The sequence below is a fragment of the Pseudomonas sp. TE3786 genome (genome assembly GCF_054057335.1).
This window is the reverse complement of record NZ_JBSRZF010000018.1, coordinates 1-57,671: the sequence shown is the minus strand read 5'-3', so window position 1 is coordinate 57,671 and position 57,671 is coordinate 1. Positions and strand designations below refer to the sequence as shown.

General features: G+C 61.2%; 38 protein-coding genes and 1 pseudogene (1 of these 39 running past the window's edge). 17 read left to right on the top strand and 22 right to left on the bottom strand.

Translation table 11 applies throughout. From position 1 onward, the window contains the following. The 13 genes from ACVW0Y_RS18610 to ACVW0Y_RS18550 all read right to left on the bottom strand — a co-directional run. On the bottom strand, positions 1–699 hold the 5' end (the start) of the coding sequence (locus ACVW0Y_RS18610; protein WP_457440300.1) for a DUF5682 family protein. Its footprint begins 1,668 nt before the window's first position; 699 of the gene's 2,367 nt are visible here — the first part of the coding sequence; the start codon lies at positions 697–699; the stop codon falls past the left edge of the window. Continuing rightward, positions 692–1,813 carry an ATP-binding protein gene (locus ACVW0Y_RS18605; RefSeq protein WP_457440298.1) on the bottom strand — a complete coding sequence of 374 codons (1,122 nt, stop codon included), beginning with the start codon at positions 1,811–1,813 and terminating at the stop codon, positions 692–694. The genes ACVW0Y_RS18610 and ACVW0Y_RS18605 overlap by 8 nt, the downstream gene beginning before the upstream one ends. Then, the gene (locus ACVW0Y_RS18600) at positions 1,810–5,469 is read right to left on the bottom strand and encodes a DUF4132 domain-containing protein (RefSeq protein ID WP_457440296.1); all 3,660 of its coding nucleotides are present in this window, start codon (positions 5,467–5,469) and stop codon (positions 1,810–1,812) included. The genes ACVW0Y_RS18605 and ACVW0Y_RS18600 overlap by 4 nt, the downstream gene beginning before the upstream one ends. 67 nt (positions 5,470–5,536) lie before the next feature. Beyond that, positions 5,537–9,199: a DUF4132 domain-containing protein gene (locus tag ACVW0Y_RS18595; protein ID WP_457440294.1), complete on the bottom strand. Its 3,663-nt coding sequence runs from the start codon at positions 9,197–9,199 to the stop codon at positions 5,537–5,539. 35 nt (positions 9,200–9,234) lie between these two features. Continuing rightward, positions 9,235–12,894: a DUF4132 domain-containing protein gene (locus tag ACVW0Y_RS18590; protein WP_457440292.1), complete on the bottom strand. Its 3,660-nt coding sequence runs from the start codon at positions 12,892–12,894 to the stop codon at positions 9,235–9,237. Positions 12,895–12,941: 47 nt separating this feature from the next. After that, positions 12,942–16,616 carry a DUF4132 domain-containing protein gene (locus ACVW0Y_RS18585; protein WP_457440290.1) on the bottom strand — a complete coding sequence of 1,225 codons (3,675 nt, stop codon included), beginning with the start codon at positions 16,614–16,616 and terminating at the stop codon, positions 12,942–12,944. A gap of 42 nt (positions 16,617–16,658) precedes the next feature. Next, entirely contained in the window at positions 16,659–20,324 is a 3,666-nt protein-coding gene (locus tag ACVW0Y_RS18580; RefSeq protein ID WP_457440288.1) for a DUF4132 domain-containing protein, read from the bottom strand. A gap of 102 nt (positions 20,325–20,426) precedes the next feature. Next, a complete protein-coding gene (locus ACVW0Y_RS18575; RefSeq protein ID WP_457440286.1) occupies positions 20,427–22,619 on the bottom strand; it encodes an ATP-binding protein in 2,193 nt (730 codons plus the stop codon). Then, positions 22,616–23,833 carry a hypothetical protein gene (locus tag ACVW0Y_RS18570; RefSeq protein ID WP_457440284.1) on the bottom strand — a complete coding sequence of 406 codons (1,218 nt, stop codon included), beginning with the start codon at positions 23,831–23,833 and terminating at the stop codon, positions 22,616–22,618. Before ACVW0Y_RS18570 ends, ACVW0Y_RS18575 begins: the two co-directional genes overlap by 4 nt. A 69-nt stretch (positions 23,834–23,902) precedes the next feature. Beyond that, positions 23,903–24,340: a hypothetical protein gene (locus tag ACVW0Y_RS18565; RefSeq protein WP_457440282.1), complete on the bottom strand. Its 438-nt coding sequence runs from the start codon at positions 24,338–24,340 to the stop codon at positions 23,903–23,905. Beyond that, entirely contained in the window at positions 24,334–25,158 is an 825-nt protein-coding gene (locus tag ACVW0Y_RS18560; RefSeq protein ID WP_457440280.1) for a hypothetical protein, read from the bottom strand. The genes ACVW0Y_RS18565 and ACVW0Y_RS18560 overlap by 7 nt, the downstream gene beginning before the upstream one ends. Positions 25,159–25,309: 151 nt before the next feature. Beyond that, positions 25,310–26,230: a hypothetical protein gene (locus tag ACVW0Y_RS18555; protein ID WP_457440278.1), complete on the bottom strand. Its 921-nt coding sequence runs from the start codon at positions 26,228–26,230 to the stop codon at positions 25,310–25,312. A gap of 39 nt (positions 26,231–26,269) precedes the next feature. After that, on the bottom strand, positions 26,270–26,947 hold the full coding sequence (locus ACVW0Y_RS18550) for a hypothetical protein (RefSeq protein ID WP_457440276.1): 678 nt from the start codon (positions 26,945–26,947) through the stop codon (positions 26,270–26,272). A 319-nt stretch (positions 26,948–27,266) separates the two neighbouring features. On the opposite strand from ACVW0Y_RS18550, the gene metH reads away from it, so the two are divergent. Together metH and ACVW0Y_RS18540 are read left to right on the top strand one after the other, a co-directional pair. Continuing rightward, complete coding sequence (gene metH, locus ACVW0Y_RS18545; RefSeq protein WP_457440274.1) at positions 27,267–30,977, top strand: methionine synthase; 3,711 nt, start codon at positions 27,267–27,269, stop codon at positions 30,975–30,977. A 126-nt stretch (positions 30,978–31,103) separates the two neighbouring features. Beyond that, positions 31,104–32,372: a leucine-rich repeat-containing protein kinase family protein gene (locus ACVW0Y_RS18540; RefSeq protein WP_457440272.1), complete on the top strand. Its 1,269-nt coding sequence runs from the start codon at positions 31,104–31,106 to the stop codon at positions 32,370–32,372. A gap of 41 nt (positions 32,373–32,413) precedes the next feature. On the opposite strand, the gene ACVW0Y_RS18535 is transcribed toward ACVW0Y_RS18540, so the two are convergent. Then, entirely contained in the window at positions 32,414–32,716 is a 303-nt protein-coding gene (locus ACVW0Y_RS18535) for a DUF1883 domain-containing protein (RefSeq protein ID WP_457440270.1), read from the bottom strand. Between the two features lie 128 nt (positions 32,717–32,844). Between ACVW0Y_RS18535 and ACVW0Y_RS18530 the strand changes: the two genes are divergently transcribed. After that, positions 32,845–33,066: a DUF2970 domain-containing protein gene (locus ACVW0Y_RS18530; RefSeq protein ID WP_457440268.1), complete on the top strand. Its 222-nt coding sequence runs from the start codon at positions 32,845–32,847 to the stop codon at positions 33,064–33,066. 9 nt (positions 33,067–33,075) lie between these two features. On the opposite strand, the gene ACVW0Y_RS18525 is transcribed toward ACVW0Y_RS18530, so the two are convergent. Both ACVW0Y_RS18525 and ACVW0Y_RS18520 read right to left on the bottom strand, forming a co-directional pair. After that, positions 33,076–34,170 carry an ABC transporter substrate-binding protein gene (locus tag ACVW0Y_RS18525; protein WP_457440266.1) on the bottom strand — a complete coding sequence of 365 codons (1,095 nt, stop codon included), beginning with the start codon at positions 34,168–34,170 and terminating at the stop codon, positions 33,076–33,078. Positions 34,171–34,293: 123 nt separating this feature from the next. Continuing rightward, complete coding sequence (locus ACVW0Y_RS18520) at positions 34,294–34,428, bottom strand: hypothetical protein (protein WP_457440264.1); 135 nt, start codon at positions 34,426–34,428, stop codon at positions 34,294–34,296. A 339-nt stretch (positions 34,429–34,767) separates the two neighbouring features. Between ACVW0Y_RS18520 and ACVW0Y_RS18515 the strand changes: the two genes are divergently transcribed. The 4 genes from ACVW0Y_RS18515 to ACVW0Y_RS18500 all read left to right on the top strand — a co-directional run bounded on the left by ACVW0Y_RS18515 (position 34,768) and on the right by ACVW0Y_RS18500 (position 39,131). Next, a complete protein-coding gene (locus ACVW0Y_RS18515) occupies positions 34,768–36,426 on the top strand; it encodes a nitrite/sulfite reductase (protein WP_457440263.1) in 1,659 nt (552 codons plus the stop codon). Then, positions 36,410–36,907 carry a DUF934 domain-containing protein gene (locus ACVW0Y_RS18510; protein WP_457440261.1) on the top strand — a complete coding sequence of 166 codons (498 nt, stop codon included), beginning with the start codon at positions 36,410–36,412 and terminating at the stop codon, positions 36,905–36,907. Before ACVW0Y_RS18515 ends, ACVW0Y_RS18510 begins: the two co-directional genes overlap by 17 nt. A gap of 208 nt (positions 36,908–37,115) precedes the next feature. Further along, positions 37,116–37,979: a hypothetical protein gene (locus ACVW0Y_RS18505; RefSeq protein ID WP_457440259.1), complete on the top strand. Its 864-nt coding sequence runs from the start codon at positions 37,116–37,118 to the stop codon at positions 37,977–37,979. A gap of 306 nt (positions 37,980–38,285) precedes the next feature. Further along, complete coding sequence (locus tag ACVW0Y_RS18500) at positions 38,286–39,131, top strand: hypothetical protein (RefSeq protein ID WP_457440258.1); 846 nt, start codon at positions 38,286–38,288, stop codon at positions 39,129–39,131. Between the two features lie 28 nt (positions 39,132–39,159). Here ACVW0Y_RS18500 and ACVW0Y_RS18495 read toward each other — a convergent pair whose 3' ends face one another. Continuing rightward, on the bottom strand, positions 39,160–39,738 hold the full coding sequence (locus ACVW0Y_RS18495) for a TetR/AcrR family transcriptional regulator (protein WP_457440256.1): 579 nt from the start codon (positions 39,736–39,738) through the stop codon (positions 39,160–39,162). A 127-nt stretch (positions 39,739–39,865) separates the two neighbouring features. On the opposite strand from ACVW0Y_RS18495, the gene ACVW0Y_RS18490 reads away from it, so the two are divergent. Continuing rightward, positions 39,866–40,303 carry a hotdog fold domain-containing protein gene (locus ACVW0Y_RS18490; RefSeq protein ID WP_457440254.1) on the top strand — a complete coding sequence of 146 codons (438 nt, stop codon included), beginning with the start codon at positions 39,866–39,868 and terminating at the stop codon, positions 40,301–40,303. Positions 40,304–40,450: 147 nt separating this feature from the next. On the opposite strand, the gene ACVW0Y_RS18485 is transcribed toward ACVW0Y_RS18490, so the two are convergent. Beyond that, entirely contained in the window at positions 40,451–41,437 is a 987-nt protein-coding gene (locus ACVW0Y_RS18485) for a YhdH/YhfP family quinone oxidoreductase (protein ID WP_457440252.1), read from the bottom strand. Positions 41,438–41,478: 41 nt separating this feature from the next. Continuing rightward, positions 41,479–42,498 (bottom strand): protease SohB, encoded by a 1,020-nt coding sequence (sohB, locus tag ACVW0Y_RS18480; RefSeq protein ID WP_457440250.1) that lies wholly within the window; start codon positions 42,496–42,498, stop codon positions 41,479–41,481. A 245-nt stretch (positions 42,499–42,743) separates the two neighbouring features. Between sohB and ACVW0Y_RS18475 the strand changes: the two genes are divergently transcribed. The 5 genes from ACVW0Y_RS18475 (at position 42,744) to ACVW0Y_RS18455 (ending at position 47,255) form a co-directional block, all read left to right on the top strand. Then, complete coding sequence (locus ACVW0Y_RS18475) at positions 42,744–43,454, top strand: histidine phosphatase family protein (protein WP_457440248.1); 711 nt, start codon at positions 42,744–42,746, stop codon at positions 43,452–43,454. 63 nt (positions 43,455–43,517) lie between these two features. Beyond that, positions 43,518–43,832, top strand: a complete 315-nt coding sequence (locus ACVW0Y_RS18470) for an SCP2 sterol-binding domain-containing protein (RefSeq protein WP_108094371.1) — start codon at positions 43,518–43,520, stop codon at positions 43,830–43,832. A 208-nt stretch (positions 43,833–44,040) separates the two neighbouring features. Continuing rightward, positions 44,041–45,108, top strand: a complete 1,068-nt coding sequence (locus tag ACVW0Y_RS18465; RefSeq protein WP_457440246.1) for a phosphotransferase family protein — start codon at positions 44,041–44,043, stop codon at positions 45,106–45,108. A gap of 73 nt (positions 45,109–45,181) precedes the next feature. Next, positions 45,182–45,949 carry an SDR family oxidoreductase gene (locus ACVW0Y_RS18460; protein WP_108094369.1) on the top strand — a complete coding sequence of 256 codons (768 nt, stop codon included), beginning with the start codon at positions 45,182–45,184 and terminating at the stop codon, positions 45,947–45,949. A 283-nt stretch (positions 45,950–46,232) separates the two neighbouring features. After that, positions 46,233–47,255: a rhomboid family intramembrane serine protease gene (locus tag ACVW0Y_RS18455; RefSeq protein WP_457440244.1), complete on the top strand. Its 1,023-nt coding sequence runs from the start codon at positions 46,233–46,235 to the stop codon at positions 47,253–47,255. A gap of 364 nt (positions 47,256–47,619) precedes the next feature. Here ACVW0Y_RS18455 and ACVW0Y_RS18450 read toward each other — a convergent pair whose 3' ends face one another. The 3 genes from ACVW0Y_RS18450 to ACVW0Y_RS18440 all read right to left on the bottom strand — a co-directional run bounded on the left by ACVW0Y_RS18450 (position 47,620) and on the right by ACVW0Y_RS18440 (position 53,420). Then, positions 47,620–47,907 carry a hypothetical protein gene (locus tag ACVW0Y_RS18450; RefSeq protein ID WP_457440242.1) on the bottom strand — a complete coding sequence of 96 codons (288 nt, stop codon included), beginning with the start codon at positions 47,905–47,907 and terminating at the stop codon, positions 47,620–47,622. After that, a complete protein-coding gene (locus ACVW0Y_RS18445) occupies positions 47,882–50,602 on the bottom strand; it encodes a DUF637 domain-containing protein (RefSeq protein ID WP_457440379.1) in 2,721 nt (906 codons plus the stop codon). Before ACVW0Y_RS18445 ends, ACVW0Y_RS18450 begins: the two co-directional genes overlap by 26 nt. Positions 50,603–50,681: 79 nt before the next feature. Continuing rightward, entirely contained in the window at positions 50,682–53,420 is a 2,739-nt protein-coding gene (locus ACVW0Y_RS18440; protein ID WP_457440240.1) for a filamentous hemagglutinin N-terminal domain-containing protein, read from the bottom strand. 337 nt (positions 53,421–53,757) lie between these two features. Between ACVW0Y_RS18440 and ACVW0Y_RS18435 the strand changes: the two genes are divergently transcribed. The 4 genes and pseudogenes from ACVW0Y_RS18435 to ACVW0Y_RS18420 all read left to right on the top strand — a co-directional run bounded on the left by ACVW0Y_RS18435 (position 53,758) and on the right by ACVW0Y_RS18420 (position 57,371). Further along, a complete protein-coding gene (locus ACVW0Y_RS18435; RefSeq protein WP_457440238.1) occupies positions 53,758–54,936 on the top strand; it encodes a tetratricopeptide repeat protein in 1,179 nt (392 codons plus the stop codon). Positions 54,937–55,003: 67 nt separating this feature from the next. Next, positions 55,004–56,125, top strand: a complete 1,122-nt coding sequence (locus ACVW0Y_RS18430) for a polysaccharide deacetylase family protein (RefSeq protein WP_457440236.1) — start codon at positions 55,004–55,006, stop codon at positions 56,123–56,125. 141 nt (positions 56,126–56,266) lie between these two features. Beyond that, positions 56,267–56,347: pseudogene (locus ACVW0Y_RS18425) on the top strand (IS3 family transposase); the annotation flags it as partial. Positions 56,348–56,747: 400 nt separating this feature from the next. Continuing rightward, positions 56,748–57,371, top strand: a complete 624-nt coding sequence (locus ACVW0Y_RS18420) for a hypothetical protein (RefSeq protein WP_457440234.1) — start codon at positions 56,748–56,750, stop codon at positions 57,369–57,371. Positions 57,372–57,671 lie beyond the last annotated feature (300 nt).

The following is a 57,671-nucleotide window of genomic DNA, read 5'->3' as shown; positions in this document are numbered from 1 at the left end:
GCAGACCACCAGGCAACGCTGCCCCTGGCTGCGCGCCTGGTCGATACGCGCAGCCATATGCGCTTCCCGCGCCAGGGTCTGAGCATCCAGCACGCTGCCGGCACGCAGGTATTCGCCGAAGTTCAGCACCCTGGCGAAAAAGCCCTCGGCGCTGGCGTACTCCACACCGCTTTCAAAGTACCGCTCCCACCAGGCTTCGAAATTGGCGCAACCACTGGCGGCCAACAAAATCGCCATGGGATTGGCGCGGGCCAGCAACTGGTCGTCATTCAGTGGCGGCTCCAGCACCTCCTCGCCAACGCCCGCGGTTGGCGTCGGGCGGGCCATAAACGGCAGATCGATAAAGCGCGCGGGAATACCCAGACGCTTTGCCTCACGCAGCGCCACCCACTCCGGCGACATCGCCGCCAACGGCACAAAACAGCGCTGCTGTACGGCGCGACCAGGGCCTTGGCCATGGATAAAAAACGCCACCGGCGGACGGGTGTAATCGTCGAGCAGAAACGGCAGCAGGCTATTACCTTCTTCCGGCCCTTCCACCAGCACCACATCCGGTCGCACGCGGTCGATCAGGCACCGCAGCTGCCAGGCGCAGTGCGGGCTGTGATGGCGCACGGGGGCCCAGAACAGCTGGGGAAACTGCCCATAGGCGGCGGGCAGACGGTCCATGGCCGCTGCGTCAAAAACGGCCTCAGTCATCCTGGCTATCGGCGAAGTCCTGCCATTGCGGACTGTTGGCGCGTACCCGGCGCACTACCCGCAGGTAGTCGCGAAAGCGCCGGCTGTCCTGCTCGTCGTCCTTGATCACGGTGCCGACCATAAAGCGCGCCAGGTGCTGCGGGCGTACCTCGGGCTCGGCAAAGTAATGGCACTGCACCGCCGCGCTAAACGCCACGGCAATTGCCTCGGCGCTCGACAACACCGTCGACGGCGGCTCGAACGCCACGCCCTCGGCACTGCCGGCGCGCAATTCCTGAAACGCGCTCACCAGCAGCTCAGCCACATCCGGCGTCAGGCGGGTGCTGATCTGCTGGTCTGCAAGTTGCCGATTGACCTCACGCAACAGCAACTCCTTCTGGTCCTGCAAACGCGCCAACGGCCGCATGGTTTCGAAGTTGAACCGCCGCTTCAGGGCCGAAGACATATCGTTCACCCCACGGTCACGCAGGTTGGCGGTGGCAATCACGTTGAAGCCGGGTTTAGCCAGCAGGCAGTTGCCGGCGTCCTCCTGCATTTCGGGGATATGCAGCAGGCGCTCGGACAGAATCGGAATCAGGTTGTCCTGCACCTCGATGGCACAGCGGCTGATTTCCTCGAACCGCAGCAACGCGCCACGGCTCATGGCCCGGTGCAACGGCCCGGGCACCAGCGCCTCGGGCCCAGGGCCTGAGCGCAGCAGCAAGGCGTAGTTCCAGCCGTAGCGAATGCTCTCCTCCACCACAGCGGCACTGCCCTGCACGGCCAGGGTGCTGTCGGCGCAAATGGCGGCGGCGAGCAGCTCGGACAGCAACGACTTGGCCGTACCCGGCTCGCCTACCAGCATCAACCCACGCTGGCCCACCAGGGTAACGATGGAGCGCTCCACCACATCGTCATTGCCAAAGATCTTGCGCTGCACCGCTTCGCCGCCGATGTCGCGGCCCTCGCTGCCCAAGATGAAAGTGCGCACCATGGCCGGCGACAGGCGCCAGCCTTCCGGCCGTGCGCCACTGTCAGCGGCCAGCAGCCGCGCCAGTTCGGCGGCATACAACTGCTCGGCCGGCAAACGCTGGGCGACTACAGCCGGCGCTGCCTGGGTTTTGCTTTTACTCATACGCCTGCCTCAGCCAGGGTTTGTGCCTGCACCAGCACGGTATTCAACAAGGCCGGCGGCAAGTCGCCGAGGCACTGGCTTTGCAGGTTCTCACCGACCTTGCGATACACCACCACCTCCGCCACTTCAATCTGCTGCTCGGCATCGAAGTAGCCCAGCTGAATCGGGCTATGGCCCACGGTGACCTGCCAGCTGTCGCCATCCAGGCTCCAGTAGTGCGAGGTAAATTCCGAGCCACCATCGGTGTCTTTTTCCTGCAGATAGCCCCAACGCTCCAGCAAACCGCTCAGCGTGCCGCGTTTCAGCAGTTTGCCATTGGCGCGCAGAATCTTGCTGGCCTGCAATTCTTCGCTGCTGGCCCGCTGCACCGGGGTGCTCCACTGCTCGATTGGCGATACCACTTCGTAGTCGGCAAAGTGCGCGGCCCAGGCGGTGCGCTCGGCGGCATCCAACTCCAGCGGATGGGTAACCTGCACGTTGCAGTCTTCGGGCAAAGCGTAAGCCTCGTCCGCCAGGGTCTGCACACCGCCGCTGGTATCCGGACGTATACGTTGCAGCGCCTGGCCGTTGGCATCGGTCACCGACCACACCACACGCTGTGCCAGCAGGTTGAGTAGCGGGTGCTCGAGGAACAGGCGTTGCCAGGTGCTGCCGGGCCAGGTGTGCCCCAGCTGCATGGCCCGCAGCAAACGCTGGCCCTGTTGCTTGAGCACCGGTTTGAGGTTTTTGCTGAGTGCCTTGAACTGATTCTCGGCCAGCGCACGCTTTTCAGCGTCCTCACCGGGCTTGGCCTTGGGCAGGCTTTTGCTCGCCTTGCCGGCACCATCGAACACCACCAGGCTCAAGTCTGAATGCACCCGTACGCTGTAACTGTACGGCCCAACATCCAACAGCAAACCTTGTGGGCCCATGCCGAAATCGGGGGCCAGCACCTCAAGAAACTCCTCAAGGCTCAAGCCACGCAATTCGGCCTGTGCGGTCAACGCCGTGCTGGCGGAGGCCTTGATCGAGTTGCCCAGCTTGCCGTTCTCCCACTGCTGCCGCGCCAGGTAACAACCGTACTTGCCCGGCAGCTCACAGAGGTAGGCGATAGCCAGGGCCGACTTCTGCGTGCGGTACTTCTTCCACTCCTGCACGGCCTTGGCCAGGGCGTTGGCAGCGCGCTCGTCACCGTACTCGCGCATTGGCTGCAGCAGCCACAGGTAGTCGTTGCTGCCGCCCTCGGTGATCCAGCGGTCGATGCACAACAAGGCAAACCCGCTGCGCTGGGCCGGGCTCAGCAACGCCAGAATCTGCCGTGCTTTGCGAGGCAGGTTTTGCGCTTTGATCATCAAGGCCAACAGCAGCCGGCCCAGCGGCTCGCCCAAGGGCAGCAGCAGCGCCGCAAACTCGTCGCTCCACACGCCGTCGGGCAACGCCACGGCTTGCTTGAGCGCTTGCTCCTGCAAGCCAGCCAGTTCCAGGCCGAACCAAGGGTCCAGGTCCGCCAACGGATACCCGGCTTTTTCCAGGGCATCCAGGCTCATGCCACGGCTTTGTTCGTCATGCGCAGCATCGGCGAAATACTCGGCAATCAGCGGTGCCATCAACGGATCGCGAGACTGGGCGATGCCGGTCAGCACGCTCAGGCGCGCCTTCGCCGCGCCCGGCAGCAGGCCGCTGCGCCGGATGATATCGGCGCTGCAGCTGGCGATCAGTTTTACCGCCGGCTCACGAATAGCCTTGTTGCTGCTGGCGAGCACTTTGCCCAGCGCATCGGCACAGGCGACCACCCCGGCGCTGTTGAGCAGTGGCAACAGCAGCGTCTGTTTTTTGCTGTCCAGCGCCGCGTATACCTGCGGGTTGGCGGCAATGGCGTCGCCAGCTTTAAGGCGCTGAAAACGGCGGATGGTGCCGCGCCGGGCAGCGGGTTCGGCCTCCAGCTTGATGGCCGCCAGGTGGATTACCAGCGGCCACATGCTGGGTGGGCAACCGACCAGGGCATCGACTTCATCGTTGGAATAACCGCTGTTGCCCAAATGCTCCTCCACAAGCTCTGGCGCTTGCTCGTACCAGTTGGCTAGATACGGCATGACCTGCGCATGCAAGCTTGGATAGGTCAGCGCCCGACAGGCGTTGGAAATCAAAGCGGTACGGCTCTCCTCGTCATCGGTTGCTTCCCACAGCATCTGCCAGCGCTCGGGCCTGTCGCCGCCACGCAGCAGGTCTTCACAAAACACCGAGTGCTGGGCAAACAGATCCGGGTACTTGGCACACGCGGCCATCACCATGTCCCAGCCCTGCGAATGGATGGTCAATTGGCCGGGGCTGGGATAGATGTGATGCCAGCTCGGCTGATGCACGCTGGCGAGCGTCCAGAGTTGGTACGCCGCGCACTCTCGCACCTGCGTATTCTTGGCATCGAGAAAACCAACCAGCAGCTCGCGGTTTTCGCGCCGGCGGAAATGGGCGGGGAACTCGGCATCGGCGTCATCGAAAAAATGCGCCTTGATCAACGCGTCCAGCTCATCGTCGGGGATGTAGTTCACCAACTGTTTGAGGACGGATTTGTAGGTGGGGTTCTGCTCGAACTCGGTGGCAAACAACTGCCGATACCATTGCAGCGCCTGGGGGCTGCTGAGGCTGACTTCCATATGGCTCTGCCGCGCGTGCTTGACCTGCTCCAGCTCCAGGGCCGCCGCCGGGCAACGGTTGCCGAAGTCCGTGGAGATACGCAGTCCCACCATACTGCCGCCAGCCAATTGCCTGGCCAGTGTGCGGATGCGATCCGGCTCTTCAGCGAGCAGATAGGAAAGGCCCATGTCGTTGAACAGCGTATTGAACGGTGCTTTATAGTCCTGCGCCTCGGCAACCAACTGCGCGAATGCCTCACAGGCGAGCAACGCGCGAAGCAACGGCACAGCGATCTGCCGCTTAAGCTCGTTGAACAGCTCGTCGTCCAGCCCGCGTCCGAAGTAAAAGCTGTCGGTAATAGTGGTAAAGCGCAGCAGCAACTGGCTCCAGGCCTGATTGGAAACCTCGGCGCGCTGCAACTGCTCACGTACCGCCACCAACAACGTATGCACACTCAAGAACGAGGCGAATGTGTCGCTTTGCACGTAGTAATTTTCGACACTGCGCAACAGCGTACTCAACGCGTGCGGCTGCACGCCGGCGTCCACGTACCAGCGATGCACAGGCAGCCAGTCACCCTCGCCCTCGGCAATCGCGTCCGCCGCCGCCTGCAACGCCTGGAACTGCGCCGCCAACCAGCGCCGGTCTTCGCGGAACCAGATGGATTTTCCATCGGCATAGATAAACGTCGGCATCACCCAATAAACAAGATCAGCCACATCCACCAGCGGCGTCAGCAGCACCACCAGCCGTTCGCCGATTTCGAGCACCAGCTGCGGCTCGAGGCCGTTGCAGGCCCACGCGAACACCGATGAAGGGCTGCGCTGGCGCTCATCGTCGGCCCCCGTGCCTGCCACCAGATGCACCCGTTCGGCCAACGCCTGGCGCCACGCCGCTGGCAACGGCGCCTCGCGCCGCCAGTAAGCCAGCACCGCGGCAAAGTCCAGGCCCTGGCCAATCTGCGCCTCGGCGTAAAGCCGCTGCAGACTGTCGAAAAATGCCTGTTCGTTGTTGAAATTCAGCGCTGCGTACGCGTTGATCATCCCTGCATCCCCATCAAAGAATTCATCTATCCAACTGCGCCGGCTCTGGCCCATGTTGGCGTGAAGGTTACAACGCGTGCTCGCTCAAGGTCTGTGCCTGAGCCAGCAAGGTATTGAGAAAAGCCGGTGGTAGTTCGCCCAGGGCGATCATCTCCATGCCCTCGGCACTGCGGCGTTGCACCACGAAATCATCGATACTGACCGTGTCATCCGCCTCGAAGTACACGTCGATATCGCCGTGGTTAAGCGTCACCTCCCAGCGCCCGCCATCGAGTATCCACGTGTGCTGGTAGATCTGCGCACCGTCGCCGGCGGTGCCTTTGGTGTAACCCCATTTCTCGACAAGACTGCCGAACTTGCCGCGATTGAGGTGCTGACCTTTGGCGCGCGCGACGCTATAGCCGGCCAGCTCTTCTGGTTCAGGCACGACCACCGGCGTGGTCCATTGTTCGATCGGTGACTCCAGCTTGTAGTCCTTGAAGTGTGCGGCCCACGCGCTGCGCTCGGTTTCGTCGAGTTCCAGCGGGTGCGTGGCATGCACCTTGGCACCGGCGGGTAGGCTGTAGGCGTCGTCGTGCAGATCGAGCAATTCGCCAGCGCCGTCCGGGCGAAAGCGCTGCAAGGCTATGCCTTGCTCGTCCACGGCCGACCACACCACCGACTGGGCGATTACCGCCATCAGCGGCTGGTCGAGGAACAGCTTTTGCCAGGTGGCGTTCGGCCAGGCGGTGCCGAGCTGGAACAGACGGGTCAGGCGTTTGCACTGTTGCTTGAACACCGGCTTGAGGTTCTTGCTCAGTACCTTGAACTGGCTTTCGGCCAGGCTGCGTTTTTCCGCGTCCTCTCCAGCCTTGGCCTTGGGCAAACTCTTGCTCGCTTTGCCGTTTTCATCCAGCACCACCAGGCTAAGGTCCGGGCGCATGCGGGCGACGTAATGATAAGGCCCGACATCCAGCAGCAAGCCGTCGTGGCCAAGGCCAAAATCGGGCACCAGTTGCTCAAGAAACTCATCCAGGCTCATGCCCTGCCGCGCTGCCGCTTCACCGAGCGCCTGTTCGGCGCTGGCAGTGATCGACTCGGAAAACTTGCGGCTTTCCCACAGGTCCCGCGCTTGCGATACACCAAAGGCGCCGGGCAACAGACACAGCTGACGCATGGCGGCGCTGGCTTTCTGTTTGCGCACTTTTTTCCAGTCCTTGATCGCTGCCACCAACTCGTTGGCGATGCGCTCGTCGCCATATACCGGCAAGGTCAGCAGCAACCAATCCGCTTCACCCGCACCATTGGCCGCCACCCACTGCTGCACCGCCAGCAGGGCAAAATCCGCACGCCGGCTGGCCGGCAACAAGCTCAGCAATTGCCGGGCACGACGCGGCAATTGTTCATCGCCCTCACTCAGAATGCTGAGCAACTGCAAACCCAGCGCCTCCCCCAGCGGGGCCAGTACGGCGGCAAACGCTTCGTTCCAGTATTTGGCAGCGGCCGGCGCCACCTTGAGGGTGGCCGCCTGCTGTTGCAGGGTTGCCAGTTCGGCACCCAGCCATGGATCAAGCCCTGCGAGCGCATGGCCGCCGCGCTCCAGCGCATCCAGGCTGAGGCCACGGCTGTAGTCATCATGGGCGCTGTCGGCAAAGTGCTGGCGAATCAACTGCGCCACCGCCGGGTCGTTGGCCAGGGCCATACCGATCAGCGCCAGCTTGCGCGCCTTGGGGGCGGCCGCCAGCAACCCCGAGGCGTCGATGGCGGCGCCCGTGCAGCGAGCAATCAGGGCAACAGCAGGTTCACGAAGTAATTTCGAACTGCTGCTGTACAGCTTGCTCAGGCTTTCCCGGCACGCCACCACGGCGTCGCTGTCAAAAAGCTGCAACAGCTTGATCTGGGCCTTTTCTTCCAGCACGGCAAAGGCTTGAGGCCAAGCGGCCAGGGCGCGCGCCACGGCGTCGGCCGCCAACGGCGGTTTGGCGCTGCCGGAAAACCACGGATTGCTTTCCAGCAGGTAGGCAGCGGCCATTGCCGGCACCAGTTGCAAGAGCGTTGTAGGGTGCCGGCCCAGGGCGGCAATCTGCGCGCCGAGGTAGTGGCCCGATGCGTCGGCGATGTAGGCGTGCCACGGTGCCGCGTCCTCGGCAAACAAGCGCTCGGCCAATTCCACCACGGCGCTGGCGTAGTGAACGCTGCATACGCCCTGCAACGAGGCCTTGGCCACTTGTACCCGTTGTTCAGCGTTGGCTTTGTCCCACAGCAGTTGCCAGCGCGACAGATCATCGCGATTGAGCAACTCGGCAGTCAGGTAATCGATGAATTCAGCGGGGTACGCCGCACTGGCCTTGAGCAGCAATGTCCAGTTTTGCGGGTGCTGGCGGTAGGCATCGGGGCGTTCGCGTTGCTCCCAGGAGAGTTCATCGTCGAGCTGAAACACAGTCGCTACCCGAAACAGCCGGTAAGCCGCGAACGAACGCAACACGGCGTTGCGGCCACCGAGGTAGCTATAGAGGTAGTCGCCATTGTCGACTTCCTCAAGCAGATCGCGCGGCATCGGGTGGTTGCCCGAATCGCGAAGATAACGGGTGATCAGCTCGTGCCATTGCGCCTCGCTGCAATGGCCGATCAGCAGTTCGAACGCTTCCTCGCGGCTACGGCTATCGAGCTGATCCATTACCTCCAGGTACCAGTTCAGTGCCTCAGGTGTACGTAGCCGAGGTTGCAACTGCTTGCAGCGGGCCAGCAGGTGTTGCTCGTAAAGCAAGGCTGCTTGCGGGCGAGCTTGGCGAAACTCCGCAGAAAAGCGAACGCGCCGCAGGCCCTCGTCGGGAATCCAGCCGAGCAATTGCGCAAACGCGCTCGGCGTACCGGCAAACAGCGCGCCCAGGTTCACCTGCTCGAACAGCACGATCAGCGCATTGCCAGACAACCACGCCTCACTGTTCAACATTTCCTTGAAACGCGGGCTGCGCACCAGCGCTTGCAGCAAGGGCAACAGGCACTGGTGACGCACGCCCAACTCGACACGCGCGCCTTCGTTCGTCCAGGTATTCATATGGGTAACGCAGTCGTAGGTCGCCAGCAGCACGTCCACCCAGTGCTCATCATCCAGGCCGTCGCGCAGCAGCTGTTCACGCACCAGCAACAGCAGCGTGCGCAAGCCGTCGAGCCTGGCTGCCATGCTGTAGTCCAGCACCCCCTGGTCTGCCGCCAGGGCCGTGGCCATGGCCTGGCTATCGGCGCCGGCCGCACGCCACCAGGCCGTGACCGCCACCCACTCGCCAGTGCCCGCGGCCAATTGCTCAGCCCAGGCGCGGAGACCTTGGCCGAGCACGCTGTCGCTGTTGGGCTGCCAAAAACCGACGTCCGGCAAAATCAGCTTGGCCAGGTCGAACGGCCGTAGAAACGGCGCCAGCAGCAACACCAGGCGCTCGCCCCGCTCGATCCAACCGGCGTTTGGCGCATCGGCAAATGCCCAGTTATGCAGCTTCTCAGGCTCACCATGCATCGCGAACAGGCCCTTGGGCTTGCCGCGGGTGAACGAGGTCTGGGTGGCCAACTCCGCGCGCCAACGCTGCGGCAACATCTGCCCTTGCAGCCAGAACGCTTCGATAGCCGCAAAATCCAGCCCGGCAGCAATGCCCTGGCCGGCATAAGCAGCCTTCAGCGCAGCCAGAAAACCTGGTTCATCCCTGCTGGCTGCAACGCTGAGAAACGCCTGAAACCGTTGTTCGTCGAGTGTGCTCATCGGTGCTATCCGTGCAAAAAATTATTGAGCCGGGCTTACAGCGCATGGGCTTCGAGGGTTTGCGCCTGGTGCAGCAAGGTGTTCAGAAACGCTGGCGGCAGTTCACCCAGACGCTGCGGGGCAAAACCCTCGCCTTCACGGCGGTGTACCTGAATGTCTTGCAGACCGACCTTGGCGTCCGGGTCGAAGTACACGCCAATGGCGCCGTGGTTGAGGGTGACGCGCCAGCGGCCGCCGTCCAGTAGCCAGGTGTGCTCGTTGATGCGCCCGCCACTGCCGGCCTGCCCGCGGCTGTAGCCCCATTTTTCCAACAGGTTGCCGAGCTTGCCGCGGTTGAGCTTCTTGCGTGCCGGCAGGGCCAGGCGGTCGGCGGCCATAACGTCAGCCGGCGGCACCAGCACCGGGGTGGTCCACTGTTCGATAGGCGACTCCAGCTGGTAGTCCTTGAAGTGCGCCACCCAGGCGGCGCGCTCGCTTTCTTCCAGCTCCAGCGGGTGGGTGGCGTGCACGATGGCGTTGGCAGGCAGACTGTAGGGCTCGTCGTTAAGGTCGATCAATTCGCCCCCGGCTACCGGACGGAAGCGCTGCAGCGGCTGGCCCTGGCCATCGTTGGCGGACCACACCACGGTCTGCGCGATTACCGCCATCAGCGGGTGCTGGATAAACAGTTTTTGCCAGGTGGCGGCCGGCCAGGCGCTACCCAACTGGAACAGGCGGGCAAGACGTCGGCTCTGCTGCTTGAACACCGGTTTGAGGTTTTTGCTCAGGGCCTTGAAGTGGTTTTCCGCCAGGCTGCGTTTGTCGGCATCCTCGCCGGCTTTGGCTTTGGGCAGGGTTTTGCTGGTTTTGCCGTTCTCGTCAATCACCACCAGGCTGAGGTCGGCGTGCATGCGCACCACGTACTGATACGGACCGACATCCAGCAGCAGGCCCTTGTGGGTCAGGCCGAAGTCGGGCACCAGCTGTTCGAGCAATTCACTGAAGATCATGCCGCGCCGGGTGGCGGCCTCGGTGAGCGCCTGGCGGGCGGCGATCAGCACGGCATCGGAGAGCTTGCCGTTTTCCCACAGGTCGCGGGCCTGGAACACCCCGTAGTCGCCCGGCAGTTGGCAGAGCAACTGCAGGGCGGCGTTGGCTTTCACTTTGCGCAGTTTTTTCCAGTCGTTGACCGCTTTCACCAACGCATTGGCCACCCGCTCATCACCGAACTCGGGCACGGTGAGCAGCATCCAGTCCAACTCTCCCGCACCATTGGCGGCGATCCACTGCTGCACGCTGAGGAAGGCAAAATCGCTGCGCCGGCCGGCCGGCAGAAACTCCAGAATCTGCCGCACGCGCCGGGGAATCTGCTGGCCGCCATCGAACAGCAGAAACATCAGCTGGCGCCCCAGCGCTTCGCCCAGTGGCGCCAGCACTGTGGCGAACTCGTCGTTCCAGCGCTTGCTGACAGCAGCAGGAATCTTTACCCCCGCTGCTTCTTTCTGCAGGCCGGCGAGGTCGATTTCGGCATGGCTATCAAGGCTGGTCACCGCCAGTCCGGCGCGCTCCAGCACGTTGAGGCTGAGGCCGCGGCTGTAGTCGTCGTGGGCTTCGTCGTTGAAGTGGCGGTTGACCAGTGCGGCCATGGCCGGGTCGCTCGCCAGCGCCATGCCCAGCAGCACCCATTTGCGCGCTTTGGGCGCGGCATTCAGCAGCCCGGACGCTTCAATGGCGGCGGCGCTGCTGCGGGTGAGCAAGGCGAGCACCGGGTCATGCAGGGTTTTCGAGCTGCTGTTGAACAGCTTGGCCAAGGGTTCGCCACAGGCCACCAGGGTGCTGTCGTCGAACAATTGCAGCAGGCGCAGGCGCGCTTTGTCATCCAGCACGGCAAAGGCCTGCGGGCATTCCACCAGGGTCTTGGCGGCGATGGCGGCCGCGCTTTTCGGGTTGCGTGCCACGTGGCGCGCCCAGTCTTTGTCGGCCACCAGAGCGCGGGCGGCCAGGTGCGGCACCAGTTGCATCAACGCGGTTTTCTGCTTGGCCAGGGCGAGAATCTGTTCATCTGCAGACCAGCCGCTTTCCTTATCGATATAGGCGTGGAAAGCCTCGGGGTGCTGCGCGTACAGGCGCTCCATAAACGCGATCAACGGCGCACGGATGTACTTCACCTGCAGCGTCTGCATGCAGGTGGCGGCCACCTTGGCCTTGCCCTCGGCCGTCGTCACATCCCACAGCAGTTGCCAGCGCTCCAAGTCGTCGCGTTGAATCTCCTGGTCAAGGATCTCGATGAACAATGCTGGAAACGCCTCACTGGCCTGCATCAACAGCGGCCAGTTCTGCGGGTGTTTGGCGTAGGCGTCGGCGCGCTCGTCGTTTTGCTTTTCGCTCACCAGGCGAATGGTCGCCACGTCGAACAGATACGTAGCCGCCCGCGCGCTGAGGGTGGGGTTGCTACTGCTCAGGTAGCTGTAAAGGTACTCGCCATTGCTGAAGTTTTTCAGCAGCTCCCAGCTAAAGTCCTGCTCCTCGTCACGCGGGCTCAGGTACTGGGTGATCACCTGATGCAACTGCGCTTCATCGCCACTGCGTTTGAACTGGTCGAGCACGTCGCTGAACAGGCGGCCGGACAGGGATTCGAGAATGCTCAGGTACCAGGCGCGGGCCTCGGGCGAAGTGCTGCGCGGGGTGAATTCTCCAAGGCGCTGATAGTGCGTTTGCTCGAGTATCAGGGCCGCTTCGGGGTAGCGATCGGCAAAGGATTCGGTCGCCTTTGTCCAGCGCAACACCGTTTCGGACAGGGGCGCCAGAAACGCCCGGAAGCCATCGGCACTGTCAGCAAACAGGCCGCCAGCAGCATAGCCGTTGAGCAACCGGCCGAGGATGTCGTAGCCATATCTATCGGGTGCGGCGAGCATCTTGCCCCAGCGCGGGTCGCCGACCAGCGCTTTGAGCAACGGCAAGCTGAACTGGTGCAAGCCGCCCAACGGCACGTCGAGCTCTTTGGCGGCGTTGCTGTCTACCAGTACCTTCATGCAGCCAAGCAAGATGTCGACACTGAAGTCGTTGGTCAGCGTGCCCAGCAGCAATTGCTCACGAACCAGCACCAGTTGCAGACGCAGAGCGCCCAGGCCGTCAATGCGATAGGCCTCCAGGGCGCCTTTGCCGGGCACCAAAGCAGCGGCCAGCGAGTTCGGTTGTGCCCCGGCGCTGCGCAGCCAGGCGTTTGTTTCACCCCACTCGCCAGTGCCTTTACCCAGGTGCGCGGCCCACTCCCGCAGCCCGGCACCCAGGGTGGCGTTGGCTTTTTTGTAGCGACCGGCGTCGGTTCGGTGATCGCGCGGCAGAAACACCGACGCCAGCGGGTAGAACTCCAGAAGCGGCGCCAGCAACACCACCAACCATTCCCCGCGCGCTATCCAGCTCGCATCCGGGGCACCGACAAACAGCTTTTTGTGAATGGCGTCCATGGCCACATAGGTGCCATCGCCGCTGTAACTGCGCTGGCTGAACGGCATCTGCGTGGCCAGTTCCTTGCGCCAGTCCAGCGGCAGCACTACGCCTTGCGCCCAGGCCGCAGGAATGGCGGAAAAGTCCAACTGCTTGCCGATGCCGACGTCGTTGTAGCCGGCGTTGAGGCGGGCAAAAAAGTCGGCTTCATCGACGCTGTCACCCAGGTTGGCAAAAGCCTGAAATCGTTGTTGGTCGTGCTTGAGCATGGCGTTCCCTGCAAAAAGTAAAAGGTCACAAACGGGCCGTCAGGCCCTTACAGCGCATTGGCTTCCAGGGTCTGCGCCTGGCTTAACAAGGTGTTGAGAAACGCCCGCGGCAGATCCCCCAGCCGTTGCCGCTCAAAGCCCTTGGCGCCACGCCGGTGCACTTCGATGTTCTCCAGGCTGACCTTGGCTTCAGCATCGAAGTACACGTCGATATCACCGTGATTGAGGGTCACCAACCAACGCCCACCATCAGCACGCCAGATGTGTTCATTGACCCGCGCACCGTCGCCGGCCTGGCCTTTGATATAGCCCCACTTCTCTACCAGACTGCCGAACTTGCCGCGGTTGAGTTGTTTACCCGCCGGCAGCGGCAAGCGGTCAGCCGCGAGAATCCCGGCCTCGGGCACCACGATCTGAGTGGTCCACTGCTCGATCGGCGACTCCAACTGGTAGTCGGCAAAGTGCGTCACCCAGGCGGCGCGCTCGGCTTCTTCCAATTCCAGCGGGTGGGTGACGTGCACCACGGCATCGGCCGGTAGGCTCCAGGGCTCGTCATTGAGGTCGATCAGCTCACCGCCCTCGGCCGGGCGAAAGCGTTGCAAAGGCTGGCCGTGGGCATCGTCCGCCGACCACACCACCGCTTGCGCCAGCACCGCCATCAGCGGGTGCTGGATAAACAGCTTCTGCCAGGTGTCGCTCGGCCAGGCGCTGCCCAACAGGAACAGGCGCGACAGGCGTTTGACCTGCTGCTTGAACACCGGCTTGAGGTTCTTGGCCAGGGCCTTGAACTGGTTCTCGGCGACACTGCGTTTGTCGGCGTCTTCCCCTGTTTTGGCCTTGGGCAGGCTTTTGCTGATTTTGCCGTTTTCATCCTGCACCAGCAGGCTCAGGTCCGGGCGGATGCGCACCACGTACTGATAGGGGCCAACATCCAGCACCAGCCCCTGATGGGTAAGGCCGAAGTCGGGCACCAGCTGTTCGAGGAACTCGCCGAGGCTCATGCCACGCCGCTCGGCTGCCGCACTCAGCGCCTCTTTGGCGGCTATTTCGATGGAGTCGGAAAACTTGCCGCTTTCCCATAGATCACGGGCCTGGGAAACGCCGAAGTTGCCCGGCAACTGGCAAAGCAGATGCATGGCGGCACTGGCTTTCACCTTGCGCACCTTTTTCCAGTCCTTGATCGCTTTTACCAACTCATTGGCGATGCGTTCATCGCCGTAAAGCGGCAACGTCAGCAGCAGCCAGTTGAGCTCCACCGCCCCGTTGGCGGCCGCCCATTGCTGCACGCCAAGCAAGGCGAAGTCGCTGCGCCGGCCAGCGGGCAGCAGGTCGAGCAGATGACGGGCGCGGCGTGGCAACTGCTCGCTGGCTTCGAATAGCAACTGCAGCAGTTGCAGGCCCAGGGCATCCTCCAGCGGTGCAAAGAGCGTGGAGAATTCTTCGTTCCAGTATTTGCTGACCGCCGCCGGAATTTTCAGGCCCGCGGCCTGCGCCTGCAGGGTCGCCAGGTCGGCATCGGCCCAGGCATCCAGACCGGCCAGGGAGTAGCCGCCGCGCTCCAGCGCATCCAGGCTCAGGCCACGGCTGAAGTCGTCGTGGGCCGGGTCTTTGAAGTAGCGGTTGACCAGCTCCAGCCCTGCCGGCTCGCTGGTCTTGGCCAGGCCGATCAACACCAGCTTGCGCGCTTTGGTGGGCGCAGCAAGCAGGTTCGCGGCTTCGATGGCCGCAGCGCTGCTACGGGCGATAAGCGCCACCGCTGGCTCGCGCAGGGTTTTCGAGCTGCTGGTGAACAACTTGGCCACGGCGTCGGCACAGGCCAGCAACGCGCAGTCATCGAACACCGCCAGCAAGCGAATGCGCCACTTTTCGTCGAGTTCGGCAAACGCCTGCGGGTACGTCACCAACGCCCGTACCACGCCGGCACGAATGGCCAGATGGTCGGGGTCGGCGTCTGTGGCCCACTCGTCATCGACGGCCAGATAGCGGGCAGCCAACGCGGGCAGCAGTTGCAACAGCGGCGTTTCAACGCGGCTGAACGTTTCGAGCTCGCTATGCAGGTAGTAACTCTCGCCGTGGGTAATGGCCCGAAACCAGGGCTCGGCGCCCTGGGCGTACAAACGCTCGACCACAAGTAGCGCCTGCGCGCCATACCGCTTGTGGGTGCAGGCTTCCAGAAACGCACCGGCCACCTGCACGCGCGCCTCCCCCTCTACCTTGTTCCAGACCAATTCCCAGCGCTCGAGGTCGTCACGCTTGAGGGTATGAGCCTGCAACGTGCCGACAAACAGGTTCGGATAACGCTCGCAGGCCCTGAGCAACACCGCCCAGTTCTGCGCATGCTTGACGTAGGTGTTGGGTAGCTCGTCGTAGCTATCTTCGGTGTCCGCCTGGCTCGGCGCTTCATCAGGCTGCGTGGTCGCCAGTTTGAACAGACAGTCGGGCAGCTGGTTGCGGAACAACACGTTCTTGCAGTCCAGGTAGCTGTACAGATGTTCGGCATTGTTCAACCGCGCCAACAGCTCCCAGGGAAAGCGCTGCTCTTCACGCGGGCACAGGTACAGGCTGATCATCTGGTGCAACTGCTCGGCCGTGCTCCTGCTTCCCACCTGGTTGAATAGTTTTTCAAAAAAGTAGCTGTCGAGCTGGTCGATAACCGACAGGTACCAGGCCTGAGCCTCAGGGGTATCGAGGGTGGGATTGACGATCTGACGCCGGGCAAACAGGCGTTGCTGGTACTTCAATGCGCAATCGGGATACTGCAGGGCCAACGCCCCGGTCAGTTCCAGATTGGCGAAGCTCATCCCCGTGGTGTTGTTCACCAGGTGCAGGTAACGGTCGTTTGGCAGCACCACCAGCTCAACCGCCCGCAGGTCCTGAAACAGCCCCTCGACCAGCCACCGCTCGGTGCCGTCCTCGTCCGTCAGCATCTGCTCCAGACGCGGACTGGCGCACAGGCTGCGCAGCAGCGGCAACGTGTAGTTGTGCAGCCACAGCAAAGGGCTTTGCAAGTGACGTATTTCCCAGGTCGGCGCCAGGTTGCGCAGGTGGGTCAGCAGCAAATCGATCCAGCTGTCATCGCTGGTCTGGTCGAGCAGCAAGCGCTCGCGCACCAGAACCAGCAGCAGGCGCAAGCCAGAAAGGTCCACCACGTTGGCAACCGACACGGTGCGCTCGGCCAGAATCTCGGCGAGCATGCCGGGCGCAGCGCCGGCGGTTGCCAGCCAGCGATTCACCGGGCCCCACTGCCCCGTACCGTCGGCAATTTGCTGCGCCCACTCCCGCAGGCCCGCGCCCAGGGTGGCGTCGTAGCCGCTGTCTTGGTCGGCGCTGAGCGTACTGGTGTCCAGTTTCAACACGTGGTGCAACGTGCGGGGGCGCACCAGCGGCGCGCACAGCACGGCCAGGTGCTCGCCCTGCGCCAGCCAGTGCGCCGCCGGCTCGCCAGTGAACAGGGCGCTGCGCAAACGCTCGGACGGTTTGAAGCTGTCGAAGTAGTCGTACGCCTGCTGATCGATCGGCGTCTGCGCCGCCAATGCCTGGCGCCAGTCCAGCGGCAGGTCTGTACCGTTCTCCCAGGCGCTTTGCAGCTCGGCGACATCCAGGCCCTGGCCAATACCGAAGCCCTGGTACACCTGTTTCAGGCGGGCGAAAAAATCGACGCGGTTTTCGCAGTTGGAGAGTTCGATAAACCCCTTAAACCGTTGTATGTCGTGCTTGATCATTTGCTTGCGCTCCTTGCAAAAAATACGGGCCAAACTGGCTGACTACAGGGCCTGCGCGCTTAACGCGGCGGCCTGTACCAGCAAGGTGTTGAGAAAGGCCGGCGGCAGATCGCCCAGGCGTTGGCGGGCAAACCCCTCACCGTCGCGACGGTGCACCTGCATGTCGTGCAGGCTCACGGTGGCATCGGGATCGAAGTACACGAAGATATCGCCGTGGTTGAGCGTCACCAGCAGTTGCCCGCCGTCGAGCAGCCAGGTGTGTTCGCACACCTGCGCGCCATCACCGGCCTGGCCTTTGCTGTAGCCCCATTTGTCCACCAGGCTGGCGAACTTGCCGCGGTTGATGAGTTTGTCAGCAGGTAGCGGCAAGCGGTCGGCGCTCAGCAGCTCCGCATCGGGGACAAGCACCGGGGTGCTCCACTGTTCGATTGGCGATTGCAGCGCGTAATCGGCGAAGTGCGTCACCCAGGCGGCGCGTTCGGCCTCGTCCAGTTCCAGCGGGTGGGTGGCGTGCACCACGGCATCGGCCGGCAGTTGGTAGGGCTCGTCGTTGAGGTCGATCAGTTCGCCGCCCTCTGCCGGACGGAAACGCTTGAGCGGCTGGCCCTGGGCGTCGTCTGCCGACCACACCACCGACTGGGCGATCACGGCCATCAACGGATGCTCGACAAACAGGCGCTGCCAGGTAGCGGTCGGCCAACGGCTGCCCAGCTGGAACAGGCGGGTCAGGCGTTTGCTCTGCTGTTTGAACACCGGCTTGAGGTTCTTCGCCAGGGCCTTGTACTGGTTTTCCGCCAGGCTGCGTTTGTCGAGGTCTTCACCGGCTTTGGCCTTGGGCAGGCTTTTGCTTGTTTTGCCCTTTTCGTCCAGCACCACCAGGCTCAGGTCGGGGCGCATGCGCACCACGTACTGATATGGCCCAACATCCAGCATCAGGCCCTGGTGGGTCATGCCGAAGTCCGGCACCAATTGTTCGAGAAACTCGGCCAGGCTCATGCCCTGGCGCTGCCCGGCTTCGGTAAGCGCCAGCTCGGCAGCGCTTTCGATGGATTCGGAAAACTTGCCGCTCTCCCACAGCTCACGCACCTGGGCCACGCCGAAGTTGCCGGGCAACTGGCAGAGCAGGCGCATGGCCGCGCTGGCTTTCTGTTTGCGGGCTTTTTTCCAGTCCTTGATCGCTTTTACCAGGTCGTTGGCAATGCGTTCATCGCCGTACACCGGCAGTGTCAGCAGCAGCCAGTCGAGCTCGGTGGCGCCGTTGCTGGCGATCCATTGGCGCACGCCGAGCCAGGCGAAATCACTGCGCTGGCCTGCCGGCAAAAAGCTCAGCAATTGCCGCGCACGCCGCGGCAAGCGTTCGCCACCGCTGTAGAGCAGGTGCAGCAATTGCAGGCCCAGCGCCTCGCCCAAGGGGGCCAACAGCGCGGCGAATTCGTCGTTCCAGTATTTGCTCACAGCGGCCGGAATTTTCAGCCCCTGCGCCTGGGTTTGCAGACTGGCCAGGTCGAGCTCGGCCCAGGGGTCGAGGCCCTTCAGCGACTGGCCGCCGCGCTCCAGGGCATCCAGGCTGAGGCCACGGCTGTAGTCGTCGTGGGCTTTGTCGCCGAAATGGCGGGTGATCAGTTCGAGCATGGCCGCCTCGCTGGACAGTGCCATGCCGATCAGCACCAGCTTGCGCGCCTTGGGAGCTGCTGCGAGCAGATTCGCGGTGTCGAGGGTCGCAGCGCTGCTGCGTGCGATCAGCGTGACGGCCGGTTCACGCAGCAGCTTCGAGCTGCTGGCGAACAGCTGCGCGAGGGTGGCGGCGCAGGCCAGTACAGCGGCATCGTTGAACAGCGGCAGCAGTTTGATCTGCGCCTTTTCTTCCAGCTCGGCAAAGGCCTGTGGGTGGGCAGCCAGGGCACGCGTCACATAAACGCTGGGCAATGGCGCTTTGGTGCCGCCGCTCATCCAGCCGCTGCTGTCCATCAGGTAACGGGCGGCCATCGCCGGCAGCAGCTCCTGCAACGGTGTATCCAGTGGACCGATTACCGCGATTTCCTGGCACAGAATTCTGCCATCCTCACTGGCGACTGCCGCGTGCCAGGGCTCGCGCTGTTGTTGATAGAGGCGCGCGGCCATTTCCAGCACGGCTGGGCCGTAGTACTTGTTGAAGCCCACACCCAGAACTCGCTGTGCCATCTCCACGCGGTCTTGCGAGTCAAGTCGGTTCCAGATCAATTCCCAGCGGCTCAGATCGTCGTGATCGAGGTTGTAGGAGCGCAGGGTGTCGACAAACACCGCCGGGTAGTTGCCCGAGGCTTCGAGCAGCAGCGGCCAGTTGTACGGGTGACGGATGTAGCGGTAGGGGCGCTCGAAGTCGTCATCGTCTGAGGGCTCGTCCGTCTCATCGCGCGTCGTGGCCACACTGAACAGACGATCGGCGGCCTTGCGGTGTAGCCATGGGTTGTCGCCAGCCAGGTAGCTGTAGAGCCAGTCGGCATTGTCGATAAATTCCAGCAGGCAATACGGGTAGTGCTGGTCCGCGCGCGACAGCAACACGCCAGTGATCAGCGGGTGCAAACGCTGCTCACCTATCTTGTCCATCAGCTGTTCCAGCACGGCATTGAACGTATTCCCGGACAGTTGCCCAAGCACCTGTTCATACCAGGCCAGACCTTCCTCGGTGGTCAGCCGCGGCTTGAGTTGCCCCAGACGCGCCAGCACCTGCTGCTCCCGAATTAGCTCGACCTGCGGATAAAGGCGCACAAACTCCTCGCTCGGGGCGAGCCAGAGCAGGCATTCGTCGGACATGCCATCAATCAGCGCACGAAAGCTTTCCGGGGTCTGGCAGAACAAGGCCGCCAGGTCGAACTTGTGGAACAGTCGGCAAATAGGTGAGTCACTGGTGAGCCCGTCCTGACTGGCGAGCACCCGCAGCCGTGGGCTACCGGCAAGCACCTGAAGCAACGGCAGACAGCAGTGGTGATGCAGGTTCTCGGCCGCCGCTGGCTCACGGTGGTACCAACGCTCACCGACCCATGAGTTCACCAGCAGCAGATTGATCCAGTGATCATCGCCAGGCGCGCCCGCCAGCAGTTGTTCACGGACCTTGATCAACAGCAGGCGCAGACCGGCAAGGTCGGTTGCCCACTCATAGGTCAGCGCCTGGTCGTCTTCGGGGATGGCGCTCAATAGCCGCGCCGGATCAGCGCCGGCCTGGCGCATCCAGGTATATACCGCCGCCCACTCGCCGCTGCCGTCAGCCAATTGCTGCGCCCAATCGCGCAGGCCGGCGCCCACCGTGGCGGCAAAATCGTGATAACGCTCAGGCTGGGCAGGGTCGGTATGAAACCACAGGATGGACGCTAGATAACGGCCCTCCAACAGCGGTGCCAAAAGCATGACCAGGCGCTCGCCACGCTCCACCCAGGCAGCGCACGGCGCATCGGCAAACAGCCTGCGGTTATGCCACTCCATCACGTTGAAGGTAAATGAGCGTTGGTACGGAAAAAGGTCGACTGGCGTTTGTGCCAGCAGCGCCAAACGCCACTCGCGGGGCGGCATCTGGCCCTGCTCGCAGGCTGTTTGCAATGCCGCGAAATCCAGACCAACGCCAATCCCGACGGCCTGATAGGCGCTGGCGAGCAGCGGGAAAAACTCGGCTTCGTTTTGGCCCTCGATAAGCGTTGCAAAGGCGTCGTAACGGGCTTCATCGTGCTTGATCATGGCGCAGCGCTTCCTTGCAGAATTGAGTACCGAGTTGGCCTGCTGGCGACAGTAACCTCAGCGTTGCACATGCTGGAATCAGCGGTTTGTCCAGTGGTGAGTTCAGCCACTTGACCCTCCGTCTACCGCCCGGGTCGGCGGCTTGCCGGCCTGCAGTTCCTGGCGCAAAAACAGCTCCAACTCCGCCGGTTCGAACTGCAACGCGAACAATGGCATGGCAAAGCGGTACAGGCTCTGTTCGCGGCGCAGGACAAAGGCCAGCACCAGGCGTTGCAGGGCGCGATTGAGGGCGTCCATGTCGACGCGTTGCCGCTGGTTTGCAAACAACGCCACCAGTTCCTGCAGGCTGGTCTGGCCGTGGCAGGCGGTGTGGTAGACCACGATGCGGTCCAGGCGGCAGGCGTCTTCGTCGTGGCTCAAGCGGCCCCACCCGGCCAGGGCGTCTTGCACGGCTTGCGAGCTCAGGGCCTGTTGCAGGTGGTGGCGGCCAATGGCCCGTTCGCCCGGCTGCAAGGCCTCCAGGCATTCCTGGCAAATGATCGCCACCAGGTTGGCGCGCTGGCCGCTGGCTTCAACCACTTCGTCGACCAAGGCATTGCTGGCAAAGCCAAGGCGCAGGTGTTTGAGCGGCACGCTGGCCAGCTCGCGGCAGGCATCGGGCTCCAGGCCGCCGATGGTCAGTACTTCGCCGAAGTTGCGCAGTGGCGATTGGTAGTCGAGTACGGCGGTGGCGTAAAGGTCCCAGAAGCCGGCGAGCATAAACCAGCAACGGCCCTCTTCACTCAGGGCGCGCAAGGTGGAGAGCTGGCGGTAACCGTTATTCGATTCGTCACGGAAGAACAGGTCGGCCTCGTCGATCAGCAGAAATACGCGCTTGCCGACATGGCTGGCGACTATATGGGCCAGCACCTGCTCCAGCGCGGTTTCTGCCGGCAAACCGAATTGCAGGGCCAGACGCGGTGCCAGCCGGTGGTCGCGCAGGGAGATGTAGTGGCAGGCAATCTGTGGGTGTTCCACCAGACGTCGTTGCACGGCTTTGAGCAGGCTGCTTTTGCCCAGCTGTCGACCGCCCACCACCAGGTAATTGGCCGGTTCACGGTTGAGCACCCGGGCCAGCAGTTGCGCCCGGCCGAAGAACGAGCCTGCGCGCACCACGCCGCCACGGGTCTGGTAGGGCGAAATGCGCGTGACCTTGAGTTGCGCGGCCAGCAGGCGCAGGAGCACGTCCAGTGGTTTGGCGGCCAGCAGCCATTCACTCTGGCTGGCTTCATCCACCGCCACGTAAAGGTTGGCAGCGTCCTGGCAGAAATCGCTCAGCGCTTCGGCGTCTGCCACGGGCAACACCAGCATCACGTCGAGGCCGGTTTGCATGCCGCGCAGGTGCTGCACCAGCATGTCGTCGACCAGGCCATCTTCCGGCACATACACCAGGCAGCGGTCCAGGCTGACTGGCAGCTCGGCGCTGAAACGCCACTCGTACACACGGCCCGGCAGGGTCCAGCCGCTGCTGGCTTGGCATTTGGCGCCCACGCGCAGGGCCAGGGCAGCTACCCGTTGCGCGCCGTCGCCACCCGCCAGGTCCAGGGCGCGCTGCCAGTTACTGGCACTGACGCCGGCGGCCAGCAGGGTGTTTTTCTTGCGGCCCATCAGGCGCAGCAAGCGGTCCAGCTTGGGTAGTTGGGAAATCGGCAGGCGCAGCAGGTTGTCAGGGCGCGATTGCACCGGCCCCAGCAAAGGGTGGCGCAGCAACAGCAGCACAGCGACGATCAACACCACCAGCACGCAAACAATCACGATAAAGCGCAACTCGGAGACGGTGGAATCGCCCACCGGCTCCTCGCTGCCGAAACGCTGGCAGCTGGGCAGCAAGGCTTTGTCCGGCACCGGCGGCTCGCCGGGCGAACAGGCGAACTGCGCGGTCTCCGGGTTCCAGTCCAGCACGATGCGCTTGCCGGCCAGGTCGCTGGTGAGTTTTTCGTCGTCGATATAGGTGGCGATCAGGCGAAACGGCTGCGGCGAGGTGACGGTCAGTAGGTTGCCGGTCAGCACGCGTGGCTGTAGTTCACTGATGTCGGTCGGCCACTCGCCACGGTCGGAGTAGTACTGGTGGATGCCAACACGCCACATGCCGATTTCTTGCCAGCCATTGAAGGCAATGGCATTGGTCAGGGCGCTGGAGCGCGTCACCGGGTTCAGGTTGGGCAGGATCAAGGCGCTGCCAATGGCATAGGTGATGAGGCCGATCACCACGATGCGGATGTAGGTGCGGTTGAGCAGCACGGCTTTGAGGTTCATCCCTCAGCCCCCGCTTCCACCACCTGCAACCCGGCCTGACGCACCACGTCGCAACGCCAATACAGGCGGGCGTTATCGCCCTGCCCGCGCACCGATACCAGGTTGCTCCAGAACAGGCGGCGCAGCTCCGGGTCGGCCAGGTAGGGTCTGGCGCGGCCCAGATCGTCGGCGGCCAGACGCTGGGCCAGCCGCTCGCGGGCCGCCGGCTCTTCCACCAGTGGCTGAAAGGCCTGCCACAAACGGGCGCTGCTGCATAAATGGGTATGCAGGGCCTGGCGCGAGGCGTCGTCCACCGCGGGGTATTCCACCAGCCATTGCAGCCCCTCCTCGGCCAGGGCCGGGTGTCCGCCGCAGCTTTGCAGCAGGTGTTCGAGCATCGCCGGGGCGAACTGCCGCTCGGGCCAGCGGCGCGCGGCCAGGCTGGCCAGATCCGCCAGGCCCAGCTCTGGCCAGTGGCTGACCTGGGCGATATTGAGCAACGACAGATCGCCGCTGCGGTATTTCAGATCGGCCAGACCTTCGCCGCCACACAGCAGCAGGTGCAGGTTGCCGCTGTGCATTTCGCTGAGGCTGCGCAGGATGCCGGCCAGGGTTTCGCGCAGCTGCGGCGTACCTTGCTCGAAGCGACTGACCAGGCAGAACAGGCGATTGCCAGCGAGCAGGCGCTGCTCCAGGGCGGCCTCGAACTCATAGTCAGAGGTCACCCCATCGAAGCCACATTGACGGCCCACGGCGGCGAAATAGTCGGCGCTGGCGGTACTCACGCTATAGGGCGGCTGGATATGCAGCACGGCAGCCTCGCCATACAAGGCTTTGGCGCGGGCCAGCAGCTCCAGACGAAACGGTGGCTGGCCCCAGTGCGCCTGGGACAGCAGCATGCTGATGGGGTACGGCGTCAGACGCTCGAGCTGGGCGAAGAGAGCGTCGATAAACGCGGCAAACGGGCTGCCCAGCGCCGGCTCGCCCTGCAAGGGAAACTCCCGTTCAAAACCGGCGGCACTGAACAGTCGGTTGGTTTCCGCCTCGGTCAGACGCAGGTACCCGGCGCAGGCCAGCAGCTTGTCGCGGGATTTCGGGTTGGGCAGTGACAGACCGTTGCGCCAGTTATTTACCGCTTCGCGGCTCAGGCCGATTTCACTGGCCACCCCCGAGGCGCTGGCGCGGATACGGCGCATATACAGAGTCAGCAGGGTCGAAAACGAATCAGCGTCCATCGCAGGCAATCCTTAAAACCGGCCACCGGGGTGGCGCGGCTACAACTAATGGCAATACGCGCAACGGGCTTACAGCGTTTGCACCAGAGCCCATGACTTCAACGCCACCAGACTCAAGGCTACCGCCAGAGGCGAAAGAAACAGCACGTGCACAAACGACATGACCGCCCAGCCGGGTTCCTCGTCATCCTCCTCGCTGGCGTTGGCATCGACCTCCTCCCCTTCCTCTTCATCGGCGCTATCGTCCTGGCGCAAATAGGCCACTAGAAACACCAAGGTCGCTACTCCGGCTGCGGCGGCCAGACCGAGAAAGGCGTAGCGCAACGCCGGTTGGCGCAGCTCATAGAAGTACAAGGCGAATACCAGGCCGACCAAGGGAAAGGTCACCAGCGCCGTGTAACGGAACAGGCTCAGGCCTTCGCCGTGGTCCGACCGGCACAGGTAACGGGCCACCAAGGCACCCCAGATAATCAGCACACCGCCCCACCACTCGATTTCGGTCAGCATGCGGGTTGCTCCTGTTCAGGGGTTTCGTCGGAATCGGCGTTGTCGTGGCTGTCGTTGTCGTCGGCGGTAAAAGGTTTGTTGGCCTGGGTGGCGTAATACAGCGGCAATACCACCGCCAACACCAGGCCCAGGCCGATCCACAGCCAGACGCCCTTGAACAACAGGACCGTCACCAGGGTAAACACAAACGCCTGCAATAGGCCCTTGGCCAGACCGCCCAACACCATCACCACCTGCACCACTTCCAGCGGGTTGCTGCCGGTTTCGCGGGAGACCTTGGCCAACTCGATAAAGGCCTGCACGGTTTCATCGCGCTGCTTGGCTTCACTCTTCTGCTCGGCCAACAGTTGCTTGAGGCTGGTGGGCTTGGCCACCTCAATGCACTCACCCTCGTCGGGCTCAGGCAATTGCCCATCCACCGCCCGGCCTGCTTCAGGCTCGGCCAGATAAAAAGCATCGCGGTTGACCAGCTTGCCGGCACTGAAGTGATAACGCTGGGTTTCGCCCACCTGGTCGTAGAACACCTCGACCACCGCCGCGCGCAGCGCGCCCTGGAACAACTGGCCGAGCAACTGCAGCGGCAAGGGCGCACTGGTGGAGGTGTCGAAATCGAGGCGGAGGAATTCGGGCTGGGCACTGAACTGCTGGTTGAACCAGTTTTCGGTCCAGAGTTCGTTCAGTTCGACGCCCAATTGCGCCTGGAACGGCGCGCTGCGTTCAGGCGCCTCGCGGCGCAGTTCCAGCAGGGCTCGCAACGCCGTTTCATGGCTGGTCTGATCGGCAAAAAATAACAACAGCTGATGGGAATTCTGCGACATGTTTCATTCCTTGAATGGGAAAACCACAACCCTGTAACGGTTGACAGCGGTGCCTGTCAGCCATGCGCGGGGCTATTAAATCAGATGCTTAGAGCACTAGTGGCACAACTTGTCGGGCTGGCCAGCACTGCAAGAAGAAGCGTGAAGCAGATCACACTTCAGCCAAACCCAGGCAGCTGGCCACTGCTGCCTGGCGACGCCGATCAATCCCCGGTAATGCGCCGATATCACTCGCCAAGGCCAGCAATGCCTGGGCAAAGGCGCGGCTCTCGGCGGCGGGTAAATGGGCCTCGAATACCTGGCGAATCACCAATAATTCAGCTGCGGCACTGCCCTTGCCGGCCTGCATATCGGCGGCCAGGGTCGACAGGTCATGGCTCAGTTGGCCGACCAGGCGGCTAAGCAAAGGATTGAGGTAGTTACCGGCAGTCGCCAATAGCCTCGCCAGGCCCGGCAGGCTGGCCTTATCCAGAGCGCCCTGGTTACCGGCCATCAGGCGGAACACCAGCAAGGGCGCGCGGCGCAGCAGTTGCAGTTCTTCTAGGGTGAAGTGGCCAGCGGGGTCGCAGTGCTGATCCATCTGTGGCTGGTAATGGCTGTGCCAGATCGCACTGCCCTGGGTATGGGCGGCCAGCCCCCTGAAGAAAAACTGACCGAGAATTTCCACCTGCTCACCGTCGAAACCCTGGCATTCGCTGAGCACCGGGTTGTGGACGGCAAAGCCTTTTTCATGCAGGCCACTGCGGTACGGCAACACATATTGCAGCTTGCAGTGCGGCGCGGCAGCAAAGCGCACATCGAGAATCAGGCAGGCGCTTTTGCCGCTGGCCGACTCACTACCCAGGGGCATGCAGCCATCCTTGATCAGCACCGCGCCGAGTTGGTTGCCGTGCAGGCTGGCCAGCCTGTGTTCGCCCTGCAGCGGGCCAGTGGCCAGGCGCTCCATGGAGCACTTGTCGTCGGTACCCAGATAGCCAACCAGGGGGATCAGGGCTTGGCCATCGCAGACACTCCAGATCGAGTGCGCGGCGCAGTAGCCGGCCATTTCCATGACTTTGGCGCTTTCTTGCATATCCGAATTTCCTTTAAGAAGTGAGGCGTGGCGAGCGGTTCAGGCCGCGCGCTGGGCCTTTTTCGTTTCGGCCTGCACATGCCACTGGGTGGCGGCCGGCACTATGTCGACGGCGGCTTCCAGGTAACTGGTCGCTGCGCCATGCAGGCGCACGCCGCTGCTATCCAGCTGCAACACCACCGGGCGAGCCGTGAACAGCAGCATCAGGCTGTCGTGGCCCTGGCTGTGCTGGGTAGCCAGAAGACGCTGGTGGTTACTCGCCGCGTTTGTGTGCGGGGTCGCCAGGCTGGTGGCGTGCAGGCGGTGCTGCCAGAGCAGCGAGGACAGGGCCTGCTCATCGGCCAGTTGGTAGAAATCGCTGTGCTGGCCATTGGCGCTGGCGACGATGACCTGACCCGGCAGGGCCAAGGCGCGGATCAGGGCCAGGTCCTGCTGATGGCGAGCCCGCAGCAGCTGCACGATGCGCTGCTGGTGGCGCTGCATCGAGCCGTCCGCAACGCAGGCCATACGCCGGTAAAAGCTGGCAAGGCGGTCGATTTCTTCGTCGTCGATACGTGCCAGACGCCAGCTGTGCAGGCTGTCGCACCGGCCGTTCCAGGCCAGCGAATTCCAGGCCACCCGCGCCTGACTGCGCACCGCCAGCGGCAACTGCTGATCGGCCAATAAGGCCAGTTGGCGGTCGCTCAGGGTGTCGCTCAATTTATCGTGACGATCCATTCCACATCCTCCTTGGCCAATCGGCTGAACTGGTTGCCATTGTTGGCCAAGGCTCCGGGAAGCGCAGTTCCGGAGTTGTCAGGTGCTGGGTGTGCGGCGGTGGACAGAACGTCAAGTGCTGAAGATCTACAACATCGCGGCTAAAGCCCCTCCGACATGGATGTGCGGTCTCCTGTGGGCGGCGCTTTAGCCGCGAATCCGGAAACGAGGGACATCGCCAACATGAGCCAGATTCATGTAAACCCATGGGGCGCTCCAGGCCGTTGCAGCTTTGCTATTATCGCGCCCACTTTATTTCGCGCTTTCTCAGGTACGTCCCATGTCCGATCGCCACGCTCGCCTCCAGTTGCTTCAGCAAGCCCTCAAGGAGCGCATCCTGATTCTCGACGGCGGCATGGGCACCATGATCCAGAGCTATCGCCTGGAGGAAGAGGATTACCGCGGCAAGCGCTTCGCCGATTGGCCGAGCGATGTAAAAGGCAACAACGACCTGCTGCTGCTCAGCCGTCCGGATGTGATTCAGGCCATCGAAAAGGCCTACCTGGATGCTGGTGCCGACATTCTGGAAACCAACACCTTCAACGCCACCCAGGTGTCCCAGGCCGACTACGGCATGGAAGCGCTGGTGTATGAGCTGAACGTTGAAGGCGCGCGCCTGGCCCGTGCAGTGGCCGATGCCAAGACCCTGGAAACCCCGGACCGTCCGCGCTTCGTCGCCGGCGTGCTCGGCCCTACCAGCCGCACCTGTTCGCTGTCGCCAGACGTCAACAACCCCGGTTTCCGTAACGTCACCTTCGACGAGTTGGTGGAGAACTACACCGAAGCCACCCGCGGCCTGATCGAGGGCGGCGCGGATATGATTCTGATCGAAACCATCTTCGATACCTTGAACGCCAAGGCGGCGATCTTCGCCGTGCAGGGTGTGTACGAAGAACTGGGCTTCGAGCTGCCGATCATGATTTCCGGCACCATCACCGACGCCTCCGGGCGCACCCTGTCCGGGCAAACCACCGAAGCGTTCTGGAACTCCATCAGCCACGCCAAGCCCATCTCGGTCGGCCTGAACTGCGCCCTGGGTGCCAAAGAGCTGCGCCCATATCTGGAGGAGTTGGCCAGCAAGGCCGACACCCATGTGTCCGCGCACCCCAACGCCGGCCTGCCGAACGAGTTCGGCGAGTACGACGAAAGCCCAGAAGCCATGGCCGTGGTGGTGGAAGAATTCGCCGCCTCCGGCTTCCTCAATATCATTGGCGGTTGCTGCGGCACCACGCCGGGCCATATCAAGGCGATTGCCGAGGCTGTGGCCAAGTACAAACCGCGGGTGATTCCGGATATTCCCAAGGCCTGCCGCCTGTCCGGCCTGGAGCCGTTCACCATCGACCGCCAGTCGCTGTTTGTGAACGTCGGTGAGCGCACCAATATCACCGGTAGCGCCAAGTTCGCCCGGCTGATCCGTGAAGACAACTACACCGAAGCCCTGGAAGTGGCCCTGCAGCAGGTGGAAGCCGGTGCCCAGGTGATCGACATCAACATGGACGAGGGCATGCTCGATTCGCAGAAGGCGATGGTCACCTTCCTCAATCTGATCGCCTCCGAGCCGGATATTTCCCGCGTGCCGATCATGATCGACTCCTCCAAGTGGGACGTGATCGAGGCCGGCCTGAAATGCATTCAGGGCAAGGGCATCGTCAACTCGATTTCCATGAAGGAAGGCGTCGAGCAATTCAAGCACCACGCCAAGCTGTGCAAGCGCTACGGCGCGGCCGTGGTGGTGATGGCCTTCGACGAGCTCGGCCAGGCCGACACCGAGCAGCGCAAGATCGAGATCTGCAAACGCTCCTACGACATTCTGGTGGATGAAGTCGGCTTCCCGCCGCAGGACATCATCTTCGACCCGAACATCTTTGCCGTGGCCACCGGCATCGAAGAGCACAACAACTACGCCGTCGACTTTATCAACGCCTGCGCCTATATCCGCGACAACCTGCCCTATGCGTTGAGCTCGGGCGGGGTGTCCAACGTGTCGTTCTCGTTCCGTGGCAACAACCCGGTGCGCGAGGCGATTCACTCGGTGTTCTTGTACTACGCGATCAAGAACGGCCTGACCATGGGCATCGTCAACGCCGGCCAATTGGAGATCTACGACCAGATCCCGCAAGAGCTGCGCGACCGCGTGGAAGACGTGGTGCTCAACCGCACCCCGCACGGCACCGACGCCCTGCTGGCGATTGCCGACAACTACAAAGGCGATGGCAGCGTCAAAGAAGCCGAGACCGAAGAGTGGCGTTCCTGGGGCGTCAACAAGCGCCTGGAACACGCGCTGGTCAAAGGCATCACCACCCATATCGTCGAAGACACCGAAGAAGCCCGCCAGCAATGCGCGCGGCCCATCGAAGTGATCGAAGGCCCGCTGATGGCCGGGATGAACGTGGTCGGCGACCTGTTTGGCGAAGGCAAGATGTTCCTTCCGCAGGTGGTGAAATCCGCCCGTGTGATGAAGCAGGCCGTGGCCCACCTGATTCCCTTTATCGAACTGGAAAAAGGCGATAAACCGGAAGCCAAGGGCAAGATCCTGATGGCCACGGTGAAAGGCGACGTACACGACATCGGCAAGAACATTGTCGGCGTGGTGCTCGGTTGCAACGGCTACGACATCGTCGACCTCGGCGTGATGGTGCCGGCAGAGAAGATTCTGCAAACCGCGATTGCCGAGAAGTGCGACATCATCGGCCTGTCCGGCCTGATCACGCCGTCGCTGGACGAGATGGTCCACGTCGCCCGCGAGATGCAGCGTCAGGGCTTTACCCTGCCGCTGATGATCGGTGGTGCCACCACCTCGAAAGCGCACACCGCGGTGAAGATCGAGCCCAAGTACCAGAACGATGCCGTGGTGTATGTCACCGACGCCTCGCGCGCCGTGGGCGTGGCTACCCAGTTGCTGTCCAAGGAACTGAAAGCCGGCTTCGTCGAAAGCACCCGTAAAGACTACGTGGAAGTACGCGAGCGCACCGCCAACCGCAGCGCCCGCACCGAGCGCCTGAGCTACCCCGCCGCCGTGGCGAAAAAGCCGCAGTTCGACTGGGCCAGCTACCAGCCCACCGTGCCGAGCTTTACCGGCGTAAAGGTGTTGGAAGATATCGACCTGAACGTGCTGGCCGAGTACATCGACTGGACGCCGTTCTTTATCTCCTGGGACCTGGCCGGCAAATTCCCGCGCATTCTCACCGATGAAGTGGTCGGCGAAGCAGCGACTGCGCTGTACAAAGATGCGCGCGAAATGCTCAGCAAACTGATCGACGAAAAGCTGATCCGCGCCCGCGCCGTGTTCGGCTTCTGGCCGGCCAACCAGGTGCAGGACGACGATATCGAACTGTACGGTGCCGACGGCCAGCCGCTGGCCAAATTGCACCACCTGCGCCAGCAGATCATCAAAACCGACGGCAAACCGAACTTCTCCCTGGCCGACTTCGTCGCGCCGAAAAGCAGCGGCGTGACCGACTATGTGGGCGGTTTTATCACCACCGCCGGCATCGGTGCCGAGGAAGTGGCCAAGGCCTATCAGGACGCTGGCGACGACTACAACTCGATCATGGTCAAAGCCCTCGCCGACCGCCTGGCCGAAGCCTGCGCCGAATGGCTGCACCAGCAGGTGCGCAAAACCCACTGGGGTTACGACCCGGAAGAAACCCTGAGCAACGACGAGCTGATCAAGGAAGCCTACAAAGGCATCCGCCCTGCCCCCGGCTACCCGGCCTGCCCGGACCACACCGAAAAAGGCACGCTGTTCGAGCTGCTCGACCCGGCGGCGCAGGAGCTCAAGGCGGGTGTCAGCGGCGTGTTCCTCACCGAGCACTACGCCATGTTCCCGGCGGCTGCGGTCAGCGGCTGGTACTTCGCGCACCCGCAGGCGCAGTACTTTGCCGTGGGCAAGGTGGATAAGGATCAGATCGACAGCTACACCGCGCGCAAGGGCCAGGACCTGGCGGTGACTGAGCGGTGGCTGGCACCGAACCTCGGCTACGACAACTGATCCGTCCCGGGGAGTAGGTTGGGTGGGTCCGCGCTCGGTGAGCCGGCGAAGCCCAACAAACGATCTCGAGATATGCACCCGCAGCCCGTTGGGCTTCGCTTCGCTCAACCCAACCTACGGCCACCTATGCATACCCTCGAACAACTGCGCCGTGGCGAACTGGCCGGCATCAAACGCCTGGACCTGTCCGGCGACTTGCGCGAATTCCCCGCGGAAATCTTCGACCTGGCCGACAGCCTCGAAGTGCTCAACCTCTCCGGCAACCAGCTCTGCGCCCTGCCCGCCGATCTGCCACGCCTGCACAAGCTCAAGGTGCTGTTCTGCTCGGACAACCCCTTTAGCGCAGTGCCGGAAGTACTGGGGGATTGCGCGCAGCTGGAAATGCTCGGTTTCAAGGCCAATCGCATCGCCCATGTGCCCGCGGCGTCACTGCCGACGCAGCTGCGCTGGCTGATCCTCAGCGACAACCAGGTGGCCGAACTGCCGGCGGCGCTTGGCGAACGTCCGCGCCTGCAAAAACTGATGCTGGCGGGCAATCGATTGAGCGCGTTGCCGGACAGCCTGAGTGCCTGCAGCAACCTGCAACTGCTGCGCATCGCCGCCAACCGCTTCGAACGGCTGCCCGATTGGCTGATGCAACTGCCGGCGCTGGCCTGGCTGGCGTTTGCTGGCAATCCGGTTAGCGATATCGCCGAACGTGCGGTACTGGCCAGCCATCCGATGGCGGCAATCCCCATGCACCAGATCCAGTTAGGCGAGGTTCTGGGCCAGGGTGCCTCGGGGATTATCCACGCGGCCCAATGGCAGGGCCGTGCCATGGCGGCGAAACTGTTTCGCGGCGAGGTCACCAGCGATGGCCTGCCCCATAGCGAAATGGCCGCGTGCATCGCAGCGGGCAACCACCCGCACCTGATTGGCCTGGCGGGGCCGCTGGACAGCACGCCGCCGGGGCTGTTGCTGGAGCGTATCAGTGCGGATTACCAGGTACTGGCCGGCCCGCCGTCACTGGCCAGCTGCACGCGGGATGTTTACACCGAGGGTCGCCGCTTTGCGCTGGAAGAAGCCTTGGCTATCGCCCGCGCCGTCGCTTCGGCCGTTGCCCACTTGCACAGCAATGGCATTCTGCACGGCGACCTGTATGGCCATAACCTGCTGGTGAACGACGCCGGGCAGTGCCTGCTGGGCGACTTTGGCGCAGCGTCGTTCTTCGACCCCGCAAGCGCCCACGGCCGAGCCCTGCAAGGCATCGAAGCGCGGGCGTTTGGCTGTTTGCTGGAAGAGTTGCTGGAGCGCTGTGAGGCGGTGCCGGAGCGGTTGCGGCAGGTGCAGCGAGCGTGTGTGGCGCACCAGGTGGAAGAGCGGCCGCTGTTTAGTGAGATTTATGCCGAGCTCTAAGAGCATCGCGGCTGACCGGAGCGCCGCGATGTTGTTGATCTTCAGCGCAACTGCGACGGCGATTTGCGCACGATCTTGATCGAGTGGGTCAGCGTCGGTTTACGGGTAACGCTGATGGCCTTGCGGCTCACGGTGTCGATGGTGATATTCCAGAAACCGCTGCTGGGTACGACGATCTTGGCCGGGAAATCTACGAACGCGCCGCCGTGATAGGTGTGGCGGCCACCATTCTTGAAACTGCGAAAGTTCGCGTCGTTCATCAGGCGGATATTGCAGGCTTGCGAGCACTGAATCACAACGATGTCGTCTTCATTGAGGTGTTCGCGCTGGTGGATGTATTTCATAAAAACTCCGCACGGCGTTGCAAGAACGAGCGTATTGGCAAAAAGGAAGGCACCTAGTATGGCTGAGGCCGGGCCCGGTGGCGATCTTCGGCTATGGTTGCTGCATGGGATGCAACCAGGAGCGCGCTATGGACGACTCTAACAACAACGATCAGCCCCCTACCCTCTGGCAAGTACTGCACAGCGTGATGGCCGCCGCCTTCGGTGTGCAAAGCGGCAAAAACCGCGCCCGCGATTTCCGTCATGGCAAACCCAGCCAGTTCATCTTTATCGGCCTGCTGTTCACCGGATTGTTTGTGGTGGTGCTGTTTGCGCTGGTGAAACTGGTGCTGCATCTGGCCGGCATCTGAACGGCCGACTCAGTCGATGAGCGGCCGCAGGGAGAAGTTGTACTCGCGCAGCTTGGACTGCTTCTGCAGCAGATAACGGCGGAAATCCAGACCATAGTTGTCCTTGCCCACCACCCGCTTGGCCAGATGCGCCGCCTGCTGTTCATCGAGGCTGACGTAGATTGGCAAGGTACGGTCCTTACCGCCGCGCTTGGCGAAATCCAGCCCCTTGTCGTAGTCATGCAACATCACCAGCGCCCAGCCGCCAAGGGTGAACTGGCCGCTGACCAGCACCTCGATACGCCCGTCGATCTTGGCTTGCAGCGCTTCAGCGCTGGAATTGATGGTGGCGAAATGCATGTCCTGGCCAGGCACATGCCCCAGTTCCTGCGCCGCCTGCATGGCACCGAAGGCCATTTCATCGCTGGCCGCCCAGACCATATTGATGTTGGGATACCGCGGAAATAGCGTGCGCGCCTGGTCATACGAGCGCTGCCGCTGCCAGGCACCATAGGTCATCGCATGCAGGCGCACGTCGGGGTTTTCTGCCAGGGCTTTTTTCAGCCCTTGTTCGCGTTGCTGACTGGAGGGGGTTTGCTTCACGCCGCTGAACGCGAGCATTTCCAACGGCTGCTCGGGATGTGATTCGCGGGCGTGCTTGATCAAGCCCGTCGCCAACATATAGCCGGCATCCACATCGTTGGGCACCAGGCTGCCGATCCAGTTGGGATAGGTTTCGCGGCTTCCGCCAATGACGCGCTGCTGGTCGGTGGTCAAGGTGTTGCTAACGGCAAACAGCTTTACCCCCGAGTGCTTGGCCAGACGCAGGATTTCCGGGGCGGCATATTGTTCGTTGATAAACAGCAGATAGTCGGGCTTCTGATTGCCCTGCAGCACGGTACGGGCCTGCGCCAGCATCAGCTCGCGGTCACGCTGAGAGTCGAGCACGCGCAACTGCATGCCCAGATCGCTGGCAGCGGCCTGCATGAACTTGACATAGCCATCCCAGAACTCCTCACCGGTCTTGCCCGGGTTGAGAAGCACCACGCTAGCTGCATTGACGCAATTCCATGCGAGTAAACCCACTACCGCGACTACGGTGCGCAATGACCCCTTCAACTTCATGCACTCACGCTCGAAACAGCCGCGCAGTATACGCAGAAGCGTACTGGCAATCTGTCACCATCTGTCAGCGAATGCTTACAAGAAACGCCGCCTTTTTACCCAAAAAGCGGCGTGGAGACACCTTTACTGGTGGCTGACCCAGAACACCGCCGTGGACACTGCCAGGGCAATCAGAATAAGGATCGCCCAGGCGTCGACAACGCTGTCGCGGTTGTTATCGGTTGCAGAGTCGGTACTGGAATGGGAATGGTCGGTCATGGCTGCCCCTGTTGTTGTGCTTATGGGATGGTCCGATGTGCAGTTAAGACCACCCTGGGCGAGCCGACAAATACCGCCGTCTGACGGCCCCGGTAGGAGCGGCCTGCGCCGCGATGCTTTTTTATCTTTAGGGTATCGCGGCTGAAGCCGCTCCTCCGGAGGGTGTCGGCCAAACAAGAATGACTTATAGCGGGCGGTTCTTATGAACATAAGTTTCGTTCATATACTAAAACATCACTTTTGCGCATAAACCTGAACTGGTATCTTCCCCCGGCTCCGCGAGGAGTGCGCGGCCGTGCGCGCTGATTTGGCAGTAAGCAGCCTGAAAACAGGACCCGTATGTACGTCTACGACAGTTACGATCAAGACATCATCGAGAGCCGCGTCAAGCAGTTCCGTGATCAGACCCGCCGCTATCTGGCTGGCGAACTTTCTGGCGAAGAATTTCGCCCGTTGCGCCTGCAGAATGGTCTCTATATCCAACGTTTCGCGCCCATGCTGCGTGTGGCCGTGCCCTATGGCCTGATGTCCTCGGCGCAAGTGCGCATGATGGCCAAGATCGCCCGTGACTACGACAAAGGCTATGCGCACATCAGTACCCGCCAGAACGTGCAGTTCAACTGGCCGGAACTGGAAGACGTACCGGAAATTCTCGCCGAGCTGGCCACCGTGCAAATGCACGCCATTCAGACCAGCGGCAACTGCATTCGCAACACCACCACCGACCAGTTCGCTGGCGTGGCCAAAGACGAAATTGTCGACCCACGCCCCTGGTGCGAAATCATTCGCCAGTGGTCGACCTTCCACCCCGAGTTCTCGCACTTGCCGCGCAAGTTCAAGATCGCCGTCAACGGTGCCGTGAGCGACCGTGCCGCCATCGAAGTGCACGACATCGGCCTGGAAGCGGTGAACAACGAAGCCGGCGAGCTGGGCTTCCGCGTTTCCGTCGGCGGCGGCCTCGGCCGTACCCCGATCGTCGGCAGCTTTATCAATGAATTCCTGCCGTGGCAGCACCTGATCAGCTACCTCGACGCCATTCTGCGTGTGTACAACCGTTATGGCCGTCGCGATAACAAGTACAAGGCGCGCATCAAGATTCTGGTCAAGGCGCTGACCCCTGAAGTGTTCTCCCAGCGTGTAGACGCCGAGTGGGCGCATCTGAAGGATGGCCCGACCACCCTCACCGAAGCCGAAGTGGCGCGCGTTGCCGCGCACTTTATCGACCCGAGCTACAAAGCCCTGGAAGACCAAGCTGCGGCGCTGGCCGCCCTGCGCACCGAGCACGCCGGTTTTGATCGCTGGGCCAGCCGCAACGTGTTTGCCCATAAGAAGCCCGGTTACGCCGCCGTCACCCTGTCGCTGAAGCCGACCGGCGTGGCCCCAGGCGATGTCACCGACAAGCAGCTGGACGCCATCGCCGACCTGGCCGATCGCTACAGCTTCGGCGAAGTGCGCAATAGCCATAACCAGAACATCATTCTCGCCGACGTAGAGCAAAGCCAGCTGTTCACCCTGTGGGGCGAGCTGCGCGAACTGGGCTTTGCCACCCCGAACGTGGGCCTGTTGACCGACATCATCTGCTGCCCGGGCGGCGATTTCTGCTCCCTGGCCAACGCCAAGTCGATTCCGATTGCCGAAGCCATCCAGCGCCGTTTCGACGACCTGGATTACCTGTTCGATATCGGCAATATCGACCTGAATATCTCCGGCTGCATGAACGCCTGTGGCCACCACCACGTCGGCCATATCGGCATTCTCGGTGTGGACAAGAAAGGCCAGGAGTTCTATCAGGTTTCCCTGGGCGGCAGCGCCGGTCGCGACGCCAGCCTGGCGCAGATCCTCGGCCCGTCGTTCGCCGAGAAAGACATGGCGGATGTGGTCAGCAAAATCATCAACGTCTACGTGGAAAGCCGTACCGACGAAGAAAGCTTCCTCGATACCTTCCGCCGTGTCGGCATCGACCCGTTCAAGGAGCGCGTATATGCAGCGAATCATTAAGAACGGTCAGCTGGTCGACGAGACCTGGCACCTGCTGCCTAAGGACGCGACCCTGGAAGGCGTGTCCAACTGCGACGACCTGATCGTACCGCTGGGCCTCTACGTGGAACACAGCAGCGCCCTGAAAGCCCGTGATGGCGGCCTGGGCGTATGGCTGGAAGCCGGTGAAGAAATCGAAGAAATCGCAGGCGAGCTGGACAACTTCCAAGTGATCGCCCTGAACTTCCCCGCCTTCACCGACGGCCGCCACTCCTCCACCGCTTACATGCTGCGCACCCGCTATGGCTACAAAGGCGAAATACGCGCCATCGGCGACGTGTTGCGTGACCAGCTGTGGGCCCTGCAGCGCGTGGGCTTCGATGCCTTTGCCCTGCGCGAAGACAAAGACCCGGAAGATGCACTGAAAGCCTTCAGCGAGTTCGACGAGGTGTACCAGGCTTCTGCTGACCAGCCGCAACCGCTGTTCCGCCGCCGCGCCTAAGCGTACGCAGGCAATAAATAGCCCCGCCATATGCGGGGCTTTTTATTGCCTGCGGCCCAGCGGGCTTCGGACGTGCCTCTAGCGCATCAAGGCCTCCAGCCACGCCATCGCCGCACCGTGCTACAGCCCTTGCGGAAGCATCTACTTCTGGTGCCGAGGGACATTGCAACACCATCGCAAACACCCTTTGCACGATGGGATCCTGGCGATGGCCACTCAACCTTGCACCTACAGATTTTCACTCTGGCTCTTCGCCCTGAGCACCCTTGTCTTGCTCGCAAGCAACCCGCTACAGGCTCAGCCTGCAAGCGATAAACCGAAGCGAGTTTTCCGCGTTGAAGCGCAGCCCCCGGAAGTCATGTTCAAAGACGGGATCATCAGCGATGGCAACGTATTCTTCCTGCTCGACCATGTGTTAGGGCGCACCTGCAACGACGATGCGGCGCGGCGCTCGGCCTGGATAAGCACAACCAGTGACAGAGTGCAGGCCGAACAGTTTTTGCTTAGACAGCTGGAGCGTGAACACGCCACTCAAACCAGCCCCGTTCCAGCCCAGGCCTGGCTGTATGAAATCCGTACGGACCACTCCTACGTACAGGTAGAAAGTGTCTTGCGACAGGTTATTCAAGCGGGCCGGAACAACCGGAACGGCTACAGCGCCGCCAACGCCGAGGCGCTAGAACACCTGCTGAGCAACACCTACATCCGCTCCCGAGCCGAGGTATTAACCAATTACATTAGGCCCCGCAGGATTATCAGTGCCCAACGTGCTACCTATGCGCCCGACGCCCCAGCAGGTCAACGACTGGTGTGGAGCGAGGCATCTTCCAATGCCAACTTTCAAGAGCCCACGGAGGAAATGGACAACCTGATCGATGATCTGCATAACTTCGTGCCATTAGACAGCCCTGATTTTGCTAACTTCGCCACCCGCGGCAGCAGATCGTGCTTCCAGACCTGCGATGGCGCTTCGACCGGCCACCGCTTCAAACGCAGCCTAACCGCGCCCTCGCTGAGCTACTGCCCAATAGAACCCAGCGATGCCGAAGTCTTTATAGGCAGCGAAGAGTAAAACTACCCGGCAAACCCAACCGCGCTCTCCGCCGCGCCTAAGCGTACGCAGGCAATAAAAAGCCCCGCCATGTGCGGGGCTTTTTATTGCCTGGATATTGCCTTTTTCCTTCACCCAGCTCGGCGCTGGGAATGCCTTGCCGCTTGGATTACCGCAGTACTTTGCAGAACCGACTGCTTTTGCCGCTTGGGTCATCGCGTCAGCCTCAAGTCTCGTCATAACGTGAAAGGGAACGACACCATGCTTGCCTCGCCATATCGCATTGCCTTGCCGAAAACCGCTGCTACTGCCAGGGAGCCATAAGTCATGTTGAGAATTTCGCAGCGACTCCCCTACCTGAGCCTACTGGTGTTACTGGCAAGTGCCCCGGCATTGCAGGCTCAACCAACCACCCCGGCGACCGGGAGACTCGTCTACCGCATCGATGCCAATCCGCCCGAGGACGTTTTTGCCGAGGGCATCACCAGCAGCACCTCCGGAGGGACGCCATCCAACTACACCATACTGGACCATGCCCTCGGGTTGCTCTGCTGGCCCAATCAGCGGTCGCCCTGGATCAGCACAACCCTCAGCGGAGCCAGGGTAAACGAATTTCTAGCCAGCCAAATCCCGCCTCCTAACTCCCCCGCCATTCAGGCCTGGGTTTATACCATTCAGGCCGACGACTCTTACCTGGAAGTGTTGACCGTGCTGCAACAGGTTATTCGGGCTGGCCGGAACAGCCTCTACGGCTATGGGCCCCAGCATGCGCAAGTGCTACAAAACATTCTGGAGAGGACCACTATCCGGGACCAGACTGAAGTGCTCACCTTGCACATAGCCCCCACGCGGATTATTTCCGCCGCTCCCGTTCAAATTCAGCCAAATCAGCGACCGGTGTGGGGCACGGCCAGACCCAATCCAAACTTTCAAACATTCACGCCGGATGGCACCAGCCATCTGCCCACCCTAGCCCAAACCGTACCGCCCGACAGCCCTGTCTTCGCCCCCACCACCCTTGCAGTAGCCGCTAACTTTACCTGCTTCCAAACCTGCGACGGTGCCACGGTGAGCCATCGAATAAAACGCAGCACCGAGCAACCAGCCAACCTCAACCAGTGCCGAGCGGAGCCAAATCACGCCCAGGCGCTTATCGGCAGTGAAGATGATTGAATACGCGTCCAGCTAAATAGCGTTCGGTTCAGGCCCGAACGCTTTCCCAGGCTATCTGCGCCAAAAGGTCTCGGCAGTCGACAAACTCGGTTTGCGCCCTGCCCGCCAGCCAATTACGGGCAAAATCATGGGTCGGGCCGATGATCACCGAGGCGAAACAATCCGCCGGCATCTCGCGGAACAAGCCCTGCTCGCGATAGTCGGCCAGCGCTTCGAATATCCGCGCGAAGTGTTCGCGGTTGGCCTCCTTCAACTGATCACCCATCTCCCCCGCCTCCACCCGCCCGCGGCTATGCAACACAAACCGCGCCCAATCCGGGTTGGCGGTCACCCAATCGATATAACTGGTGACCAGCAACTTCACGCAATCCTTGGCGCTTTTCGCCTCAGCGAAGCCTTGCTCCAGCATCGCCGCGTATTCGCCGGTGCCGGCCAGATACAGCGCGCCGATGATGCGTTCCTTGTTGCCGAAATGGTGGTACAGGCTGCCGATACTGGCTCCGGAACGGTCGCGGATCATCTCGATGGTGGTGGCATCCACACCGATCTCCGTGAACAGCGCCAGAGCAGCTTGCAGGATGTCGTCTTTGCGCGAGGGGCGAGCCATGGAGGTACGGTCTCTGGTCGGAGGTCGAAGCAAACTAGAATATTTTTCTAGAATTAATTTCTAATGCTGGTAATACTGACTCGGCGCGCACAGCTGTTCAACCAGAAAATCACCTTCAGGAGTTGCCATGAGCCAGATGATGCAGATGTTTCAACAAGCCGGCGCCGCCCAGTTCAGCGGCATGATCGGCCAGGTCGCGCCCTACTTCGCCAGCATCGCCCCACAGTTTGTCGAGCTACGCCCGGGTTACGCGGAAGTCACCTTCGCCAAACGCCGCGAGGTGCTTAACCATATCGGCACTGTGCATGCGATTGCCCTGTGCAACTCGGCGGAGCTGGTGGCAGGCACCATGACCGATGTGTCGATTCCAGCCGGTTGCCGCTGGATTCCCAAGGGCATGACCGTGGAATACCTGGCCAAAGCCGACGGCGACGTCCGCACCGTGGCCGATGGCGGCGCGGTGGATTGGAATGCGCTGGGGGATGTGAAGGTGCCGGTGATGGCGTATGTCGGGGATAAAGCGGTGTTTCGGGCCGAGATCACCATGTATGTGAGCAAGGCTTAACCGCGCAATCATCTATTGCTTTGAGATTCTGGATGCCCGCCTTCGCGGGAATGACGGTGTACCTATAAAACACTCCGTCATCCCCGCGCAGGCGGGGATCCAGAATCGCCAAGGAGAAGAAGATGGGTAAAGCGGACACCCCTAGGGTCAACCCAGATTCAGCAACACCCGCCCAACCATCTTCCCAGCCAGAATGCGCTTCAAGGCTTCCGGCAGTTGCTGCAAGCTCACCTCTTCCACCAGCGGCTCGAGGTCCAGCTTCCATTGCAGCGACAGGCGATCCCACATGGCGGCCTTAACGAACATCGGCAGTTCTACCGAGTCCACGCCCAGCAGGTTTACGCCGCGCAGGATAAAGGGCATCACACTGCCCTTGAAGCCGACGCCTGCCGTCAGCCCGCAGCAGGCCACGCTGCCGCCGTACTGTAGGGCCTTGACCACGTTGAACAGAATGTCGCCACCGACGGTATCCACCGCGCCGGCCCATTGCTCCTTAAGCATCGCCTTCTCGGCACCCGCTTGCAGCTCTTCGCGGCTGACGATCTGGCTGGCACCGAGGCCTTTGAGAAAATCAGCCTGTTCCGCCTTGCCGGTGGACGCCGCCACCCTGTAGCCCAAACGTTTCAGCAACACTACGGCGACACTGCCCACACCGCCCGTGGCACCGGTCACCAGCACCGTGCCGCTATCGGGGCTCAGGCCGGCCTGTTCGAGCTTGTCGACGCACAGCGCCGCAGTCAGCCCAGCGGTGCCCAGCACCATCGCCTCACGCAGCGACAGCCCCTGCGGGCGCTTGATCGCCCAGGCTGCCGGTATACGGATGTATTGGCCGAAACCACCAGCGGTGTTCATGCCCAGGTCGTAGCCGGTGACTATCACTTCATCGCCCGCCGCAAACTCGCTGACGCTGGACTGCTCCACCACGCCGGCAGCATCGATGCCGGGGGTGTGCGGGTAATTTTTGGTGACGCCACGGTTGCCGCTGGCGGACAGGGCATCCTTGTAGTTGAGCGACGAGTAGTGCACACGAATCAGCAACTCGCCGGCTGGAAGGTCCGCGGTATCTCGCTCGATTACCTGCGGCTCGAACACGCCAGCCACTTCACTGACCTGTAGTGCGTTGAATTTGCTCATATCGCTCTCCTGCGTTCAGCTCTTGTCAGTTGCCAGCCGGATTACCAGAAACGTTGCTGCTGCAAACGGCTCAGCCAGTTCAGCAGCAAGCGGTCCACGGACAGGCTGGCCGCCAGGCCAACCCGCTCCGGCAGGCTTTTCTTGTGCGCATAGTGCAGTTGGAACACGTCTGCGGTTTTCGCCTTGGTGGCGATGTATTCGTCGCTGGTCATCAGTTCATCCACCAGCTTCTTGCCCAGCGCAGCCTGACCCAGCCAGACCTCACCGGTGGCAATTTCGTCCATCTGCAGCTGCGGTCGGTAGCTGGCGACGAAGTCCTTGAACAGCTCGTGGGTGATTTCCAGATCCTGCTGAAACTTCTCCCGGCCCTTTTCGGTGTTCTCGCCAAACACCGTCAACGTGCGTTTGTATTCACCGGCAGTCAGCACTTCAAAATCGATTTCGTGCTTCTTCAGCAGGCGGTGCACGTTGGGCAACTGCGCCACCACGCCGATGGAGCCGAGAATGGCGAACGGCGCGGAAATAATCTTTTCGCCAATGCAGGCCATCATATAGCCGCCGCTGGCCGCCACCTTGTCCACGCATACCGTCAGCGGCACGCCCGCCTGGCGAATGCGCGCCAGTTGCGACGAGGCCAGGCCATAACTGTGGACCATGCCGCCGCCACTCTCCAGGCGCAGCACCACTTCATCCTTGGCCGTGGCCAGGCTCAGCAACGCCGTCACTTCATGGCGCAGGGCATCGGTGGCCGAGGCTTTGATATCGCCATCGAAATCCAGCACAAACACCCGCGCTTTGTCCGAGGGCTTCTTTTTCTCCAGCTTGTCGGCCTTGGCCTGCGCCTTGTGCAGGGCCTTGAGTTGCTCCTTGGTCGACAGCGCGCCTTGCAGCCGCTCGTGCAGGGCCTTGTAGAAGTCGTTAAGTTTATGGACCTCCAATTGGCCCGTGCGTTTACGTCCTTTGCCACGCAACACGGCAATCGTCAGCAACACCACCAGAATGGCCACCAACACAGTGAATGTCTTGGCCAGAAAGCCAGCGTAATCGGCTAGAAACTCCACGCGTTTTCCCTCGAGATGGCAGATTGGTGCCCGGCACCGGGCGGCAGGTAAGGGGCCCAAGCATACCGACGCAGCCAGTGCCCGACCAGCGGAGCAGACCGCCTAATCGTTACCAAGCTGCACGCCTGCGCCGCGTTATAGAGCGCGGTGATATGGATTCAAACAAGCGTATGTTTTTTCGTTGACAGGGCCCCACCTATCCTCATACCCTCGCGAAACTTTCACCGTAGCGGGATGACGCTCACGTGGGCAGCATTTACATGATTCGCCATGGCCAGGCCTCCTTCGGTGCCGACGATTACGACGTGCTTTCCGAGCGCGGCGTGCGGCAAGCCGAAATCCTCGGTCAGCATCTGGCGCAACTCGATGTGCGCTTCGACCGAGCCGTCGCCGGTAGCCTGCTGCGTCAACAGCACACCGGTAAATCCGCCCTCGCCCAACTCCAGGCTGCTGGCATCGCCACGCCGGAATTGGAAACCGATGAAGCCTTCAACGAATTCGACGCCGACGCGGTGATCCGTGCCCTGCTGCCGGATCTACTGCCCGAAGAGCCCCACGCCCTCGACATCCTGCGCAACGCCGCCAACAACCGTGGCGAGTTCCAGCGCCTGTTCGCCCTGCTGATCGGCCGCTGGATTTCCGGCGAGCACCCCAAGCCGGGCCTGCAAAGCTGGAAGGAGTTCGTCGAGCAGGTGGAAGGCGGCCTGGCGCGCATTCTCGAGCGCGCTTCCGGCAAAGACAGCGTCGCGGTCTTTACCTCAGGCGGCACCATTACCGCCATGCTGCATCTTATTACTGCAATACCGGCGGCTCAGGCTTTCGAACTGAACTGGCAAATCGTCAACACCTCGCTCAACCGCTTCAAGTTCCGCGGTCGCGAGGTGGCACTGGCTTCCTTCAACAGTCACGCGCATTTGGAACTGTTGAAGGCGCCGGAACTCATCACTTTCCGCTGAGTTCCGGTCTACTGTGGCCCGCAAGGCCGCGCGTAACCGAAGAAAACTATAAAGGATCGAATCATGACCACAGTTGCTGACATCGCTCAAACCATGAAATCCAAGTTCAACCCTGCCGCTGCTGCCGGCCTGGACCTGGTATTCGGCTTCAAAATCGAAGACGGCGAAGACTTCTACCTCACCGTTAAAGACGGCACCGTCGACCTGGCCACCGGCGAATCGGCCAACGCCAACGTCACCCTGATCATGAACACCGAAACCCTGGCCGGCATCACCTCCGGTGAAACCGACGGCATGCAAGCGTTCATGGGCGGCAAACTGCGCGCCGAAGGCGACATGATGCTGGCCATGAAACTGGGCGAACTGTTCCCGGTTTAAGGCATTTAGCGTCTACGCTTGAACAGAAACCGGAGTCTTTGGACTCCGGTTTTTTTTCGTCTACGAGGTTTCAAACGCGGCTAATCAGGCCTGCTGATTATCCAAAAACACGCTCACCAATAAGGGCCCGCGCGGCTTGTGAGGCCTCGGCCGCGGCATTAGATTAGCCAATAATCTAGGGCCCTCATTATAAGTAGAAGGGATAAGTATGGCGCTTACCGACCAGTCCACCCGAATCCGTAATGGCGAAGAACTCGATGCCGCCGTTATCGACCCGTACCTCAAGGCACACATCCCCGGCCTGACTGGCACGCCGACCATCAGCCAGTTCCCCGGCGGTGCCTCGAACCTCACCTACCTGCTGCAGTACCCCGAACAAGAGTTCGTGCTGCGTCGTCCGCCGTTTGGCCACAAAGCCAAATCCGCCCACGACATGGGCCGCGAATTCCGCATTCTCAACCAGCTTAAAGACGGCTTCCCTTACTGCCCGAAAGCCTACGTACACTGCACCGACGAAAGCGTGCTGGGTGCCGAGTTCTACGTCATGGAACGGGTCAACGGCATCATCCTGCGCACCGATATGCCCGCTGAAATGAACTTCAGCGCCGAGCAAACCCGCGAACTGTGCAAAAATTTCGTCGACAAATTCGTTGAACTGCACCAGGTCGATTACAACGCCTGCGGCCTCGGCGACCTCGGCAAGCCCGAAGGTTACGTGGAACGCCAGATCGGCGGCTGGACCGACCGCTACGAAAAAGCCATGACCCCCGACGCCCCGACCTGGGACGTGGCCAAAGCCTGGCTGCGGGAAAAAATGCCCGCCGACCACCACAAGCCGGCCATCGTGCACAACGACTACCGCCTGGACAACGTGATCCTCAACCCGAACAACCCCACGCAGATCATCGGCGTGCTGGACTGGGAACTGACCACCATCGGCGACCCGCTGATGGACCTGGGCAACACCCTCGCCTACTGGATCGACGCCGGCGACAGCGCCCCCATGCAGATGATGCGTCGCCAGCCAAGCAACGCCCCGGGCATGTTCACCCGCCAGGAATTCGCCGACTACTACGGCGAGCGCTCCGGCATCGAAGTGAAGAACCTCGACTTCTACTACACCTACGGCCTGTTCCGCCTGGCCGGCATCGTGCAGCAGATCTACTACCGCTACTTCCATGGCCAGACCCAGGACAAACGCTTCGCCTCGTTCATTCAACTGAACAAGCTGCTGGAGCATGCGAGCCTGCAGGTCATCAACAAATCCACGCTGTAATTCGCCTCGCCGCTCGCCGCCCTGCCTGTTAACGCGGCGGCGGGCTTAGCCAACCCACCATCAGGGGAACCCCATGTCCAAAACCAACCTGTTCGACCTCGACGGCAAAGTCGCTTTCGTTTCCGGTGCCAGCCGCGGTATCGGTGAAGCCATCGCCAAACTCCTGGCCCAGCAAGGTGCCCACGTCATCGTCTCGAGCCGCAAAATCGAAGGCTGCCAGGCAGTTGCCGACGCCATCATCGCCGACGGCGGCAAAGCCACCGCCATCGCCTGCCATATCGGCGAAATGGAACAGATCCAAAACGTCTTCGCCCAGATCCGCGAACAATTCGGCCAACTGGATATTCTGGTCAACAATGCCGCTACCAACCCACAGTTCTGCAACGTACTGGACACCGACCTGTCGGCCTTCCAGAAAACCGTCGACGTGAACATCCGCGGCTACTTCTTTATGTCCATCGAAGCCGGCAAGCTGATGCGCGAAAAAGGCAAAGGCAGCATCATCAACGTTGCCTCCATCAACGGCGTATCCCCTGGCGTGTTCCAGGGCATTTACTCCGTTACCAAAGCTGCGGTCATCAACATGACCAAAGTCTTCGCCAAGGAATGCGCCCAATTCGGCATCCGCTGCAACGCCCTGCTGCCGGGCCTCACCGACACCAAATTCGCCTCGGCCCTGGTGAAAAACGACGCCATCCTCAACACCGCCCTGCAGCAAATCCCGCTAAAGCGCGTAGCCGACCCAAGCGAAATGGCCGGTACCGTGCTGTACCTGGCGAGCGACGCTTCCAGCTACACCACCGGTGTGGCGCTGAACGTCGACGGCGGCTTCCTTTCGTAAGAGCAAGCCCGGCGCACAGGAAAGAGACCTTCGGGTCTCTTTTTTATTGGGTCATAAACAAGCCCAGCCTTGCAGCTCTTTGTGGCAGGGGCTTCAGCCGCGAGCTTTTGTTTGCCCACGATATTCTGGATCTCCGCGTTCGCGAGGAAGCGGCACGTTTTGTGCTAAAAATTCGGACATTCACTAGTTGATCCCAACCCCACTCGCGAAAACCAGATCAACTAATAAATCCGCCATCTTCTTGGGCCATGCTCTTGGCGCGGATCTATCTACTGGGAAAACCATGTCCGAATTCACCTGGCGCAATATCTCGCTTCTGCCCGCTAATCAGGGCACAGGCTGGGGCATATATAAAAGCGGCGTTTATCAAGAAGTCACTGCGGATGATGCCAAACAACGCGTATTGAAGTGGCTTCCGGGGCTACCGGTATTGTTTGGAGCCCCTGGGACGCCTAACTTACTGCCGCCCACTGAAATTTTGCAATTAAGAAAGAAAGCCATGCTTGCACTGCGCAAGCACTATATAAACGCGACCACCGCCACGGTGGGTTGCGCCCTGCCCTTTCTCGCCATTTATTTTCTACACCCACATAGCGCGTCGATTTATTTCGGTTTAGCGCTGCTGAGTCTCTGGTGCGTTGTATCGTTCGATTACCTTTATATTCTTCGACACCACCAGTCGGTTACCGAGCGCGCCCTGTTTTATTATTGGCTGCGAACCAACCCCAACGTTCGCTGGGCTGCACTCTACTCCACAGTCTTTATGGTGACTCTGGGCGCTACACAGCTTTTATTACAAGGCGGCAGCGGAAACTCCATTGCATTTGACCGATTGGGCGCGATGTATAAATCGCTTGAGCAAGGGCAGTATTGGCGATTATTAACGGGCCCTTATTTGCATTACACGCTCATCCATTTTATGAGCAATCTTTTCCAGCTGGTGATAATGGCCGCCGCTGCTGCCGGAATAATTGGCCGCCGCGCGATCTTTATCTTTATTCTGGGTAATTTATTGGCCGGGTGGGCGCAATGGGTCTTCGGGCCGCAACTGCTGGGTAGCTTTGGCGGAGTGTCTGGGGGCGTGTATGCGCTTTATGGGGTTCTGATTGGCGCAGGTATCAAATATAGAGACCTATTCCCCAGGGGATTGCTCACTTACTTCGTGGCAGTAGGCATTCTCGGTGTGTTGAGCACTGATTTAGTATCAAAAACGGCGGCTAGCATTGCACATTACACTGGCTTCAGCTTTGGGTTGGTATGCGGATTTGTGATCAGGCTTTCGCCTAGAATATTTGCCGATAGCTGAAATGTGAGCTTGGTTACTTAGAAAACCTGGCCGCCCCTTATTCCTCAAATGAGAACAACGGGCAACTCGATATCGCCCCCCCTCAACGTATGCCAAAGTTAAGGATATTAAGTTTTCACTAACAGAACTGTCTCCTTTTCCCACTGAGCCGCCCCGCGCCTCCAACGCACGATCGCCCTGGCACGCAACGGCTTGTGCTCCGCGTCGAAAAACGCCTGTTGCCACCACAAGCGCGTCCATGGATGCACGAATTCCCTAGCAAAAAGAGGACAGATTTATTATTCAACTCTAAATTAGAGCAACTTAATAGTCTGCCCCCTTTTTCCGATCGCTAAATTAACCACCTACCCCAACACATTTTTTACTACAAAATTAAAGTTACAGGTAATTGAATATCCCTCCCCTCAATATAATCCCAAGAAATAGCAATCAGTCTTTTGCTAACCGCACCATCTCGCGGCATAAGTGACATCATGAAATTGTCAAGCTCATCACTATATCCAATTGCTCGAATTTTTGAGCTACCACGTACTTCTCCTGCAAATCGACGCTCGACTCCATTAACTGAGAAAACATAAATAATCTCGCCAGATGCAGCCGACCAGGAAATCGACTTAAGCAAAACGCTACTCTTTATAAACGGAGTATCCATTCCACACCTCCTTAAATTTCTCCACACTCATCTTATATTGAGTTCCGGCGTAAGGGTCTTTGATTACTACTCGACCGACATCATCTAACCCATTAACAACAACCCAATGACCTACTCTCCCTGCTGGACTCCACATCATCGCGCTCCAGGAGCCCGTTTTATTTAACGCATTAAAGCTGGATACATCGAGCGGACTACCTACCCAGCCAGGATCAAATCTATTCAATTTGTTCGCTAACGTGGTCATTGAAGTTAGCTCTGTACCCAATTCAACTTGGGATACTAATATCCCGCGATCCTTAAGTAGCATTTCACCGCACGCGGCACCACAAGCAGTAGAGGTAGATTGTTTTACTACGCTGGGATGTACGACTTCATCTAAAGCATTCCAACCTCCACCTGTTCCTGCCTTGACGTCGTCTAGTACACCACTAATTTGCTTGTTAACCGCGGCAACGCCACCGCCAACCAACAGACCTCCTACCGCCCCCGACTCCTTCAGAAACTCCTTAAACCAAAGGTTCTGTCCCAACTGCCAATCATGAAAATTGCTGTCGCTGAAGTCCTGAAGGATGTCCCGCTCCGTCTGGCTCAGGTCGCTGTTCTTGATGAACCCGTCCAGGGCATCGCTGCCATTGCGAATGTCATCCAGTTGCTTGGAGCAGCCGCTTTCCTGAGCCTGGCGACAGACGTTCAAGGCGAGGTTGGTTTTTTGGTTGCTGATGTCTTCGAATCGTTTAACCGTGTCGGCACGGCACTGGGCAGGGTCGGCGTTATCGCGGCAACCAACTAGCGCCTGGGCGAGTTCCTCAACTTCCTTGTGGTTCAAGTAGTTGTAACTCGTCGCACTCTTGGCGATATCCGCGCCCATCTGCGCATCGCCGTCGGTGAGCCCCGCTGCGGCAATACCCACGATCTGCGAGGCGGCCACCAGCAGTTCCGGGTTGCTGGCCACCAGGCCGTCGAGCTGTTTGATCAGCAGTTCATTGGCACCGGCCGCGGCTGCTCCGGTGGCGAATTCGTTGCCGGCGGCTTTGCTGAGCAGGCCGCCCACCAGGGCATGCAGGGCGATTTTTTGTGGGCTGCCGTCAGCCCATTTACCCTGGCTGTAGTCGCCTACGGCGTTAAAGGCGACGGCTTGAAGCACGCCTTGCAGTTGGCTGGTCAGGGCGCTTTGCAGGTTGTCGCTAAGGCTGCCGCCCTTGATGGCGGTGCCTACGCCGGCTTGCACAAGGGCGGTGGCGGCGGCGTGTTGGGTCATGCCGCCGACGCCACTGAGGGTGCTGAGGTCGAAGCCTTGGATGGTGCCGTTGCTGGGGTCGGTGTTTACCTTGAGGGCGGGGTCGATTACCCCGGCGATGATTCCGGCAGTCACGCCGGCGACAACGTAGTTCTTCAGGTTGTCGGCGGAGGTGACGTCTTTGAGGGTTTTGCCGAGGTTGCCCTTGTTGTTGATGGCGCTGACGGCAGCGGTGCTGGCTGCAGAGGTGATAGCGGCAGTGGCGGCAATATTTCCCGCCCCTGCTGCCGCGCCGGCGGTGGCCGCTGCCATCGTGGAGCCGGCTCCCGTAGAGAACGCAGCGCCTAGAGCGGCACTTGCCGCGCCAGTGGTCAGTACGGTGACGACGATGGCAATGATCAGCGCCGCGCCACCCCCCAGGCCGGAGCTTTGGTAGTCCCAGGAGTCGTGAATCTCCTTCACCCGCCGCCAATCCACATCCCCCCGCTGTTGCGCTGCCTTGAGCCAGGCCAGATTCGGGTCCGCCGCCACCATGGCGTCGATGGTCTGGCTGACGCTTTGCCGGTCGATCTGCTGGATGTCGATATGCACGCCATTGACGGCGCGGATGATGGTTTCGCCGTTGGCGATCAGCTCGCTCTGGCGCAGGCGTTCGTCGCTGCTGCCTTGGCCTTTGGCGCTGTTCCAGGCCCAGTCGCTTTTGCTGCGTTGGTGGCTTTCTTGCTCGAGGTCTTTTACGGCTTCGAAGTTGATGGCACCGCCGCTGTCGAGGGTCAGGGCGGCACCGCTTTGCAGGCTGGCTTTTTGGTAGTGCTGGTCGCCTTTGCTGACCAGGCTCAGGTCGCCGCCGGTGACGATGGTTGTGCCCACATTGCGGACGCTGGTGGTCTCGTCTTTGCGGGTTTGCTTGGCACCCAGGCTGCCTGTGCTTTTCTTGTCGTAGAGGGCGTGGTCGCTGTCTTCGGCGCTCAAGAGGGCGAGCTGCTCGCCGGCGTAGAAGTAGGCTTCGTTGCCGGCTTTGAGCTGGCTGGCGCTGACAACAAGGTTATTGCCGGCGTCCATATCGAGGTCGCCAGCGGCTTCGATTACGGCGCTTTGCTGGCGCACGCTGCTGCGTTGGGCGGTGACTTTTTTGCCGGCGCTTTTGCGGTAGCTGTCGCTGCTGCTCTGGTTGGCGGCGGAAGCGATGCTGAGGTCTTGGGCGGCGGAGAGTTGGATATCGCCTGCGGCTTTTACCGTGCTGGCGATTACGCTCAGGTCGCGGCCGGCTTGGGCTTTCAGGTTGCCGCCGATCTCGAGAGTGCTGCCGTGCTGGATCGTTTGCTCGCGGTTGGCGTGGCCTTTGCGGTCTTGGTGGGCGGCGCTGTCGGTTTCCGTCTGGCTGGTGATGACCAGGTCACGACCGGCGCTCAGATCGGCGTCAGCGCCGGCTTTCAGGTTGCCGCCCTGGTTGATCAGGTCACGACCGGCCGACAGGGTCAGGCGGTTGCTGGCTTCAATGCCGGCCGCACTGTCGACGAAGGTATCGCGGCGTTCAAAGCCTGGTTTGGCGGACTGGTGGGTGGTAAGGCTGCGTTCGTTGACGATATCGCCGGCCAGGGCAATGGCGCTGACGTCTTTGCCGACGATCAGGCCGCCCTGGGTGTTGCGGAGGCTGTCGGTGGCCAGCAGCGACAGCTGATCGCCGGCCTGTATCAGCCCGCTGTTGCGGATGGTTTGCGCGCTGACGCCAAGGCTGTTGCTGGCCCGCAAGGTGCCGCTGTTGGTAAGCGAGCTGCCGGAAATCAGGTTGAGGTCTTGGCCCTGAACCAATGCCCCCCGTGGGCGCCAACCGATCCCTGGCCTGAGCCAGGTACAGCACCGGCACCAAGACCTTCTGGCCGGCAACCTCCTGCTCCTGCATCCACACGATGTCGTGGGTGAGCGCCGCCACTTGCTCAGCCGTCAGCGCGATACCCGGCACCAGGTTAAGCGCCTGTTTGCTGGCGATGGCGTTGTCCATCAGGTAGCGAAACTGGGCTTCGTCGGAGCTCAGGCCGTCGAGAAAGCGTTTGCCCGTTCTGGCGACTACGGCCTGCTGGATCAGCCGTTGTTCGTAGAGGCCGTCGCCGAGGCGGCGCTGGGTGAGGTCCTGGTTGTAGCCGACGATAGTGAGCAGGTAGTCGGAGCTGAGAAAGCCGCGCAGGCTGGCGAAGGCCGGGGTGGTTTCCACCAGGTAGGGATGGCTGCCGTCGGTGTTGAGTTGAAATAAACCGTTGTTGCCAGTGGGCAGGTTGAAGCCCGGAAGACTGGGTAAATGACTGAGATCGGGGGCCATCTGGGGGTTATGACTGATGGCGGTGGCAATGCTGGAACCAGCGAGATCCGTGGTGCCCAGACTGCCACCGGCGACGTAGGCATAGGTGGGGCGCACGACGCTGCTGTCGAAGCCGTTTTTAGTGGTGATATCAACCTTGCCGCCCGCCTGAATAATCGCGCTGTAGGTCGCTGCGTCGGCGTTGATCGCGGTGCTGGTGCGGAACTGCGGCTGTTCCCACTCCATGTCGCCGAGGAAGGTATTTAGCGCCGCGACCAGGCCAAGGGGGTCGTTGGTTTGCGGCCAGTACAACGCGTTAAAGGCGTTTGCAGCAGTCCGCAACGGCTCGGCATTACGGGTGCGGGCGCTGGTAAAAATTCGCCTGGTTTCGAACTCGCCAGGCTGAATTCCAGTGTTCTGCAGGGCGTCGACCTTGATGCTCAGATCGCCTGCGGCACTGATGGCGCTGGCGTGGTTAAGCAGGCTTTCGCCCAACAATTCAAGGTTGCCGCCCGCGGTGATAAACGAGGCGGCACTGGCGGCGGTGACTAATAGCCGGTCCCGCTCGATGATCTGCCAAACCTGGTTTTCCTTGCTGCCATCGCAGTCACCCGCGCCATAGCTTGCGCTGCAGGGCAGTTCGGTAATCTGCGCGGCGTATTTTTCCTGGCGGGTGCTCAGCACATCGCGCTGGTTGCTGATGCGCCGGGCCTGGATCTTCAGATTGCCGGCGCTTTCGATAACGCCTGAGCGGTTGTCGAGCTGGTCCGTGGCGGCAATAACCAGATCACCCAGGCTGTATACGTCGCCGCGCTGGTTGCTGAAGCTATCGACCTTCAGGGTCATGCCCTGGCCGCTGAAGATCAGGCCGCCCTGGTTAACTAGACCAGGCACCTCCAGGTTCACGGTGCCGGCACCGCCCAAGGTGCCGTGATTGGTTAACGTGGCGGCGCTGATCGACATAGCAGCAGCGCTGGTCAGGCTGTTGGCGACGGTAACCGCGCCGCCGGCAAGCACCTGCACAGCCCCGTCGGCATGGGCCCTGTCGGTGAATTCAATCTGCTCGCCGCTGGCCCGCAACGCGCCGGCGCTAACCACCCGCGCCAGGGTCAATTGGCCCTTGGCATCGATATGGATATCGCCACCGCTGGCGGCCATATCGGCGGCGAGCTTGACCCCCACCCCCGCCTCGGTGCCGACCAGGCGGATGGCCCCGGCGTACATGCCGCCAAGCGCTGAGCTGTCGATGGACACCCCGGGGCGGGCTCGACCGTCATCGGCCTTGGCGGTCGCCGCCAGGCTCGCGGCATCCACGCTATTGCGGCCGGTGATGATATTCAGCTGCTGGGCATACAGCGCCGCATTGAGTTTGGCGCTGCGGGTGATCAGGTCGAACTGGCTGATGGTGGCGGCGTTAAGGCCCGCCCCCTCGATCACGATCTGCCCGCCATCCACATCGAATTGGCGCAGCTGGCCCGCGACGATGACTGGAGCCCCAGTACTTAGCGTCACCCGCGGCGTATTGATAAAGCCGCAACCGTCGCAGCTGATGCCATGGGGGTTGGCCAGCACCACCTGGGCACCCTGCCCGGCCACCTCGGTGTAACCCTTGAGCAGGCTCTGGTTGCCACCGGTGACTTCGTTGAGGATCAGCGTGGCCGCCTGGCCGGCCAGATTGCTATTGCCGAGAATCACCCCGCCCAGCTGAGTTTGATTGAACGCCGCCGTGCCGTTGTTAAGGATCAGCCCCTGCGGCCCGACGTTGTAATCAGTGAATTTGTTATGCGAAAGGCCACTGCCGTTGGGCGTGGCGATAGTGACGATGGGCACGCCATTGGCGGCCTGGGTAATGGCAGTGTTGCTACCGGCAGCGGTATCAACGGCCAGCTCGGCAGCACTGCTCAGCAGAGGGTTAAGAAACAGCACCCCCATCAGCAGGCGAGCGATGCAGCGGAAAAAACCACTGTGCACATCCATGTCGGCGTCTCGTTTGCAGCGTGGCGAGGCTGCAAAACTTACGGACTAGCCGGGTGACTGGCTGCAAGACCGTGCCGAGACATCGATGGAAAGGTGAATTGACTTGCCGGGAAATGAATACTGCAGGGCGCTTATCTCGCCTACAGGGTGAAGACTTGTAGGCAACCGCTACACCCGGTGCAGAGTGAACCGTAGCGCATTGAAGAAGGTGTGAATGCCTGCACTTTTATATCCGCGCGCGCCCATGTCGGCCGCTTATAGCTTCAGCTATAGTGGCGCGCGCTTTGAGCCGTATAGCGCTCAGTAGCTGAGTCCCCCCCACGACAAGGAGGTCGCAATGCGTGCGTCCCTATTCCGTTTTACCTCCAGCCTTCTACTTAGCTCGGTGGCCATTCTGGCCCAGGCCGAGCAAGTGCCGATTGAAGTGCTGAGCGCAGTGGTTAAAAACCAGAAAATTGCCGATGCACAGGTGCTGCTGCAAAAGAACGGTGCCCAAACGGTGGTCGGCACCACCAATGCGCAGGGCCAGGTTCAGCTAACCAGCGACTTCGCCGATGACGGCGACAGCCTGCTGATCATCAAGAAAGACGGCTACTCCAACCTCGTCACCAAATGCCCTTGCAAGGGCCTGACCTACGCGATCAGCCCGGTGATGCAGAGCCTCGACGGTATGCGCGTGGTACTCACATGGGGACAAACACCAGCGGACCTGGACTCACACATTGCCTACCCAGGTAACCACGTCTACTTCGACAGTAAAAAAGGCCTGGATGCCAACCTCGACGTAGACGACACCAACAGCTTCGGCCCGGAAACCATCACCCTGGAGAAGAAACGCTTCGGCGAGACGTATGTGTATGCCGTGCATGACTTCACCCACAGTGGAGATCCACAATCCAGAGGCCTGACCAACAGCCAAGCCAAGGTGTTTGTCTATGTCGGTCAATCCTTGGTACGCACCTACTACGTGCCAACGAACAAGCCAGGCAACCTCTGGACAGTGTTTCGCATTACGGGCGCTGGTGAGTTTCAAGACATCAACAGTTTTGACGGGGTGAATGAGGAGAGCTCTGCACTGGGCCACCTGCTGCAACCGCTGGAAAACGACGCCCAGGTCGTTAACACCCAAACGGTCAGCCCCGCCGCTCAAGACTCGGCCAAAGCCCTGAACGTCAAAGGCGAAGCGGCTTATCACGCCAATAACCTGGACCAGGCCATCGACTTCTTCCGTCAGGCGATTGAGCTCAACGGCACCTACGGTCAGGCGTACAGCAACCTCGGCCTGGCGTATCAGAAGTCCGGGCGCACGGCTGAAGCCATCTGGGCAAACCGCAAGGCCATTGCCCTGGCCACTGGCACATCGGCACCCACCGTGCGGGCCAGCTCGTACTACAACATCGCGCGCATCTATGAAGCCGCCGGCCAAACCGACGACGCCCTGGCCCAATACCGGCTGGCCAAGGAGCAAAAGGCCAACCCGGTGTACGACAAAGCCATCGAACGCCTTAGCAAGTAAGCATCGGTTAAATCAGTGAATTACACGGCGCGCCTTTTCAGGCGCGTTGTTGTTTCAGGAGCACAGCATGACGGTTCGATTTTTACTCTTGGCAGTCGGCCTGCTGGCGACCAGCGCATATGCCGCCGGGCCGCAGAGCATGGCCACGATGGACAGGGCCGGCTGGCCCGAGCAGTTGAACAGCTCGGCAGCCTTCGACACCGCCTCGCGAGCAGAAATATTAATGTTCGCCAAAACCTTGCTGGCCAGTGAAAGCATCGCCGAACCAGCCCTCAAAGAGCAGTTAGGGGTGAAGCAGGTCAACCTGGCTTCGCTGGAAACAGTGCGCCAGCGCTTTTGGGCGCGACTGTTGGAAAACTACCTGCGGGCAAAGGTCAGTTGCACCGAGGCCGCAGCGTTTTGCCCTGCCATCACCGATCAGGGCTCGTTGCGTCAGCAGGCGAGCCAATTCATCGTTGCACCGCAGTTCGCTGCATGGGCAACTGCCAGCGCAACGTTTCATCGCAGCTACCTGAACGAGCAATTGCGCCTGGCGGCCTTGTTTCCGGCCATCAGCAGTGAAATTTCAGTGTTCTCAGACCTTGAGCGCACGGGCGACGAAATGGCAGATCGGCAGTTTTTGCTGACCTTCGACGACGGCCCCACCGTCAAGGCGGGCAATAGCGAACGGTTGATGGCCGCACTGGCAGAGCAGAAGCTCAGCGCCATCTTCTACGTGCTGGGCAGCAACTTTCAGGCGCGCCTTCAACACAGTTCGCCGGAAACGCTGCAGCGCTTATATGCCGGCCAATGTGTAGGGCTGCATGGCTGGGAACATAAATCCCACGGACAGTGGGCCGAGTGGCAGAACTCGGTGACGCGCACCCAGGCCTTGGTTCAACAAACGTTACCGGACAACTACGTGGGCTGGTTCCGGCCGCCCTATGCTCAGCGTCGGCCCGATAGCGGTGACTTCTTCAAGCAACAGGCGCTGCAGGTGGGGCTCTGGAATATCGACTCGCAAGACTGGAGCAGTAAAGTCAGCACCGATGCCGCCGGCCAACGCGTGCTCACGTTGATGCTGTTGTGGCGCCGTGGCGTGATTCTGTTCCACGACATCCACAGCAAGGCACCGGTGGCGGTGCCGTGGTTGGTGCAGGCCACGCAGGGCAGTGGCGTGAGTTGGCAAGCTTGCCGGGACTATCGCTAGCAAAAGGCACACGCTGATCGCGGCGAAGTCGCCCGTAGGGCTTCGCTACGCTCAACCTGGGTTCCCGCCTGGGCGAGAACGACCACGTTTGATGGGGCTCAGCGTCGCCCCCGCGCAGACGGGGTCAGTTCAAAATGAACTCACCATCACAATCACGACCGCATCAAACTCAAACTAAAAGGCCTGAGCCCGGTGCAATACCGGACTCAGGCCTTCGGTGCCTGGCTCAAACTGTCCAACTTTGCGCGGTCAGTTCACTCGGGGCTCTTTTTTATTGGCCGCGATAAACGCCCGCCGTTGGGCTTCGCTGCGCTCAACACAACCTACGCCCCCCATTTCGCGTGTTGTCTGTGTAGGAGCCAGCTCGCTGGCGAACCCTGCAACCCTCAATCCACCGCCATGCACAGTCGCCCCCCTCTCCCGCTTGCGGGAGAGGGCTGGGGAGAGGGCAGCGATATCACCCCACCACCCCGCTCAAATTCCAGGCTGCGGGAACCCCAAAATCTCCCGGCCCTGACCCTAGCTAACCCCACCACCCCAATGGCAGTATCAGCCCACTCAAAGACAAGGAAGTCAGCACGCGCACAACCGGCGCACTGGCAGCCCAACGGAAAGGAACTCCATGAAAACCGCCCTCGCAATACTCTGCGCTTTATTCGCCCTACCCCTATCGGCCGCCCCCTTCTCCGAGATCGACTGTACTCATGCGGAAGCACCGCGTGAGCCCACCAAACTGACCTACAAATACGACAAAGAACAACTGAAGTCCCTCAGCTATAAAGCCACCGTCTACGGGCACGGAAAAAACGGCCGAGTATCCGAAGTCATCTCACAGACGCCCAACGTCGCACTGAGAGTCGGAGAGAACTGGCTGGCAGGAAGCAACAGAGGGGAATGGGGCGGTGAGCTTATGCTCATACCGCCGAAAGGCGACGCGCAGCAGATACTCAAAGGCAATATTCGCGACTTATACAAAACCAGCAACGGAATCATTGTGGTGTCCGGGCTTAGCCACATGATGTCCAGCGTTGGAGAGGTGTTCCTGATAAAAGAAACCGGCGCTTCTGTGGACTATTCCATTCTGTTCGGCTTGGACGCCGCCCCCGAGGACGAATGGATGACAGAGACTGGCGAGGTATTCATAACAACCTACTACGGCACCTCCATCATAAGAACCGATGGCACCCTACAACGCGTGCTGTGCAAGGGACATGAGTATTCCAAACACAAAGACCTGAATTTGTAGTCCTGAAAAAGACATAGACGACGCAGGTAGTCAGCCTAACGGTCTACGTAAGCTCAAACGCCGTATAGCCGCTCGGACTACTTTGTCAGCCGCACCATTCTGGATCCCCGCCTTCGCGGGGATGACGGTGGGTGCTGGGGGAATGCCGTCATTCCGCGTAGTCGGACCGCTGCGAATGCGGAAATCCACAAGCCGCCTGGTGCGCACAGCACACCCTTGTATCTCGACTCCTCCTCGAAAGAGGAGATAGTCTCCGACTGATCATCGGGGGAGGGTTTTGAAAGCCGGGCACACCCTTAG

What these genes read in the sequence shown, in the direction of transcription:
- ACVW0Y_RS18605 (WP_457440298.1), bottom strand. Translation starts at nt 1,813, where the DNA reads ATGAGTAAAAGCAAAACCCAGGCAGCGCCGGCTGTAGTCGCCCAGCGT.
- ACVW0Y_RS18600 (WP_457440296.1), bottom strand. Translation starts at nt 5,469, where the DNA reads ATGATCAACGCGTACGCAGCGCTGAATTTCAACAACGAACAGGCATTT.
- ACVW0Y_RS18595 (WP_457440294.1), bottom strand. Translation starts at nt 9,199, where the DNA reads ATGAGCACACTCGACGAACAACGGTTTCAGGCGTTTCTCAGCGTTGCA.
- ACVW0Y_RS18590 (WP_457440292.1), bottom strand. Translation starts at nt 12,894, where the DNA reads ATGCTCAAGCACGACCAACAACGATTTCAGGCTTTTGCCAACCTGGGT.
- ACVW0Y_RS18585 (WP_457440290.1), bottom strand. Translation starts at nt 16,616, where the DNA reads ATGATCAAGCACGACATACAACGGTTTAAGGGGTTTATCGAACTCTCC.
- ACVW0Y_RS18580 (WP_457440288.1), bottom strand. Translation starts at nt 20,324, where the DNA reads ATGATCAAGCACGATGAAGCCCGTTACGACGCCTTTGCAACGCTTATC.
- ACVW0Y_RS18575 (WP_457440286.1), bottom strand. Translation starts at nt 22,619, where the DNA reads ATGAACCTCAAAGCCGTGCTGCTCAACCGCACCTACATCCGCATCGTG.
- ACVW0Y_RS18570 (WP_457440284.1), bottom strand. Translation starts at nt 23,833, where the DNA reads ATGGACGCTGATTCGTTTTCGACCCTGCTGACTCTGTATATGCGCCGT.
- ACVW0Y_RS18565 (WP_457440282.1), bottom strand. Translation starts at nt 24,340, where the DNA reads ATGCTGACCGAAATCGAGTGGTGGGGCGGTGTGCTGATTATCTGGGGT.
- ACVW0Y_RS18560 (WP_457440280.1), bottom strand. Translation starts at nt 25,158, where the DNA reads ATGTCGCAGAATTCCCATCAGCTGTTGTTATTTTTTGCCGATCAGACC.
- ACVW0Y_RS18555 (WP_457440278.1), bottom strand. Translation starts at nt 26,230, where the DNA reads ATGCAAGAAAGCGCCAAAGTCATGGAAATGGCCGGCTACTGCGCCGCG.
- ACVW0Y_RS18550 (WP_457440276.1), bottom strand. Translation starts at nt 26,947, where the DNA reads ATGGATCGTCACGATAAATTGAGCGACACCCTGAGCGACCGCCAACTG.
- metH (WP_457440274.1), top strand. Translation starts at nt 27,267, where the DNA reads ATGTCCGATCGCCACGCTCGCCTCCAGTTGCTTCAGCAAGCCCTCAAG.
- ACVW0Y_RS18540 (WP_457440272.1), top strand. Translation starts at nt 31,104, where the DNA reads ATGCATACCCTCGAACAACTGCGCCGTGGCGAACTGGCCGGCATCAAA.
- ACVW0Y_RS18535 (WP_457440270.1), bottom strand. Translation starts at nt 32,716, where the DNA reads ATGAAATACATCCACCAGCGCGAACACCTCAATGAAGACGACATCGTT.
- ACVW0Y_RS18530 (WP_457440268.1), top strand. Translation starts at nt 32,845, where the DNA reads ATGGACGACTCTAACAACAACGATCAGCCCCCTACCCTCTGGCAAGTA.
- ACVW0Y_RS18525 (WP_457440266.1), bottom strand. Translation starts at nt 34,170, where the DNA reads ATGAAGTTGAAGGGGTCATTGCGCACCGTAGTCGCGGTAGTGGGTTTA.
- ACVW0Y_RS18520 (WP_457440264.1), bottom strand. Translation starts at nt 34,428, where the DNA reads ATGACCGACCATTCCCATTCCAGTACCGACTCTGCAACCGATAACAAC.
- ACVW0Y_RS18515 (WP_457440263.1), top strand. Translation starts at nt 34,768, where the DNA reads ATGTACGTCTACGACAGTTACGATCAAGACATCATCGAGAGCCGCGTC.
- ACVW0Y_RS18510 (WP_457440261.1), top strand. Translation starts at nt 36,410, where the DNA reads ATGCAGCGAATCATTAAGAACGGTCAGCTGGTCGACGAGACCTGGCAC.
- ACVW0Y_RS18505 (WP_457440259.1), top strand. Translation starts at nt 37,116, where the DNA reads ATGGCCACTCAACCTTGCACCTACAGATTTTCACTCTGGCTCTTCGCC.
- ACVW0Y_RS18500 (WP_457440258.1), top strand. Translation starts at nt 38,286, where the DNA reads ATGTTGAGAATTTCGCAGCGACTCCCCTACCTGAGCCTACTGGTGTTA.
- ACVW0Y_RS18495 (WP_457440256.1), bottom strand. Translation starts at nt 39,738, where the DNA reads ATGGCTCGCCCCTCGCGCAAAGACGACATCCTGCAAGCTGCTCTGGCG.
- ACVW0Y_RS18490 (WP_457440254.1), top strand. Translation starts at nt 39,866, where the DNA reads ATGAGCCAGATGATGCAGATGTTTCAACAAGCCGGCGCCGCCCAGTTC.
- ACVW0Y_RS18485 (WP_457440252.1), bottom strand. Translation starts at nt 41,437, where the DNA reads ATGAGCAAATTCAACGCACTACAGGTCAGTGAAGTGGCTGGCGTGTTC.
- ACVW0Y_RS18470 (WP_108094371.1), top strand. Translation starts at nt 43,518, where the DNA reads ATGACCACAGTTGCTGACATCGCTCAAACCATGAAATCCAAGTTCAAC.
- ACVW0Y_RS18465 (WP_457440246.1), top strand. Translation starts at nt 44,041, where the DNA reads ATGGCGCTTACCGACCAGTCCACCCGAATCCGTAATGGCGAAGAACTC.
- ACVW0Y_RS18460 (WP_108094369.1), top strand. Translation starts at nt 45,182, where the DNA reads ATGTCCAAAACCAACCTGTTCGACCTCGACGGCAAAGTCGCTTTCGTT.
- ACVW0Y_RS18455 (WP_457440244.1), top strand. Translation starts at nt 46,233, where the DNA reads ATGTCCGAATTCACCTGGCGCAATATCTCGCTTCTGCCCGCTAATCAG.
- ACVW0Y_RS18450 (WP_457440242.1), bottom strand. Translation starts at nt 47,907, where the DNA reads ATGGATACTCCGTTTATAAAGAGTAGCGTTTTGCTTAAGTCGATTTCC.
- ACVW0Y_RS18440 (WP_457440240.1), bottom strand. Translation starts at nt 53,420, where the DNA reads ATGGATGTGCACAGTGGTTTTTTCCGCTGCATCGCTCGCCTGCTGATG.
- ACVW0Y_RS18435 (WP_457440238.1), top strand. Translation starts at nt 53,758, where the DNA reads ATGCGTGCGTCCCTATTCCGTTTTACCTCCAGCCTTCTACTTAGCTCG.
- ACVW0Y_RS18430 (WP_457440236.1), top strand. Translation starts at nt 55,004, where the DNA reads ATGACGGTTCGATTTTTACTCTTGGCAGTCGGCCTGCTGGCGACCAGC.
- ACVW0Y_RS18420 (WP_457440234.1), top strand. Translation starts at nt 56,748, where the DNA reads ATGAAAACCGCCCTCGCAATACTCTGCGCTTTATTCGCCCTACCCCTA.